General features: G+C 35.2%; 38 protein-coding genes and 10 tRNA genes (1 of these 48 running past the window's edge). 18 read left to right on the forward strand and 30 right to left on the reverse strand.

Annotated elements, in window-relative coordinates; genetic code table 11:
* The 9 genes from GCQ56_RS09090 to GCQ56_RS09130 all read right to left on the reverse strand — a co-directional run.
* On the reverse strand, nucleotides 1–3298 hold a 3298-nt coding region (locus tag GCQ56_RS09090), incomplete at its 3' end, for a hypothetical protein (protein WP_152734169.1).
* A 337-nt stretch (nucleotides 3299–3635) separates the two neighbouring features.
* Complete coding sequence (locus GCQ56_RS09095) at nucleotides 3636–4361, reverse strand: pseudouridine synthase (RefSeq protein ID WP_152734170.1); 726 nt, start codon at nucleotides 4359–4361, stop codon at nucleotides 3636–3638.
* 86 nt (nucleotides 4362–4447) lie between these two features.
* Nucleotides 4448–4891 (reverse strand): DUF2007 domain-containing protein, encoded by a 444-nt coding sequence (locus GCQ56_RS09100; protein ID WP_152734171.1) that lies wholly within the window; start codon nucleotides 4889–4891, stop codon nucleotides 4448–4450.
* 55 nt (nucleotides 4892–4946) lie between these two features.
* On the reverse strand, nucleotides 4947–5486 hold the full coding sequence (locus GCQ56_RS09105) for a carbonic anhydrase (RefSeq protein ID WP_152734172.1): 540 nt from the start codon (nucleotides 5484–5486) through the stop codon (nucleotides 4947–4949).
* A gap of 75 nt (nucleotides 5487–5561) precedes the next feature.
* Nucleotides 5562–6476, reverse strand: coding sequence for a glutaminase (locus GCQ56_RS09110; RefSeq protein ID WP_152734173.1), 915 nt, complete (start codon nucleotides 6474–6476; stop codon nucleotides 5562–5564).
* Nucleotides 6477–6552: 76 nt separating this feature from the next.
* Nucleotides 6553–7896, reverse strand: coding sequence for a response regulator (locus GCQ56_RS09115; RefSeq protein WP_152734174.1), 1344 nt, complete (start codon nucleotides 7894–7896; stop codon nucleotides 6553–6555).
* 145 nt (nucleotides 7897–8041) lie between these two features.
* Nucleotides 8042–9088 carry a CNNM domain-containing protein gene (locus GCQ56_RS09120; protein ID WP_152734175.1) on the reverse strand — a complete coding sequence of 349 codons (1047 nt, stop codon included), beginning with the start codon at nucleotides 9086–9088 and terminating at the stop codon, nucleotides 8042–8044.
* Between the two features lie 69 nt (nucleotides 9089–9157).
* A complete protein-coding gene (gene pbpC / locus GCQ56_RS09125) occupies nucleotides 9158–11551 on the reverse strand; it encodes a penicillin-binding protein 1C (protein ID WP_152734176.1) in 2394 nt (797 codons plus the stop codon).
* A 44-nt stretch (nucleotides 11552–11595) separates the two neighbouring features.
* Nucleotides 11596–17157: an alpha-2-macroglobulin gene (locus tag GCQ56_RS09130; protein ID WP_152734177.1), complete on the reverse strand. Its 5562-nt coding sequence runs from the start codon at nucleotides 17155–17157 to the stop codon at nucleotides 11596–11598.
* A gap of 292 nt (nucleotides 17158–17449) precedes the next feature.
* Here GCQ56_RS09130 and GCQ56_RS09135 point away from each other — a divergent pair, with 292 nt between their 5' ends.
* From GCQ56_RS09135 to GCQ56_RS09150, 4 genes are all read left to right on the forward strand, one after another.
* Complete coding sequence (locus tag GCQ56_RS09135) at nucleotides 17450–17992, forward strand: RNA polymerase sigma factor (protein WP_152734178.1); 543 nt, start codon at nucleotides 17450–17452, stop codon at nucleotides 17990–17992.
* Complete coding sequence (locus tag GCQ56_RS09140) at nucleotides 17976–18680, forward strand: hypothetical protein (protein WP_152734179.1); 705 nt, start codon at nucleotides 17976–17978, stop codon at nucleotides 18678–18680. The genes GCQ56_RS09135 and GCQ56_RS09140 overlap by 17 nt, the downstream gene beginning before the upstream one ends.
* Before the next feature lie 25 nt (nucleotides 18681–18705).
* A complete protein-coding gene (locus GCQ56_RS09145; protein ID WP_152734180.1) occupies nucleotides 18706–19737 on the forward strand; it encodes a hypothetical protein in 1032 nt (343 codons plus the stop codon).
* A gap of 139 nt (nucleotides 19738–19876) precedes the next feature.
* Entirely contained in the window at nucleotides 19877–21238 is a 1362-nt protein-coding gene (locus GCQ56_RS09150; protein ID WP_193323754.1) for a S41 family peptidase, read from the forward strand.
* Nucleotides 21239–21315: 77 nt separating this feature from the next.
* Here the strand turns inward: GCQ56_RS09150 and GCQ56_RS09155 are convergent, their stop codons facing one another.
* The 9 genes from GCQ56_RS09155 to GCQ56_RS09195 form a co-directional block, all read right to left on the reverse strand.
* The gene (locus GCQ56_RS09155; RefSeq protein WP_152734182.1) at nucleotides 21316–21531 is read right to left on the reverse strand and encodes a hypothetical protein; all 216 of its coding nucleotides are present in this window, start codon (nucleotides 21529–21531) and stop codon (nucleotides 21316–21318) included.
* A gap of 10 nt (nucleotides 21532–21541) precedes the next feature.
* Nucleotides 21542–22828: a DEAD/DEAH box helicase gene (locus GCQ56_RS09160; protein WP_152734183.1), complete on the reverse strand. Its 1287-nt coding sequence runs from the start codon at nucleotides 22826–22828 to the stop codon at nucleotides 21542–21544.
* A gap of 111 nt (nucleotides 22829–22939) precedes the next feature.
* Nucleotides 22940–23515, reverse strand: a complete 576-nt coding sequence (locus GCQ56_RS09165) for a DUF1287 domain-containing protein (RefSeq protein WP_152734184.1) — start codon at nucleotides 23513–23515, stop codon at nucleotides 22940–22942.
* Nucleotides 23516–23621: 106 nt separating this feature from the next.
* Complete coding sequence (gene aqpZ, locus GCQ56_RS09170; RefSeq protein ID WP_152734185.1) at nucleotides 23622–24305, reverse strand: aquaporin Z; 684 nt, start codon at nucleotides 24303–24305, stop codon at nucleotides 23622–23624.
* Nucleotides 24306–24660: 355 nt separating this feature from the next.
* The gene (locus tag GCQ56_RS09175; RefSeq protein WP_152734186.1) at nucleotides 24661–27132 is read right to left on the reverse strand and encodes a TonB-dependent receptor domain-containing protein; all 2472 of its coding nucleotides are present in this window, start codon (nucleotides 27130–27132) and stop codon (nucleotides 24661–24663) included.
* 328 nt (nucleotides 27133–27460) lie between these two features.
* Nucleotides 27461–27535: transfer RNA gene (locus GCQ56_RS09180), tRNA-Arg, on the reverse strand.
* 39 nt (nucleotides 27536–27574) lie between these two features.
* A tRNA-Arg gene (locus GCQ56_RS09185) sits at nucleotides 27575–27649 on the reverse strand.
* A gap of 101 nt (nucleotides 27650–27750) precedes the next feature.
* Complete coding sequence (locus tag GCQ56_RS09190; protein ID WP_152734187.1) at nucleotides 27751–29532, reverse strand: aconitase/3-isopropylmalate dehydratase large subunit family protein; 1782 nt, start codon at nucleotides 29530–29532, stop codon at nucleotides 27751–27753.
* A 64-nt stretch (nucleotides 29533–29596) separates the two neighbouring features.
* Complete coding sequence (locus GCQ56_RS09195; protein ID WP_227006041.1) at nucleotides 29597–31408, reverse strand: aconitase/3-isopropylmalate dehydratase large subunit family protein; 1812 nt, start codon at nucleotides 31406–31408, stop codon at nucleotides 29597–29599.
* Nucleotides 31409–31635: 227 nt separating this feature from the next.
* Here GCQ56_RS09195 and GCQ56_RS09200 point away from each other — a divergent pair, with 227 nt between their 5' ends.
* Entirely contained in the window at nucleotides 31636–32808 is a 1173-nt protein-coding gene (locus GCQ56_RS09200) for an MFS transporter (protein WP_152734188.1), read from the forward strand.
* Nucleotides 32809–32818: 10 nt separating this feature from the next.
* Here GCQ56_RS09200 and GCQ56_RS09205 read toward each other — a convergent pair whose 3' ends face one another.
* Nucleotides 32819–33583, reverse strand: coding sequence for an MBL fold metallo-hydrolase (locus GCQ56_RS09205; RefSeq protein WP_152734189.1), 765 nt, complete (start codon nucleotides 33581–33583; stop codon nucleotides 32819–32821).
* Nucleotides 33584–33613: 30 nt separating this feature from the next.
* Nucleotides 33614–34540: a bile acid:sodium symporter family protein gene (locus GCQ56_RS09210; RefSeq protein ID WP_152734190.1), complete on the reverse strand. Its 927-nt coding sequence runs from the start codon at nucleotides 34538–34540 to the stop codon at nucleotides 33614–33616.
* A 185-nt stretch (nucleotides 34541–34725) separates the two neighbouring features.
* Between GCQ56_RS09210 and GCQ56_RS09215 the strand changes: the two genes are divergently transcribed.
* A complete protein-coding gene (locus GCQ56_RS09215) occupies nucleotides 34726–35433 on the forward strand; it encodes an SAM-dependent methyltransferase (RefSeq protein WP_152734191.1) in 708 nt (235 codons plus the stop codon).
* Between the two features lie 215 nt (nucleotides 35434–35648).
* On the opposite strand, the gene GCQ56_RS09220 is transcribed toward GCQ56_RS09215, so the two are convergent.
* Nucleotides 35649–36683 (reverse strand): bifunctional oligoribonuclease/PAP phosphatase NrnA, encoded by a 1035-nt coding sequence (locus GCQ56_RS09220; RefSeq protein WP_152734192.1) that lies wholly within the window; start codon nucleotides 36681–36683, stop codon nucleotides 35649–35651.
* A gap of 261 nt (nucleotides 36684–36944) precedes the next feature.
* Between GCQ56_RS09220 and GCQ56_RS09225 the strand changes: the two genes are divergently transcribed.
* Nucleotides 36945–37364, forward strand: coding sequence for a nucleoside-diphosphate kinase (locus GCQ56_RS09225; RefSeq protein WP_152734193.1), 420 nt, complete (start codon nucleotides 36945–36947; stop codon nucleotides 37362–37364).
* Between the two features lie 52 nt (nucleotides 37365–37416).
* On the opposite strand, the gene GCQ56_RS09230 is transcribed toward GCQ56_RS09225, so the two are convergent.
* Nucleotides 37417–37707, reverse strand: a complete 291-nt coding sequence (locus GCQ56_RS09230; protein WP_152734194.1) for a DUF721 domain-containing protein — start codon at nucleotides 37705–37707, stop codon at nucleotides 37417–37419.
* A gap of 2 nt (nucleotides 37708–37709) precedes the next feature.
* Entirely contained in the window at nucleotides 37710–38813 is a 1104-nt protein-coding gene (gene recF, locus GCQ56_RS09235) for a DNA replication/repair protein RecF (protein WP_152734195.1), read from the reverse strand.
* 176 nt (nucleotides 38814–38989) lie between these two features.
* On the opposite strand from recF, the gene GCQ56_RS09240 reads away from it, so the two are divergent.
* The 9 genes from GCQ56_RS09240 (at nucleotide 38990) to GCQ56_RS09280 (ending at nucleotide 41553) form a co-directional block, all read left to right on the forward strand.
* Complete coding sequence (locus GCQ56_RS09240) at nucleotides 38990–39682, forward strand: tol-pal system YbgF family protein (RefSeq protein WP_152734196.1); 693 nt, start codon at nucleotides 38990–38992, stop codon at nucleotides 39680–39682.
* Nucleotides 39683–40247: 565 nt separating this feature from the next.
* A tRNA-Tyr gene (locus tag GCQ56_RS09245) sits at nucleotides 40248–40332 on the forward strand.
* A gap of 36 nt (nucleotides 40333–40368) precedes the next feature.
* Nucleotides 40369–40441: transfer RNA gene (locus tag GCQ56_RS09250), tRNA-Gly, on the forward strand.
* Nucleotides 40442–40464: 23 nt separating this feature from the next.
* Nucleotides 40465–40549 (forward strand) — tRNA-Tyr (locus GCQ56_RS09255).
* Nucleotides 40550–40585: 36 nt separating this feature from the next.
* Nucleotides 40586–40658, forward strand: a tRNA-Gly gene (locus GCQ56_RS09260).
* 10 nt (nucleotides 40659–40668) lie between these two features.
* Nucleotides 40669–40753: transfer RNA gene (locus GCQ56_RS09265), tRNA-Ser, on the forward strand.
* A gap of 512 nt (nucleotides 40754–41265) precedes the next feature.
* Nucleotides 41266–41347: transfer RNA gene (locus GCQ56_RS09270), tRNA-Tyr, on the forward strand.
* Between the two features lie 39 nt (nucleotides 41348–41386).
* A tRNA-Gly gene (locus GCQ56_RS09275) sits at nucleotides 41387–41459 on the forward strand.
* A gap of 9 nt (nucleotides 41460–41468) precedes the next feature.
* A tRNA-Ser gene (locus tag GCQ56_RS09280) sits at nucleotides 41469–41553 on the forward strand.
* Between the two features lie 542 nt (nucleotides 41554–42095).
* Here GCQ56_RS09280 and GCQ56_RS09290 read toward each other — a convergent pair.
* Both GCQ56_RS09290 and GCQ56_RS09295 read right to left on the reverse strand, forming a co-directional pair.
* Entirely contained in the window at nucleotides 42096–43688 is a 1593-nt protein-coding gene (locus GCQ56_RS09290; RefSeq protein WP_152734198.1) for a sulfatase, read from the reverse strand.
* A 235-nt stretch (nucleotides 43689–43923) separates the two neighbouring features.
* Entirely contained in the window at nucleotides 43924–45654 is a 1731-nt protein-coding gene (locus tag GCQ56_RS09295; protein ID WP_193323755.1) for a sulfatase-like hydrolase/transferase, read from the reverse strand.
* An 84-nt stretch (nucleotides 45655–45738) separates the two neighbouring features.
* On the opposite strand from GCQ56_RS09295, the gene GCQ56_RS09300 reads away from it, so the two are divergent.
* Nucleotides 45739–47262, forward strand: a complete 1524-nt coding sequence (locus GCQ56_RS09300) for a sulfatase (RefSeq protein ID WP_152734200.1) — start codon at nucleotides 45739–45741, stop codon at nucleotides 47260–47262.
* 62 nt (nucleotides 47263–47324) lie between these two features.
* Here the strand turns inward: GCQ56_RS09300 and GCQ56_RS09305 are convergent, their stop codons facing one another.
* From GCQ56_RS09305 to GCQ56_RS09325, 5 genes are read right to left on the reverse strand one after another with little or no spacing between them, the layout of a single operon-like run.
* On the reverse strand, nucleotides 47325–48566 hold the full coding sequence (locus GCQ56_RS09305; protein WP_152734201.1) for a DUF4861 family protein: 1242 nt from the start codon (nucleotides 48564–48566) through the stop codon (nucleotides 47325–47327).
* Between the two features lie 2 nt (nucleotides 48567–48568).
* Complete coding sequence (locus tag GCQ56_RS09310; protein ID WP_152734202.1) at nucleotides 48569–51481, reverse strand: chondroitinase family polysaccharide lyase; 2913 nt, start codon at nucleotides 51479–51481, stop codon at nucleotides 48569–48571.
* Between the two features lie 54 nt (nucleotides 51482–51535).
* Entirely contained in the window at nucleotides 51536–53926 is a 2391-nt protein-coding gene (locus GCQ56_RS09315; RefSeq protein ID WP_152734203.1) for a DUF4962 domain-containing protein, read from the reverse strand.
* Between the two features lie 23 nt (nucleotides 53927–53949).
* Complete coding sequence (locus GCQ56_RS09320) at nucleotides 53950–55392, reverse strand: polysaccharide lyase 6 family protein (protein ID WP_152734204.1); 1443 nt, start codon at nucleotides 55390–55392, stop codon at nucleotides 53950–53952.
* Between the two features lie 8 nt (nucleotides 55393–55400).
* Entirely contained in the window at nucleotides 55401–56132 is a 732-nt protein-coding gene (locus GCQ56_RS09325) for a DUF6250 domain-containing protein (protein ID WP_152734205.1), read from the reverse strand.
* Nucleotides 56133–56735: 603 nt separating this feature from the next.
* On the opposite strand from GCQ56_RS09325, the gene GCQ56_RS09330 reads away from it, so the two are divergent.
* Nucleotides 56736–57671, forward strand: partial view of a glycoside hydrolase family 88 protein gene (locus tag GCQ56_RS09330; RefSeq protein WP_193323756.1) — the 5' portion only. The gene runs 276 nt beyond the window's last position; 936 of the gene's 1212 nt are visible here — the first part of the coding sequence; the start codon lies at nucleotides 56736–56738; its stop codon lies beyond the right edge, outside the window.

The following is a 57671-nucleotide window of genomic DNA, read 5'->3' on the forward strand; positions in this document are numbered from 1 at the left end:
TCGCTGAACAGCCATTTGCATCAGTTACTACTACTGAATAATTTCCTGTTGTTGATACTGTGATCGTTTGAGTCGTTTCACCTGTACTCCATAAATAACTTGATCCTGCATTACCTGCATCCAATGTTATGGTATTTCCATTACAAGTTTCCTGGTCGGATCCTAAATCTACTGTTGGATTCGGGTGAACGGTTACATTTACATCATCATTCGCTGAACAGCCATTAATATCGGTTAAAGTAACGGAATAGTTTCCTGTTGTATTCACTAAGATAGCTTGTAAGGTTTCTCCCGTACTCCATAAATATGTTGATCCTGGCAGACCCGCATCTAACATTACATCAACACCTTCGCAGGTTTCTTGATCTGCACCCAAATCGAATACAGGATTTGAATAAACTATTAGATTCATTTCATCGGAACCTGAACATCCATAAATATCTGTTACAATAACATTATAAATTCCTGAAACAGCAACAGTTATTGATTGAGTTGTTTCGCCAGTACTCCATAAATATGAGCCACCAGAATAATTTGCATTTAAGACAACCGAATTCCCATCACATATTTCTTTATCTGGTCCAATATCTATAGCTAGATTACTACTAATATCAATTCGCATAGTATCTGCATCAGGAACAAGACAAGGTGCTATAGGCTGTGCACTTAATTCTAAATCAACAAATCCATTCGCAATATCTGTAACGCCAGGAGTATAAGTTGCAGTTAGCAATCCTGAATTGTCAAATGTTCCATCTCCTAAACTTTTCCAGATGTATGATGATGCATTTGTTACAACACCATTTAAACCTGCAGTTCCCGATTCGCAAATAACCAGATCATTTCCTGCATCCGCAGTAACATGCTGAACCACCTCTACAGTAACATCTAAAGGAATTTCTGAAAGTTTAAACATACTAATAGCATCTAGAGCAAATGCATTATCTACACCAGTAGTATTCGTATTGTTAATTTGTATGTTTAATTGATTTGATGAATCAGAATACAAAAGTGTTTTGTATTCATTCCAATCACATGGTGAAGCTGTAGAAAAACTCAACACCACTTTACCATCAATTACTAAATCAAAATCATCAGAACTACTTCCTTTAAGATTGGTAATATTTAATGAGAATACGTAATAACTATCTGGATCAACACTAATATCCTGTTCCCAAACAGTACTATTTACTTGATCCCCCTCAACAATCAACATATTATCATTAGAATTCCCCGTTACTCCGGAACAATTACTCTTATCATTACCAAATATTCTCGTATAATCATCTACTCCATATTTACTTGACCTGTTACGACAAGATCGAGCCCACGGATTCGAGCAATAATAGTAATCACTCTGAAAACCAATATTTCCTAAAGTGAAATGTCCATTATTGACAAGTTCTAGAGTATTATCAATATAAAATAATCGAAGATTGTAAGTGGCGGTTGAATCGGGAGCAACAACAACTCTTGAAGATAAACCATCAACATCCCAATTGAATAAAAAATCGTTTCCAGCATACAATTCAACAGATTCCCCTCTACATATAATTGTATCATTCAATGTCACATCAGGCACATTTCCCGATGCACTGGTAATATTAACCATATCCATTGCCGAGCATCCATTCATATCGTAAACACGAACCGAATACAATCCAGGTTTATCAACATTTAAATATCTTCCTCTAGACCCATCATCCCATACATACATAAATTGAGAACCTGCATCCAAAGTAATAACATCACCATCATTCAGAACCTGATCAGGACCTAAATCAACAGTTGGAGGAGGAACTAAATTAACATTAATATCATCTGTTGCTGTACAGCCATTTGAATCGGTTACGGTAACTGAATAATTACCTTGCGTATACACTATTATCTCTTGGGTTGTTTCTCCTGTACTCCATAAATAAGTACCTCCAGATATGCCAGCATTCAAAACAACCGGATTACCAGTACAAACCGTACGATCAGCACCTAAATCAATTGTCAATTCCGGATAAAACCCCACATAAACAGATTCAGATTCAACACATCCGAACGAATTTGTAATTTCAACAGTATAATTTCCTGCTGTTGACACATCAATAGTTTGCGATGTTTCACCAGTACTCCATAAATAAGTAGAACCTGGATTTCCAGCATCTAAAGTATAATCACCGCCTCCGCAAGAAGCTTGATTTCCTCCAAAGTCAATAAACGGAACTGGATTTAGTGTCAATAGTAAATCATCAACTACCTGTCCACATGGATTATTAGAATCAGCAGTTGCTAATAAAATAACAGATCCATTCAATCTATCATTCGCCCCTGGTGTATAATTAGAATTAAAGTTCGATGCATCTGAAAATGTACCATCTCCTAAAGTAGACCATAAAAATCCTGTATGATTTGATGCACTTGCCGACAATATTGCCGTTTCATTTCCACAAATTGTTTGATCAGGACCTGCATTTACAATTGCTGGATCAACAACGGTTACCGTTCTAGTATCCGGAACTTCAACCAAAGGATTAAATGAAATACCATCCAAAGCATAATCATTTCCACTACGAATCAAATTTTTATTTACTATGGAGATTACAATTGATGTTTTTGTTCCTGAGTGCCACAATGAATAAAACTCTTCCCATGCACAAGTTGAACCTGAACTAGGTTCAATATAATCTCCCATTAAGACTCCATCAATCATAAACTCGAGGCGAGCAGGATTGGTAGGGTGTACATTACAAGCCCATGTAGAAAAAGCATAATATTGATTTGGATTTACGTTAATGGTTTGACTCCAAACCACAACATTTTCATCAGGTGCTCCATTTACAATCAGGTAATTATCAGGATTATTTCCTGTATGACCTCCACAAGCTGAAAAATTCGCATGATATTCATTAGGATTATCATCTACAGCATATCTTCCTTCTTGCCAAAGCGAAGCATAATGCGAATGATTAGAAGAAGAAACGCCTGCATCTGGACAATAAACGTATTCACTATAAAACCCCATATTACCCAAATCAAAATCACCATTAGTGATCAGTTCTGTTCCAGTATCAGGAATAAATACACGTAGGTTATACGAAGTTGTAACAAGCGGTGAAACAGTTATTGTTTTTGATAAATCACCTGTACTCCAATTGTACATATATGATCCTGGCTTTGCTTCAAGAATCACAGACTCACCTGCACAAATTGTTGTATCATTTACAGGTCGAACAATCTGAGCATATCCCAAATTACAACCAAATGTAAAAAACAGCGTAAAACAAAACAGCCGTAGAAGTTTATCCATTTATTCTCCTTTTAAAACGTCATCACTACAATCCTCAAACACACATCATTTTTGACGAAAGACTTATTTTATTCTCTTAAATACGTAAATCTAATGATTAAAGTTCTATAAATCATTGTCAATATATTAATAATTCTTAAACAAAATTACAAGTAGGTGACTATAAGGCACTTCTGAAGAGGAGAGCTTTTTATTAAAAATGAGATTAAATAAGCAACACTGATGTGTAACTTTATGAATATAAGATTAAATAAAAGAAGGTATCACTCTCATTCAATGAAAGGATGAAAATCTAATAAGAAGAATTAATACTGAGAATAAAAATGTATAATTAAAGTTAAAATCCATCATGAGTTTTGCGCGAATCCTCACAAAGGTTTAACAGATCTTTTAACTCCTTTTTGGTGAAAGAACGATATTTTCCTGGCTTTATATTACCAAGTGAAATATTCATGATCCGAAGTCGTTTAAGTGAGGTAACATCATATCTTAGATACTCACACATTCTTCTAATTTGTCGATTTAAACCTTGTGTAAGTACAATTTTGAAGGTATAGTTATTTACCTTGGTAACACGACATTTTTTAGTAACAGTGTCAAGAATAGGAATCCCATTTCCCATTCTCTTGATAAAATCAGAGGTGATTTTTTTATTTACCGTAACGATGTATTCTTTTTCGTGATTGTTTCTCGAGCGAAGAATTTTATTCACAATATCACCATCATTGGTCATAAAGATTAAACCTTCACTAGGTTTATCCAATCTACCAATTGGGAAAATACGCTCAGGATAATTGATGTAAGAAATAATATTTCCTTTAATTCTAAGATCGGTAGTACAAGTAATTCCAACTGGTTTGTGAAATGCTAAATAAATACTTTTTACAGTTTTAGTAACAACTTGTCCTTTAACAGATATTTCATCCTCTCTGGTAACCTTTACACCCATTTCAGCTTTTTTACCGTTCACCTTCACTTTACCTGATTCAATTAATTTATCCGCCTCGCGACGTGAACAGTATCCGGTTTCCGCTATTGCCTTATTTAATCTGGTGTATTCCATTGCTATCTTAGTTAAAAATCTTTCTGAGAAGAATTAAATTGTCGCAAAAATACAGGAATATTTTAAATATGGTACTTTCAAAAAAATTACTTAATAAACTTCCACTCCTTATCACATTCAAAACATTTATAACTCCTCTTAAATAAAGGGAAAAGAATACCCAACAGAAAGAATGTTATCAAAATAAGAAAGTTTGGCTCGCGAACCTTACCAATATTTTTGGATTTACAAAATGGACAAACAGTCTTATCCATATTCTTTGCGAATTTAACTTTTTGAATATCCCTCTCCACCAATAAATCAGCCTCTGTAATATAACCTCCACTTTTCAGATACTCAATACTTTTATCAAAATCAGATTCGTGTACTAATAATTTAACACCGCCAATTGCATTTGAACAGAAGTTATCTACTTGTGCTGTTAATTCATCTCTAATAAAAACATCAATTCCAAATGATTCTAGATAAGTCTTTGCCATATGCGCTTCCTGAGGAAGGACGGTAGTTAATACAATAATCCAATTGCTCATAAATATTTACACTTTACTGCAAATTTAATAAAACAATATAAATTACTCAACCAAGTTATTCCTTTATCATATACAATTTATTATCATCTACATTGTAAAACAATGGAGCTACAACAATTTTAGGATATTTAATTCTCAAACGTTTGGCTTCGTAAGCTACAAATTCCATGGCATTACCAACTTCAAACATGGGTGCAAAATTGTTAAAGTGTTCTTCCGCTCTAACTTGAGACCAGCCTCCTTCTTTGACCAATCCGCTAATAAATTGATCCTTTTTAGAATTCAAATTCACCATGCCACAATTATTGTGACCGATAAGTGCGATATGCTTGATTCCTCCTACCGAAATAGCATAGGAAACTTTAAATTCGCTGTATCTAAGATTAGCACCACCGGTTCTAATGATATAAGAAAAATTCTCCGGAATATGGAGATGTTTTCTGTGGTCCATGCACATTCCGACCAACAATTGTGCTTGTTTATAATCTTCAAAAGATCTATTCAAATTGTGAAATTCAAGAAGCAATCCTATTGGTGTGTTCTGGTATTCTGGTAAAATATCTTTTGTACTGTTGATTTCAATTAATTGGCTCATAGTTTTTAATAATCGTGGTTTAGAATGATTCTAAAGATAGACAATTGAACGATTATTGCAAATTGAAAACAAGCACTAAAAAATTGAAGATTCTGTAGCTGTAGTGAATTCCTCTAAAAATTTCATTCCTTTATTCGAATTTCCTTTTTTATTTAAGCGAGGGCTCCAAACTGCAATACTGTATTTCCCAGGATGTACAGCTACAATACCGCCCCCAACACCACTTTTTCCAGGTAATCCTACTTTAAACGAGAATTCTCCAGCCTCATCATATAAACCACATAATTGCATTACGGCATTGATTCTTTTCGATTTACTTGTACTTATTATCTTATCACCAGTAATTGAATTCTTACCATAGTTAGCTAAGAATAAAAAGGTCTTTGCCAATTCATCACATGTCATTTCAATAGAACACAAATTGAAGTAGAAATCCAAAACTACATCGATATCATTTTTAATGTTACCAAATGACTTCATTAGATTACACAAAGCAGCATTTCGATAGCCTGTAGATTTTTCAGATTCTGCAATTATATCTGAATAAGTAATTGTAGAATTGCCTGATAACTTTCTAACAAATTCAAGAAACTCTTTTTTAGGATTTTGAAGATGACTGACTAAAATATCAGCAACAACGATCGCTCCAGCATTGATAAATGGATTCCTGGGTATTCCCTCATCATGTTCTAACTGAATTAAAGAATTGAATGGAGTCCCTGATGGCTCAACACCAACTCTTTTCCATAAATTCTCCTCCTCTATTTCAAAGGCTAATGTAAGTGATAGTACTTTTGAAATACTCTGAATAGAAAATTTTTCTGCCGAATCTCCTAAATTATAATTACTATTTTCTATCGTAACCAAATGAACTCCGAACTTTTGAGGACTAACATTACCCAATTCAGGTATATAGTTAGCCAAATTGCCAGAATCCTTAAAACTCTGCATTTGCGATACAATGTTTGAAAATATTTTCTGATAATCCATGATGTACATATTAAGAATTCACAAAGGTACACCTTAGAATAAAACGGTGAATCTAACTAATTAGAAAATTTGCAGATCATTTTTTTTGATATTTTCGAATCATTGATAAAACCTCATTTTTCCTAAATGGTTTCGCAATATAATCCGTACATCCTGCTTCCAGAGCCTTTAACCGTTCATCGCTCATTGCAAAAGCTGTTTGAGCAATTATCGGTATATCAGAATCAAATTCTCTTATTTTATGTGTTGCATTATACCCATCTAATACAGGCATTTTTATATCCATTAAAATGAGACTAATCTTCTTATTCTCTTTGTAAATTTCAATTGCCTCTTGCCCATTAATTGCTCTAAAAATTTCCAGATTAGACTCTTCTAAAATTTCACTTATATAAAGAAAATTACTCTCCTCGTCTTCTGCAATAAGAATGCAATTATTATTTGCAATAGGCTCATCAGTATCAATATTAATAGGAATATTTTTATCACTTATCTGAATATTAACAGGAATAGTAAAATAAAAACTCGAACCCAATCCAGGAGTTGAATCAACCCAAATTTTACCACCAAGTAAATTGGTATTCCCCCTGCAAATTGCCAATCCTAAACCTGCTCCTCCTATTGTTTTTGTGGTTTCAATCTCTGCTCTTCTAAAGCGATCAAATATCCCGTCATGCATTTTCGAATCAATACCAATTCCACTATCTTTTACAAAAAATTGTATCTGAGATTGTTTGTATTCATATCCAAATTCTATTGACCCATTTTCGGTAAATTTCTGTGCATTACTTAACAAATTATTTACAATTTGTCTAAACTTTACTTCATCTGTTACAATAACAGAATCTTCTTCGCTCAATCCCTTTACCAATTTCAACGATATTCCCTCATTTAATGTCGCCGAATACGTATTGTAATAGTCATCAAGTATTTTATTAATACTCACCGAATTTCTTGCAGCTTCAATATTTCCGGTTTCTATTAACGACAAATCCAAAACATCGTTAACAACATTCAACAGCTGATCAGAGCATTGTGTAATAATACTCAAATATTTTTCCTTTTGTGATATTGATAAATCATCATCTTTTAAAAGTCCTGCAAAACCAACAATTCCATTCATTGGAGTCCGGATTTCATGAGACATATTCTGCAAAAAGGCTGATTTTAATCTGTCACTTTCCTTAGCTTTTGATTCCGCATTTCTAATTTTCAGCAAATGCTTTTTCAATAAAAAAAAGAAAAGTATACCTGTCATCAATACATAAAACCACCCTTTATAGGTTTGTATTGAAGTTAAGTGATCAACATCATGAATTAGAGTTTTTACAATTCTATCTGAGAATAAAATCCATGCTCCACCTATTAATAGATATGCAAGGAAAAACTGATATTCGAATTTCAAAAAGAATCTTTTCACGTATATTGACTTTAAACTTATTACCAATTCTAACCCGTTTTAAACGAGGCAATAAAATTAATTATTTTAATATTATCTGCAAATATTAAATTCAGCTTAACTAACAATAAAACAATCCATTAAAAGATTCTATTTTTAAAACCCTTTAATCATCAAAAACATTGTACTTGGCTTGTCTTTCTTTCCATCTTTCGCGGGCATATTGCTGCATGTCCACGACCTTATCATGCTCATCAACAATTTCAAGCCCTAATAAAGTTTCAATAATATCTTCCATGGTAACGATTCCATCCATTCCTCCATACTCATCAACAACAAGGGCAATATGTTCCTTATTATTTAACAATTTATCCCAGGTATTTAGTAGGGTTTGAAATTCTGATATTATGACAATTTCGCGAGATATTTCCTTTAATAAAACATCATTCTTTCCTTCAGCCAATTCCTCAAAAATCTTCTGGCGAAATACATAACCGGTAATATTGTCCTTATTACCAGAATAAATTGGAATTCGTGAATAATACAAATACTCTTTATTTTTCAAAAACTCCTTTAAACTCATATTCTCATCAGCAACTGTAACCACTACCCTAGGTGTCATTATATCCGTTACATTTATCGATTTTAAGCGAATAAGATTCTGTATAATTCTATTCTCTTTCTCTTCAAATACACCTTCTTCGGTTCCAATTTTTGCCATTGCCGATATTTCTTCTCTACTAATCGAAGCCTCTTCTTGCTTACTTGCAATTATCTTAGAGAGATAAGTAGTAAACAACACCAACGGATAAGTTAATATCACCATTGACTGAATTACAATCCCAGATAAGATGGCTAACTTTCTCCAATATATAGCCCCAATTGTTTTTGGTATTATTTCAGAAAATATTAAAATCAACAAGGTAAGTACCGCAGATACAACACCAAAATAAACCTCCCCAAACAATTTCGTAGCCTCAGCTCCAACTCCCGCAGCTCCTATTGTATGAGCAATTGTGTTTAAAGATAAAATCGCTGCAAGTGGTCGCTCAACATTGTCTTTTAATTTCAAAAATACAGATGCTTTTTTTGATCCTTCATCAATTTTAACATTCAAAAAAGATATTGGCGTAGAAAGCAAAACCGATTCAAGAATTGAACACAAAAAGGAAATAAAAAGTGCTATAAATAAATAGAAAAATAAAAGAAACATAAATTTTATGGATATTAGTTATTTGGTGTAATTTACCAATTTTCAGAACGAATAAAAATAGGATTAGCCCTAATTATCTATACTGGTCTTGTGTTCATTTTTACCTACAACACTAAACTTTTTATACAACGTAACCCCCTGTTCATCAACTAAAGTAAGTAAATGCTCCCCTTCAGCAGGACTCAATTCCTTTTGATGAGACTGAGACGTAGTGCCAATAAATTCTCCATCCAAATGCCAATAAACAGTCATTTCCGGATCATGGTGAGCCATCTCAAAGACCACACTTCCTCTCATTCCATCCAAATCAATTGGTACAAACAATCGATCATTTCCTTTCGGATAAATCAATTCCATTACTTTTGAGTCTCCAGTTCCTATACAATCATCACGAAAAGTTGGTAAGGGACGATACAAAGGATTTCTTTTCTTATAGTACCATTCGATTGCAGGTGGCAAAACAAACCACGATTGATGAACCATATTACTAACATTCTCACAATCTGAATTTACACGATATCGTTTCGACTGGTCTAAATGTACCAATTTGTGATAAGGACATACTTCTGTTTCTAAACCAGATTTACTAATCCACATTGAATCTACCTCTTCACACCACCTTCCTGCTCTATGTCCGCTATTTCGACAAATTGGAACTAAGTCCATTTCCTCATAAGGTTGCTCGAACCACTCCGTTTTCGGGAGCAAATCAAAAACATCAAACATTACGGGTGCAGCAACACTAACACCTGTTAATCCTGGTCTACCTTCTCCATCAGCATTACCAACCCAAACACCAACAACATATTTCGGTGTTGTACCAATTGCCCATGCATCGCGAAAGCCAAAACTTGTACCTGTTTTCCATGCTACTTTCTGAGACGAAGAAAATGATTTCCAACCGTTCTCACCATCTGGTCTATTCACTTCTAATAAAGCCTCAAAGGTCTGATAAATAGCTGAAGCTTTCATAATTGGCTGAGAATCTTCTCTCTTTAATTTATTCTTCTGTATTGTATAGCTAGCCTTTCTGATATCATTGGTGTAATAAGTTCCATCATAACTATTGTAGTGATTTAAAATTCGAGACATACTGGCATACATGCCACATAGCTCCCACATTCTACCTTCAGCTCCTCCCAAAATCAGAGATAATCCATAATGTCCTGCTGGTCTATTCAAAGTATTCATGCCCATTTTTCTAAGCAAAAAATGAAAACGCTCCACTCCATAACCTCTTAACATTCTAACTGAAGGAACATTTAAAGAGCGTGCCAAGGCATTTTTTGCCGGAACAGCACCATCATATCTCAAATTAAAATTCTTAGGTGAATAACCTGCTATCTGAGTTGGAATATCTGGCACCAAAGTATTGGATAAAATTTCTCCTTCATTAATCATACTAGCAAACAAAAATGGCTTTAAAACACTACCTGTACTTCTCGCCGATCGTATAATATCCACCTGATTTCCATGATTATTAAATCCAGTCCTCTCTGAATTTCCTACATATGATAATGCTTGCCCCGTTTCTGTACTTAGAACCAAAACAGCAATATTATGAATCTCATTTGCCTCAAGATGCTTCTGATGTTTTCTGACAATGCTATTAACTCGTTCCTGTAAACCATAATTTATAGTGCTTATTACCTTTTCTCCACGATGCTCCTTATGAGCTCTATCCAGTAAATGAGGAGCAATTCTTGGTAAGTGATGAATTTTTTGAGGAATCTCTTCCTGTTTTGCCAACTCACAAGTAGTCGAATCAATCTCTCCTTTTTGCAGCAACCTATCCAATAGTCGATTTCGTTTTAATCGTAATTTTTCACTGTTCTTACCAGGATAAATCAGTGATGGAGCATTAGGTAAGACTGCTAAAGTTGTCGCCTCTGACCAGGAAAGTTCATTTACATTTCTACCAAAGAATCGCCAGGCTGCAGCATCCAATCCTACTACATTTCCGCCAAAAGGCGCATGCGAGGCATATTTAGCTAAGATCTCTTCCTTTGAGTAGCTTAATTCCAGCCTCAGAGCAAGAAGCATTTCTACCAATTTCTGATAAACCGATCGTGATTTTCCTTTCCGAGAAATTCGAATCAACTGCATACTAATGGTGCTTCCTCCACTAACTATTCTCCCTGATTTTAAGTTTTGAATTACCGCTCTACCAACTGCAACGGGATTAACACCTGGATGCCAGTAAAAATATTGATCCTCGAATGTTAAAAGAGATTTCTCGAACTTATTAGGAGTCTCTACCAAATCAGGAAATCTCCACTGACCATCATCTGCAATTCTGGCTCCCAACAAGCTTCCTTCCCTACTATACAAAATGGTAGAAGTAGGATCTTGAAATAGGTTTGATGGCAATGAGAACCAAAAAATAATAGACAATAGCAAAAATGCCAACATAAACATGCGGTATTTTCCTGATTTACAATATTTAAATCTATTAAATTTCATATGAATTCCCCGATAGATTTTGAGAACTATCGGGGATATTTTATTTATTTCACAACTTCAATCCATCTACCAGGTTTTCTGGCATTCACCTTATCATCGTACATCGCTTCACAACTAACCGTTGGCAAATAAAACTTACCAACATAAGCCGCTGTTAAAGTAATGGTAAAAGTTTTACTCTTACTTTTTTCCAAGTCGAAATATGAATAAACACGATCATCGCGAATATCCTGATAATCTGGTTGATCTCCAACATTATTTTCGTCAACTTCTCCAAAACGTGTATTTAATATTTCCCAACCAGAAGGAAATATCTGCGTTAAAGCCATTTGCTCATAATTATTAACTACGCCAGGATTCGTAATCTTCACTTCAGCTTTAAAATCTGTTCCTTGTTGCAATTTACTAACGTCAATAGTATTCCCTTGCATATCCTTATAAGCAATATTCAGCTTCAAGTTCATTTCTGATGAAGATTGATCACCTGTTTCAGGGATTCCATTCATACTCAATCTTGCATACAATATTCCATCAGCTAAATTGGTTAATTTCAATTTAGGAGCACCTTTACTAAGATCAATTGGAATTTGTGTTACAGGTCGGTTACTTGTCAATTCTTCCTCATTTTGTCCATTAATTGAATACGAGAAAGTCATTTTGCCACTCTCTCCTTTTCCTGCAAATTCTGCCATTGCAATTAGACAATAAGCGGTAGTTTGAGTACTCATCCATGAATCACTCGATAACTTATTCGAAATTTCCTTAACCAATGGAAATGCCTTTGTTTTTTGATCTAATAAACTTAGAGTTTCTAAAATCATTGCCTTATCTCGAGTTGAAGAACCAAAACTTCCTGAATGTTCTCTGTAAGCTGGAATCTCAGTACTTAAACCATCAATCAACTCCTCTGCAACCTCTTTCTTTCCAATAATACGATAAGTCGCAGCCAATCTCCACTTCGCATCATCTGATAGTTTCGATTGCTCTCTCATTCTATTCATCGATGCCAAGTCAGCATTATCAGCCAGAGCCAAAGTATATAATCGGTAGGCTTGTATCAAATCATTTCTTCGATAATAGTAACCATTATAAGAGCTCTGTTTCCATGATTTAGCTGCCGATTTTTGATATTTTATCCATGATGATTTTAAACCAACAGGTAAAGTATATCCCAATTCTTCAGCTTTTAAAATAAAGTGACCACCATAACTGGTTCCCCATGCATCTGCATAACCTCCGCCTGGCCAGTAACTAAATCCACCATTTGCCAATTGGAAACTTAACAAACGAGTTAAGCCTGCACGCACGTTATCTTCAATTCTTAGCTTTTGATTCGCAGTTAAATCCACAACAGTTTCCAAAAACAATTGTGGTAATACCGCAGAAGTAGTTTGCTCTATACATCCGTGAGGATAATCAATCAAATACTCCAAACGACGACCAAAATCAATTGGTGGGATATTCGAAAGTTCCAAAATTGCTTTATTGGTTCCTTCCATACCAGGCAGATTAGCCAAATATTCCCAGCTTTGATCTTTCTTCAGTAAAGTATCACTTACATTTGTAACTCTTGGATTGGGATTGCGAACATCCAATTCGATATCGTAAGTAGCTTTATTATTCCCACTTTCTGCAATCACTTTCACTTTTGCAATACCCAATTTCGAAGCAACTTTCAAGTCAAAATCAACTACTTGTTCCCCAACTTTATCAAAACTTATATTTTTCTCTTTCTCAGCAAGAGGTAACAAATATTCGTTTGGTTCAATTCTTAGCTTTACATTTTTAACCTTAGGATCCATAGCAAAAACAGTAACCAGAAGTTTAACTGTTTCACCCGGACCGACCACTCTTGGCAATGTTGCCAAAACCATTAATGGTTTACGAACCTGACACGTTTTCTCTGCCGATCCATACGCACCCTTATTACCTGCAACCACCATTGTTCTTACCGATCCCACATAATTAGGCATAGTAATTTTGTGCATTTTGGTATCGCCTGCATACAATGTAAACGGACCATAGAACATTACAACAGGTTTGAATCTATTGGCTTTGGCTTGCTTCTTCCCTTTCAAATCCTCATCACCACCAATGGCAAATGCTTTCTCTAATCTTGCACCAAAAGCACCCATTACCATATCGTACATATCCCAGGTTTTAACTCCTAAGGCTTCGCGAGCATAAAATGTAGACCATGGATTAGGAGTTTTAAATCTGGTCAAATCCAATAATCCGTCATCAACAACAGCAATCGTATAAGTCATTGCATTGCCATTTTTCTCTGAAACTTCAACCTCAAATTCTTTTTCAGGTTCCAAGATTTCTGGCATTTCAATTTCAGGATTCAATCTTGTATTCGGATCTTCAACCAATAGTGGAATTACACCGTACATTCTAATTGGCAAGTCGTTTTCAACTTGTCCGTGAGGCTGAATTAAGCTCACATGCACATAAGCATTTGGTGCCATTTCCGGAGTCACCTCAAAAGAGAATTCTGATTCTCTTGAACCTGTTTCCACCCAAAATGCATCCAATACTTTAGCACCTGTTTCGATACTTACCAGTGCTTTTCCTGATTTTGAGGATGGAATTGTAATTTTCGCTTCTTCGCCCACTTTGTATTTATCCTTATCGGATACAAATGACAGTAAGCTTGCATTCCCCGGCATTCCTTCTGGAGTTCTGCCATACCATTTCGAGAAATATGCAGTTAGACCAGCAGAATGACCACTTTCCTTATCGAATACCTGGATAAGATACCTTCCATAATCTTGCCATGAATGATATGGAATATTCAACTTATAAGTTCCAACCCCATTTTTGGTTGAAATTGTTTTACGATCCACAATTCTGGTTGAGCTTCTTCCAATATAAGAAGCTAAATTCTCCTCATCGGAATCCCACCACCAGCGCCAGCCAATCTTATATGTTTTAATTACAATTTTATCTCGGCTTACCGGATTGCCATCAGCATCCAGAGTTGCAATTTTCAATTCATGATCTGTATCCGTAAGGTACCATCCTCTTTCCGATTCAGGCATTTGCAATCCAACAAACGAATTGTAAGGAGCAAATTTCACTCTTTGCATATCAATACTAAAATCACCACCTTCTTCAAATACTCGGGTAATGAAATTGGCATTCAACATACCAGGAGCTGATTTGTTTCCTTTCAGTTTTAAATCAATTTTGGCTTCTCCATTCTGATCAACCTTTCCATCAAATATAACTTGCTCATCAGCATAGAAATCTTTTGCAGGATCATCAAAAATGTATCCTTTATGATCCTTAAAAGAAGTTTTAGTAGGTGAAAATCTCAAACTAATGTTCGATTTCAAGTTTCTGGCAGTAGCACCATGCAGCCATTTCACTTCCATGTCAGCCTTTTGACCTTCCACTTTCGATTTTAAAACCTTCGTTCCAAAATCAAGTTTTATCTTCAGTCTATTTGGCTTTACCGTTTCAATTTTAATGGTTTTACTAAAGGTAGCTCCACCAACCTTTATTCTTGCAGACCAATTGCCCGTAGGAGCATCAGCTTCGGTTGAACAGGTAAATGAATAAAAACCATTTACTCCTGCTGTACTTACTCTGTGTACAACTGTCTGTCCTTCCGGATTAATCAATTCAAAAATTACAGGATGATTATCAGGCAATACTTTGCTTGCATCTTCCAAAACAAAATTCAAATATAGATTATCACCAGGACGCCAAACGCCACGCTCTCCATAAATATATCCTTTAATACCTTTTTGAATGGTTTTTCCACCTACATCGAAACTACTCAAGGAAAGTGCCGAACCATCATCTAAACGCAAATATCCTCTTTGATTTCCTTTTTTTGCAATCAGTAGAAACGGTTTACGATCCAGCTGCACTTTAGCCAAACCTTCATTATCTGTTTTTATTCTTGCCATCAATTGTTTCTGATAATTGTAAATTTCCAGATCAACTCCGGATTCAGGATTAGCAGTTAGCAAATTTGAAACGACAAAAATGATGGACTTATCATTCCCAGCCTTTGCAATCAAACCTAAATCTGAGGCAAAAACATTTCTTTTTATAAATTTTCCAGATCTGTAGTAAGAAACATGACAAGGATTTTCTTTTTCGTTCCAATCATATCCTGATGGATAGTAGTAATCATCGTACCATCCAGGATTATCCCAAGATTTCATTTCACGCTCCAGTTCCTGTTCAGCTACAATTTCATCAACACTTGCCAAACCATCTTCTTTCTCTTCCTCATCTTCACATCCGTAAAGCGCATACTCTTTTCTAAATCGCAACTCAATACGATAAATCGATCCTGGATTCACATCAACAAAATCAGCAATATCAATGGTATATGCATTCCATTTTCTAAGATCAACTGCTCTATTGGTTCCCAAATCAACACGTTTTTGCAATATTAAACGAGCTACACGCTTAAGATTACTCGTTTGATTCATTCGATTGTCTTGCAGAAACTGATGTACATTATTCTCAAATACTTCAATCACTCGCAAATCAACCGATTTAAGACTTACCGCCTCAAAAGGCATAATCAAACCTTGCGACGAAGGAGAAATAATTCCTTTTCCAAGCAAACGAACAGCTGGCTTTATGTTCTCGAATACCAACTCAATTTTACGACTATCTTTTAAGGAGTAATCGAGAGCATTCTTAATTCCCTCTTCAAGGCGAATTACTTTTTTACCCGAAAGGCGATACTTTAAGTAAGCTCTTACCTCATTGCCATCAATTATAAATTTAAAACCTGATTGTCCTTCAATTCGAATCAGTCCTTTTAAATTTTGATCCTTCTTCAATGGATCGGTAAAACGAATGGAAACATATTGTTCAGGCTGTTGAATCACAACAGCACTAATCACTTTAAATACATTTAAAGCAGGAATCTCAACTTCTTCTTCTCCACTTTCTTTAACCTTAATCAAAGAACCATCCCACTCAATCAGCAATTCTCCCTTATCTTCTTGTCTGATTAAACTATCAACCACAAAATGGTGCAATTTACCATCTCCTGAATGTGACCATGAAATAGGCTTAGAATCTCCATTTAAACTTGCCTTTAGAACCGACTCTATTTCATCATCAGTAATTACATCGGCAGTTGTAAGATATCCCTTGTACTTTTGGGTCAGCATATCCGTTTTATCGTAAGACTGCAAGCCTTCACCAGAAAAGCTAAAGCTCTGTTTAATGGTCTGGAAATTAAATTTAAGAGTCGTATATTTCTCAGGCACTTCCAATATTTTTTTCAGATTAACCTTAACCTGATATACTTGACCGGATGCCATTCTATTGTCTGGACGAAACTCCAGAGTTCTTGGATCTTTCCAATATGCCTTTCCTTTAATTTTAGGGCTAATATTAACAATACCAGACTCTAACTCCTGACCTGGCTCAATCTTCTGTTCCACATCCTTCACCAAACGAATTTGAATCGCCGATTCCACCGAAACTACTCCTGAGGTAAAAGCTGAAACATATTGTCCAAAACCCGGATCAACCTTTCTTCTAACTTGCTTTTTGTCCTTGCAGGAAAATACAGCCGAAAGTAGCATCAACGGCACAATTAATAGGCAGAAAATCTTTCTCATTTTGTTCTATAGATTGGTGTATAATAAATCAGCATAATATTAGCTATTGAAAATGACTATTCAAATAAAAAAGCCATCATAATGATTCTAAAATAAAGTGCATATTACAATTCATTTCGTAAATTCACCATTGTAAATATTCTAAAATTTCTAAAGTATCAAATCCATTCATTATCTGAACAATACACTGCGAAATCAAATTTTAATTCATTTTTCCTCTTTAACTCAGACAACCAAATGTATAAAATCTGCATTCTAATGGATGTAAAACAATAAATGATTCGATCAATTTGTGAAAAACCTTATTAAATCACTTAAAAGGAATAAACCGAAAGCACAACAAAAAGCATTCAATCTATTTGCAGATTATCTGTTCAGGGTTTGCTATCGCTATTTGAATAATCGGGAGCGAACCGAAGAGGTTCTATCTCAAACATTCCTGAATATTTTTAATGAGATTCACAAAACAGATATTACGGAAGAGGCGCCTTTAAAAGCCTGGATGAAAAAGATTGCCATCAATCAATCTCTCATGGAAATACGAAAACGAGTTCAGTTTTCACAAACTCTTGAACTGATTGAGGAAATTGAAGAATCAGAAATTACAAGTGATGAACATTTGCTCGAAAATGATTTGATTCAAATGGTATTGGATCTGCCAGAAGGCTATCGAACTATTTTTAGTTTGTATGCAATAGAAGGATACAAACACGAAGAAATTGCAAAGAAACTCAGCATTTCAGTAGGCACATCGAAATCGCAGTTGAGTAAAGCAAGAAAATTATTAAAAGTAATGATTAGTAAAACAGAGATAAGACATGAAGCAATCCGTTGAAAAACAAATAAAAAATGCATTTGATAATTGGGATCACCAATCTCAAACCATCGGCTTTAATAAAAGTAGCTTGTGGAATTCTATGCAAGCATCAAAACAGGTGAGTATTTTTCCATGGTTTAAGGTGGCTGCAATTGCTATAATCATTTTACTTACTGGAGCTTTAAGCTATAATATCTACGAAAGTAACGATCTTAAGAACAAGCAACAATTACTTCTATCAGATATGGAAATTCTGAAAAATAGTTTTACCACTGAACCTATGGTAAAAAAGGAGATTGAAATAAAATACAAAACTCAAATAAAAGAAGTTGTTTCTCCTGAAATAAAAGTCCGAATTTCACAGCTAGAAACGAACTATTCTAATTTGTTGAATGAAAATAAAAGCCTAAAAGAAAACATTAAGCAATATGCAAATAGCAACTATATCCTTCATGATAGCTTACTAAATCTGAGAAGAGATAAAGAATATTTGCAAGAAGTGTATGCACAGCAAATGGAATATTTAAAAGAGCAGGAACAATCTGGTTTTTCAATTGATATCAACGAAGAAGCTCTGGCAGCACTTACTGAAACTTTAAAGCCAGATACAAAAGAACAAAACAATAAACTAAAATTCAGAATTAAAAAAAACCGGAATATCAATGAAACATCGGCGCCAATTTTCAGGGACATTACCATTAAATAAACTGACATAATAAAATCAATTTCCAATGACACATATAAATAAAATTATTGGAGTATTCCTACTCTTCATTTCATTCTCATTCAATGCATTCTCATCAAATGATAAATATTTTCATCCGGATACTATTCGTTTACAAATGCCTAATGAAAGTACTATAGAATTTAGAGGCACTTATACTAAAGAATCTGAAATTGAAAAAAATATCGATTTCAAAAACACATTAGGCAGTTTCCTTAAACGCTGGGAGGTTTTAAACATTAAGAATCTGGATTCAAACACGCCAATAAAAATTACTTGTACAAAATTGAAGCATTTTCAGGTTGAAAAACAAATAGTAATCACTATCGAGGAAAAATCTAAAAAACAACAAATTACTTTCCCTTTAGACAATCCTGTAGCCCTAACCATAAAGGGAAAACATACTCTGGAGTTGAACTCAGAACTTGCCATTTATTTCGATAAAATTGAACAATTACAAGAGCTAGCTAATACAGATCTCAGCAAAACATTTGAAAATATAGACAAGCAATTGCATCAAACTGGAGAATATCAATTATCAGAAATGCCATTTTCTGCATGGCTAAAAATAAAAAACGATAATTCAGCTAAATTACTCAACAAACAAAACCTTATTCCTCAATCAATCGATCAGATTATTTTGTCAGGTGGAACTTCACTTGAAAATGTAAAAGGAGACTGGAACGGAGGTTTTTACGCTAATATGTCATTCCAATTGGGACGTAAATCTACACCAAAGCATGCATTAAAATTAGAATATGAATGGATGTATGATTTCTCATCAGATGAAAAAAACATCAATCATTGGATTAGTTTGGGTTATGCTCATAACCAATCAAGAAATCCAAATAAAACAAATTGGGTGGAAATTACCACTGGATATTTGATTAAGCGTAAAGGAGACCTATTTGATAAAGATACATTCCGACTTGGTGTAAACAAAAGAATCCATAAAAATGTGAGTGTAGAACCTCAAATCTACTTCAATGATTTCTTTGAAGATGTTTACCCTGGATTCAAAATCAAAATACACTTGTAAAAATACAAAACACTGTTGTCTATAGATTTTCTAACCCAATTAATCTATGAATGTAGAGTATGGCTTATCCTAACAATAAGCCATGCTTTACTCTACTACACCCCAAACCGGACAAGTCACACAAACTCAAATCACAAAAATGAACAAGTATTGCGCTATTCTACTAATATCAATTCTATTTGCTAGCTGCCAATCTATCAAAATCACTGAAAGTACAGATTACTCTACTTATCTAAGAAATGGCAAATTGATCATCTCAACAGACAGTCTTCTGAAAACAAAAGAGATCATCAAGAAATACCATCCCAATCCTTTTAATTCAATTTCTGAAGCTGATTTTGACGCCCATATTAAACAGGTTGCAAAATCCTTTCCTAGCGATCCAATTTCTGAAACAGAATATCTTTATCAACATCGAAAAGCCTTTGATACCCTAACCTATGGCGATCCTCATTTTCTAATTTTACCACAATTAAGAAGATATCCTGAATATAAACTTAAGGGAAAGCACATAAAGGTTTGGCCATTCAAGATGATTTGTATTAACGATTCTTTAATCGTGAGCGAAAGTCTAAATCCGCAATTACAAAAAGGAGATTTACTCTTGTCTATCAATAACCGATCTACCAAAGAAATTGTAAAATACACTTACCATCACCGGTTTATGGAGGCTACTTTTACACAGGCACAAAATCATTTTTGTTTTGCTCCCAACTACAATATTGAATTCTTGAGAAAAGGCAATAAGTACAAAATAAAAGTGGCAGGAGTTCCTTTGCACAAATATCATTTTAAGGGAGAATATTTTCCTGAAAAAATTTACGACGCCTATCAAACGGGATATTTTGGTATTCACAATTTCAACAACAACAAATACATGATCAAAAAGCTTTCTAAATATATTAAGAAGCTTCAAGCCAAAGGATATCAAAACCTTGTAATTGATATTCGAAAAAATCCAGGTGGAAGAGGTGATCGTTTCGATGAACTGATTTCTTTGTTTTGTGATAAAGATACTATTGATTATCAGAGTGAATGTAGAGTTAAAGTTTCAAAGACTACTCTGGATTATGGTTTCCCAGAAGATTCATTGGGAAAAGTTTGCAGTATTCCAGAAAGTGAATTGATACGAAAATGCCCATTACAACCAGAAAATTATCCTGGAAAAATGAACGTTTATGTATTGGTAAGTAAGTTCACTGCATCAACAGCATCTACTTTTGCCAATATCATTCAATACAACAAACTAGGCACTTTGGTTGGTGAACCTTTAGCTCATAATGCTCTGCGATATGGTGAGATTACAACCGCCAAATTAAGCCATTCTCTAATGGTTCTTTCAACCATGGAAATGGATGAATACAGTAATCAAATCAATGGAATTATTCAACCTGAAATTCTGATTCCTTACAAAGCAGATGAATACATGAATGGTGGTGATCCAATTTTGAAACACACTTTAGAACACATAAAATCAACATCAGGTTTATCCGCTAACTAAATCAAAAAACAAATCCCCTTTACAGCATTTATTAGCTATAAAGGGGATTCTTTATATTTTAAAGACATTGAAAAGTCCTAAGATTTCTTCTTAATCTTCGTCAGTTCCATCTTACGAATTCTAGCGCGAACGGCTCCTTTTGTTCTTTCGAGCTTAATAGCCATATCACCTACACTTAAGCCTTCAAAAAACATGTTGATTAACGCATCATCATCCTCTCTGTTCCAATCTTTGTAGGCTTCTTTGTGTTCCTTTTTTATCTTTCTAATCTTGTCAAAATCCTTTTGATCCATGACTTTCTAATTATGCTCTTTTTTTCCTTCTATTATTATTCGAAGAACCTGATCTTCCTCTTCTCCAATCCTTATTTCCTGAATTATTCGGTTTAGATGATCTTGATTTAGGTCTACTTCCTCTAGTTTTCAAAGGTTCTTCTTTTGGCAATTCTGCAATTTCATCAACCGAAAATGGATGATCTTTAACAGCAGGAATCGTCTGTTTGATTAACTTCTGAATGTCTTTAAGGTAAGGCAATTCATCCTCACTACAAAACGAAATAGCAGTACCACTGGCGTTTGCTCTACCGGTCCTACCAATACGGTGAACGTAGGATTCCGGAATATTTGGCAAATCGTAATTCACTACCAAAGCCAAACCAGCAACATCAATACCACGAGCAGCAATATCGGTTGCAACCAATACTTTTGTAGTTCCTTCCTTAAAGTTACTTAAGGCTTTTTGTCGGGCATTCTGAGATTTATTACCATGAATAGCCTCAGTATGAATATCTGCCTTCTTAAGAATTCGGGTCACCTTATCGGCACCATGCTTAGTTCTTGAAAAAACCAAAGTAGAACCCAACTCCCTCGATTTTAAAAGGTGAGTCAACAATTTGGCTTTCGATTTTTTACTTGTATAATAAATCGACTGTTCTACCCTTTCTGCAGTAGTCTGTTGTGGCTTAATTGTTACTTTCTCTGGATTCCCTAGAATTTGCTTCGAAAGACTTACAATTTTAGGAGGCATAGTAGCCGAAAAGAACAAGGATTGTCTTCGCTTAGGCAATTGATCAATAATTCTACGGATATCGTATATGAAACCCATATCGAGCATTTGATCTGCTTCGTCCAGAACAAAATACCTAACATCGCGAAGAGAAATATATCCCTGGTTGATTAAATCCAAAAGTCTACCTGGAGTAGCGATCAACACATCAACACCTTTTGCCAAAGCCTGAGTTTGTGCGCCCTGCTTTACACCACCAAATATTACAGTATTTTCCAATCCTGTATATAATCCGTATTCGCTAAAACTTTCCTTTATCTGAATTGCCAACTCCCTTGTTGGAGTAACTACTAATGCCTTAATTCTGCGCTTGCCTTTGGCTTGTTGCTCTTCATACAAATGCTGAAGAATAGGTATTGCAAAAGCAGCTGTTTTACCTGTTCCTGTTTGAGCACAACCCAATAAATCTTTTTTTCTCAATAAAATTGGAATCGATTCTGCCTGAATTGGAGTTGGATTTGTGTAACCTTTCGCCTCAATCGCTCTTAATATAGGATCAGCTATATCTAAATTGTCAAATGTCATAATCTAATAAAAGTGATCGGCAAAGGTAATCTAATAGTTTGGATTAACAGCACACATCAAGATATTAATTGTAAATCAAACAATTAGATCAATCAGAAAGTTCGTTCACTATCATTTATAAGTATAGTGTCCAATAATTATATAACGATTTAGTAGATCCTCCACTACCTGACCAGCACCTATGTTGTGAACAAATAGTGGGCGTTTACCATCTTTCGATTTTTGATCGATTACAATTCCTATGTGAATAATTCCTCCACCCAAATCCCAACAAACAATATCTCCAGGCAAATAATCCTCTGCCTTTCTGCTCTTTATCTTAATGGTTCCCTTGCGTTCAAAAAAAGTCATAAGGTTGGGAACTCTTCTGTGATCAATATTTCTATCAGTCGATTTCAATCCCCAATTATTAGGATATAAAGAAAAGTTTGCCTTCATATCTTCATGCACTTCTTTTTGCAAATCAATACCCAACATTCTGTAGGCACGAATTACCACATCGGTGCAAACTCCTCTACCTGCTGGCACATCACCATTCGGGTAGTCAATCGAAAAATACGATGGATCGTAAATCACCTTTTGCTCTGTTAGTTTGATCGCTGCTTTCGATAGTTTATTGGAAAAAGTTTGGGCATAACCAAGAAAGAAAAACCAACAAAAAAAAAGGCTCAATACAAATCTTCTCATAACTCTAGTTTAAAATTGAAAATATTGCATTCACAGACAACAATTATTCCAAACAACAAAAAAAGTACATCCAATTAATGCACTTTTTTTTATACGAATGTAATCACTACTTCTCTGGTGAGATATATTTGTAGACCAATCCAGCCAAAATAGCTCCAACAATTGGCGCTAACCAAAACAACCACAATTGCCCCATTGCCCAATCACCTACAAATAGTGCCTGACTTGTACTTCTCGCAGGATTAACAGAGGTATTGGTTACAGGAATACTAATTAAATGAATTAAGGTTAAACCCAAACCAATTGCTAAACCAGCAAAACCTGCAGATGCTTTTGAGTGAGTGGCTCCTAAAATAATTAGTAAAAACATAAATGTCATAACTACTTCACAAATTAAAGCAGCAAGCATTCCATATCCACCAGGCGAATGTTCTCCATAACCATTAGCTGCAAAACCTCCAAGTTCAAAACCTGATTTACCACTAGCAATCATATATAAAATTCCAGCACCAGCTATTCCTCCCAACACCTGTGAAATAATATATGGCATTAGCTCCTTTCCGTCGAAACGTCCACCAGCCCATAAACCTATTGAGACTGCCGGATTTAAATGACAACCCGAAATGTGTCCTATGGCGTACGCCATTGTAAGTACGGTTAAACCAAAAGCTATGGCAACTCCAACAAATCCAATTCCCAATTCGGGATAAGCCGCTGCCAAAACAGCACTACCACATCCCCCTAATACCAACCAAAGGGTTCCTAAAAATTCTGCAACCAATTTTTTCATTTCAATTTAATTAAGGTTAATAATTAGATGTCAATTCAGATGTCAACAACATCTTTACAAAGATGTTCCACCTGCTTTGTAGAATAATAAATATAATCAATTTAATCCACATGACCACCTACTAATCAAACAGATAAGAAAATCAAAAACAAACTAACAACTAAAATATTTACCTTAACAAATCAATTCGAAACTATATGAGCACATCATTTCAGCTCTAAACTTTACTCTCACACAGATTCATTATTAAATTGAAAATCTTACTAGAAGAGATAATGCATAATAAAAAAATCTCCCTATTCAAAATGAACAAGGAGATTTTAAGTTAACTAATTATATGTAGCTGATTTTAATTCTACATGAAACCACCACCACCTTGAGTCTCGCGACTGTCTCTGCGTTTTCTTTGTTTGGCTTTGTTTTTACCACTACCAAATCTGTACGAGAAACCAAGGTAAGCCGTTCTGCTTTCCCAATGGAATTCACCCGTTTGCTTATATGGCACTTCGGATTTAAACTTAAATTTCATTCCTTCAAAAATATCGTTTACTCTAAAGGTTAAAGTTCCTTTTCCTTTAAGAATTCTATAGCTTGCTCCAGTATTGATCATCCACATTGGATCCACTTCAAATTGCAAATCTTCTCCACCTCCACGATACATAGCGAACAACTGGAATCTCAGCTTCTTGGTTGCAGTAAAACTATTCGATACTCTAACATTAAAGGAATTATTTGTGATCTCAAGATTTTCGCCGTTAGATACACCTGTCTCTTTTTGGATATACAAATCGGAACTGGCATTCATCGACCACCATTTAACAAATCGGTAATTTGCTGACAATTCTAGTCCATAACGATCGTTGCTATCAGTATTATAATATGACATCTCTACCTTTTCAACATCCAATGGATCCTTGTTTAAAACTCTTGAAATGTTATCATTCACTCTTCGGTAAAATACACCAATTGTGGCTGATCCTTTTTTCAATCCTTTTGTATAGTTAAACTCAAACGAATTGGTATACTGCGGGTCAAGCTCCGGATTTCCAAAAGAACTAATAAGTGGCGTACTCCACTCTCTAATTGGGTTAACTTGTTGAATAGATGGTCTGTCTACTCTTCTACTGTAACTTAACTGCAGCTGATTTTTTTCACTCGGTGTAAATGTAAAAAACACCGAAGGATAAACAGTAAATCGACTATCGGTATACTTAGCCTTTTCATCACCTTTAATAAACTTTCCATCTACCTCATATTGCTCAAATCGAGCACCCAATTGCATTGAAAGATTATTAATCTTATGATTCAAGTTTACATATCCAGAATAGATACTTCTATCATAAGTAAATGCCGAATTAGGTTTCTGCTCAGTTACAAACCAATCTCCATCAGGAACCGTATTTCCATCAACATAAACAAAATCGTGCTGATTTGTCACTCTAGAATTCTCAGTATCATTTAATCTAAACTCCAATCCCAGTTCTAATTTCGTATTTTCCGATAATGGATTGGTATAATCCAAATTTAAAAGTGTATTTGAATAATCATTATCAACATCATCCATGTAGTTCGAAGTCAAGTCGATCGGATTCAATAATTCTGTATAAACGGCATCTTCAGGAGAATCACTCTCACTATAAGTTGCTTCAAACTCCAAATTGTGTCCTTCTTTTTCAAAGTCTATCTTATAATTAAGATTATAAGTTCCCGTAGAATTATCCGTTTCAGATTTCATCAAACTATTATAGTCGAGCTCTGTTCCTCTATAAATCTTAGTTACACCATTAAATTCACCTTCTCTAAAATTCTGCGTAGTATAAAATGAAAGTGTATTCTTTTTATTCAGATAGATATCGGCTCCTACTTTTAACAATTGAGAATTGTTATCGCTTTTAAATTTAAATTTCTGTAAAATATCATTATCCAAAATTACATTTCCATTCTCATCTTTCGCGCTTCTTAAAACATCTCCATAATTGTCTCTTTTTCCATCATTCGCACCAAAGTTTAAGAAAAAGTTCACCTTACCGGTTTTGTAATTCATATCTAATGAACCGTTCATACGAGTATTTTCGCCTCGTGTCAAGCCCATATTTACATTTCCGTTAAAGCCAATATTGGCATTCTTGTTTAGCACGATATTAATAATCCCACTCATTCCCTCAGGATTGTACTTAGCAGATGGATTTGTAATTAACTCAATACTTTTTATTGAAGTAGAAGGAATCTGCTGTAGCAATTGAGCTGCACTAATATTAGTAGGTTTACCATCAACCAATATTCTTACATTCTCGTTTCCTCTAAGGCTAACCGATCCTGTCTGGCTATCAACGCTTACTGATTGTACGTTATTCAATACCTCTGAAGCATTTGCTCCTGCAGCCGTTAAGTCTTTCCCAACATTAATCACTTTTCGGTCAATTTTTTGAGTTACGGTAGACAGTTCTGCTCTTACAGTAACTTCACCAAGAACTTCGGTGTCCTCCTCTAATCGAACAGTTCCCAATTTATGAGCTGATAGTTTAGATGAAAATTCCAGCTCTCTCACAAACGGCTTGTAACCCATATATTGAATTTCAACTTTATTTTTTCCTTTAGGAATTTTCTTAATCGTAAACTTACCGTCATTATCGGTAATTCCTCCTGTTAATATTTTATTATTTGCATCGCGTATCACAACATTTACATACGGAAGAGGCTCTTGAGTTTTAACATCAACAATAACACCTGTTAATGATCCATTTTTATCTCCCACTGGCATATCTGTCTCTGCAAAAACAGTAAAACTAAACAACAGTAAAATGGCTATTAGTAATCTTTCTTTCATCGTTTAAATTTTTAAGGTTAGCTTAGTAGTATGACTACATTTTAAATTAAATGGTTACAAATCGTTCCTTCAGACCTCTTCTATCAACACACACTAGATTCGACAGTTTTGCAGAATTCTTTAAAAACCATTACGCCACTCCTCTATCACACACAATGCCAAAAAATACATTATTCAGATTATCAACAATTAACAGAATATAAACATTTTTCACCATGTTCGATATCGAACAATTCGTGTACGGTTTGAAACTCACATAAACAAGGATAGGTATAGGAAAAAGGAAGAGAATAAAAACAAAAAAGGGTAGCAAATTGCTACCCTTTCGTGATCCAGCCAGGATTCGAACCTGGGACCCACAGCTTAGAAGGCTGTTGCTCTAATCCAACTGAGCTACTAGACCGTCCTTATGAAATTATTTTTACCTTAAAAAAAGAAAGAGTGATCCAGCCAGGATTCGAACCTGGGACCCACAGCTTAGAAGGCTGTTGCTCTAATCCAACTGAGCTACTAGACCATTCCCTTAAAAGGCGATGCAAATATAGGGATTTATTACTTTCCGAAACAAATATTTTTGTGTTTTTTTTCAGTAAAATTAGCACTTACATCAGTAAGGGTTTAGGATTCAGAGCGTATCCAATTCACCAAACCTTTACTTTTTATAATTTGTCTTAGCTTATCGGGCAAAACTGGTATCTCAAATTGCTTTTCATCTACCATTAGAGTGCCAGAATTGAAGTCAATTTCTATTTTATCTCCTTTTTGATAAGCTTCCACTATCTCTCGATTTACGATCAACAACAAGCCCTGATTTATAGCAGAACGATAAAAAATTCGATTTACCGATTTTACTATTACTGCTTGCACACCGGCATAAGCCAAACCGACTGCCGGATGTTCCCGAGAACTGCCACAACCAAAATTCTCACCTGCTACTATAATATCTCCTTCACGCAGTTTATCTGCAAAATTATCATCAAAATCTTTAAACAAATGTGGACGAATGCCTTTAGCATCCGAGCTCAACACCTCATAAGTTAAGTTTCCTGCAAACATTTGGTCCGTGTTCAGATGATTGATATCGGAATAGTCCCAAACTCCAGCAGTTTTTCTATTTTCATCCCGAGCAATTAAATTTACATGAGTATGTAATTTTCGATACGGATAAGAGCCTCGCTGCTGCTTCTTATCTCTGGGATCAGTAATTTTACCATTTAATGCAGAATGTGCCACTGTTGCTGGTGACGCCAGATAAATTTCAACATTCTTGTTCCCCATTCGACCTAAAAAATTCCGATTGGCAGTTGACACAACTGTCGTTCCATCTGCAGGAATTCCCTGACCCGTTCCCAAACATGGTCCACAGGATGTTCCAAGCAGAATGGCTCCCGATTTCAATAAACTGGAAATAATCCCTTCATCAATCGCTTCCAAATAGATTTCTTTTGAAGCTGGTGCAATCATCAATTGGAATCCATCTGAAACTTTCTTTCCTTTTAAAATATCAGCTGCAATTCGTAAATCTTCCAAGCGTCCATTGGTACATGTTCCAATCAAAGCTTGTTGCACTTGAATTTCACTTACATCGCTTACTGTCTTCACATTATCGACATGATGTGGTGCAGCAACCAATGGCAATAAATCATCCAAATTAATTAAATATTCCTTGAAATATTCAGCTCCTGGATCAGCCCAAACACCTTTGATTTTTTCCCCGTAGTAATTTTCCAAAATCTCATCGGGAGGAAAAACAGCATTCTTAGCTCCCATTTCCGAAGCCAAATTCGCAAGAGTCATTCGTTCTGCAACCGACAAATGCTTCACTGCTGAACCATGATATTCAATCGACATATAATTGGCTCCCGCAGAACCAATCATTCCAATAATCCATAAGGAAAGATCTTTGGCATAAACTCCTTCGGGTAACTTTCCATTTAACGTAATTTTAATGGATTCCGGTACACGAAACCAGGTCTCTCCCCTTTTCCATAAGCCAGCTGCTTCAGTTCTATCTATCCCTACCGCCATAGCATTAAACGCTCCAGCCGTACAAGTATGGCTATCGCTACCAACAATCAACATACCTGGTTTAGCATGATATGACATTATTTGGTGACAAATACCTGAGCCTGAATCGTAAAACTTTTTCACATTCTGTTCCTTTACCAGTTCACGTACAGCTTGATAATCTGTAGCAAGTTTAGCATTTGTGGGTGGTGCGTTATGATCTAATACAACCATCAACTGATTGGGATTATATACCTTTTCACCTCCCATTTTTTCAAATGTTTTGCGAATGCTAGCTGTATTGTCATGAGTTAAAACAATATCGGGCTTTTTAAACACAATACTTCCTGATTTAGCCCAGAAAATTTTCTCAACAAAAGTTAGGTTTTGCATGAACATCTACCTTTAAATCATATAGAAATTCTCAAAAAGATATAAGCTTTATTGCTATTCAATATTAGAACAATCCGCCATTCTGGTAGATCTCGAGTTGCACTTCGGAAAACTTATCGCCGAAAACACTTATTTTTTTACTTAAATTAATAATTTCTCCTGTTTCAAAATTTACATGAACTTGATCTCCATCAGATAATTTAAGTTTTAGAATATCAATACACGAAACAATTGGGAAAGCAGCATTAATGGCATTTCGCTCATAAATAGCACCATAAGACTCAGCAATGATAGCCTGTATTCCTAATGCCTTGAAACAATCCACAGCCTGTTGGCGCGAGCTACCACTTCCAAAATTTTTGTGAACTACAACAATATCTCCTGGCTTTGCTTTCCTTGCAAACTCTTCATACCCTTTAAGATTATCAAAAGTATATTGTCCCATTGCAGTAGTATCAGTTATGGTAAGATAACGATTGTGGTAAATCATATCTGTATCAACATTGTCCATCGGAATGTACCAAACTCTCCCCTCAACTACTTTAGGTCTTTCCTCCTTCTGAAAATCATTTTCCGATATATCCGTTAATACCTGTTTTCTTTCCACATAATTGTGCACAATTGGAGATTCTGGAATTTCATCGTGAGGAACAATACATCCTGCGATAGCCGAAGCTGCTACTGTAGCAGGAGATGCCAAATACACCTCTCCTTTTCCCTGTTTTCCAGGAAAATTTCTATTACCAGTACTTATGGTAACCTCTCCTTCACCGTTTTGACCAACCTGTCCAGCTGCACAACCAGCACAACCGGCATTGGATACCATGGCTCCAGCTTCTTTAAAAATATTAATCAGTCCTTCCTTTAAGCATTCATTCCAAATTTCGTCGGTAGCAGGAACCAATTTAAAAACAACACCGGGAGCCACTTTTTTGCCTTTTAAAATTCTACCTGCAATGCGAAAATCTTCCATTCTACCATTCGTACAACTACCTATTAAAGCAGAATCTATAGGAACACCTTTGGCTTTTATAACGGGAACCGTATTGTGCGGCTCACCAGGCAAAGCTATTCGAGGAACAAAATCATTCAAATTTAAATCAATAACTTTTTCATAAACGGCATCGGGATCTGCTTTTATCACCTCTAATTTTTCAGTTCTCCTAAATTGACTAAATTCCATTATTGCCTCATTCGGCGTAAATAAAATAATAATACAACCCATTTCCGTTGCCATTGATGAAATGGTAATTCTTTCGTCCAAAGTTAATTTATCAACCTCTTCTCCATAAATCTCCAATGAATAACCTAAAAGTGAATTTGCTCCAAATTCATTCAAAAGACCCAAGACAATATCCTTAGCAAATACTCCCTTGGCTCGCTTTCCGTTCAAGTTTAACTTAATTGACTTTGGCACTTTGAACCAAATTTTACCATTATGAATTGCTGATGCGATATCTTTATCACCCATTCCCTGACCAAAAGCACCAACTGCCCCTAAAATATTAGCATGAGAATCGGTTGTAACAGCTGTAGATCCGGAATAAGCCAAACCTTGCTCGATTAATGTATGAGTTCCGATCCCAGAATTTATATCGAACACCTTAAGGTCATTATCACGAGCAAATAACCTGCATATTTGTTGATTAATAGCATATTTTTGATCCGAGCCAGTTGGATTGCAATCGAAAGTGAAAAATGTTTTCTCAGGATCATCAATTTGAAGATTGTATTCATGAATATTTTTAACAACATTGGCACCACCGAAATCTCGCGCAGCACGAACATCAATTTCAATGTCTACAATTTCGCCAGGTTTGACAACATTCTCCTTAGAGTGATTCGCCAATATCTTTTCGATTAGTGTCATTCCCATGTTTCAAATTATTTTTGAGTTAGAAGAATTCCGTCGCTTATCTGCTATAAAATAGTAATACCACAAATAAAACTCTACACAAAATCAAGCTCTTATCTCTTAAATTTACGGAAAAAATATTCCTCAGCATCAAAAACAGGTAGGAATATTCCCCATTTTTTAAAGCTTTTTATCAGAAATTTTTCGGTTTCATTAGAGAAGTTATCTTTGCAATTCAATTGAAAAAAATGAACAGAACTTACGCTGGAAATATCCCAAAACTTTATGCAATTAAAATTGCGAAATGGTTCATGCTAACCATGCCTATAATTGTTCTGTTCTATCAAGAAAATGGGCTTAGCATGCAGGACGTTCTTACCCTAAAAGGGATTTACTCCGTAGCAGTAGTAATTCTAGAGATTCCTTCAGGATATCTTGCTGATGTTTGGGGAAGAAAAAAATCATTGATTTTAGGAGCCATATTGGGCTGTTTAGGCTTTGTAATTTACTCGTTTAGTGATGGATTTACCGGATTTCTTATTGCAGAGTTAATACTTGGAATTGGGAGTAGTTTCATATCAGGATCCGACTCGGCAATGCTATATGACAGTCTTTTAAAAATGAACAGAGAAAAAGAATATCTGAAACAAGAAAGCAGGGTAATGTCGCTTGGAAATTTTGCTGAAGCATTAGCTGGAATTGCAGGAGGAAGCTTGGCACTGATAAGTCTTAGAACTCCATTTATTTTTCAATCTTTCATTGCTTTTATTGCCGTTCCTGCAGCTTTTCTATTGCTTGATCCTAATCAAAACATGCCAAAATCAAAAGCTGGCTTTAAGCACATTTTATCCATCGTAAAATTCTCTCTTTGGGATAGTGCCAAACTAAGGTGGAATATTGTATTATCATCGGTAATTGGATGTGCAACTTTAACTTTAGCGTGGTTCATTCAGCCTTATCTAAGAGATTTGGACATGGAAGTAAGCACCATTGGCGTAATCTGGACAATGCTTAATTTAACTGTAGGTGCAGTAGCATTATTAGCTCATAGAGTTGAAGGCTATTTAGGTAAAATAGGAACCTCCATTTTTATTGTAGTCGGCATTTCAGGCAGTTTTATTCTGAGCGGATGGTTTCATTCTTTAATAGGCGTAGGAATTCTCTTTTTCTTTTATTTTGTAAGAGGAATAGCAACGCCCGTTTTGAAAGATTATATCAATAGAATTACTGAATCAGATATGAGAGCAACTGTACTTTCTGTTCGTAATTTTATAATCCGAATTTGCTTTGCTATTATTGGTCCATTTTTAGGTTGGTACACCGATCATTTTAGCATTTCATCTGCTTTAATTCTTGCGGGTAGTATTTTCTTTGTGCTAGGCGGAATAAGTGTTTTATTTTTAAGAAAAGTAGAAGCCTAAACTCAAATTATTAAACCTCTATTTCTAACTTATCGTAAGCCAAAAATACATTCTCCGGCAATTCTAATTCAACTTCATCATGAAATCCCATTTGATGGCTAATGTGTGTAAAATAAGCTTTTTCAGGTTTCAACTCCTTCACCAGTTCCAATGCCTCAGGTAAGTTAAAATGAGAAATGTGTTTTTCTTTGCGTAGCGCATTTACGACTAAAACCTTAGCCCCTTTCATTTTCTCTTTCTCCTCTGGCGAAATATAATTTGCATCGGTAAGATAAACCACATCACCAATTCGATAGCCATAAACTGGCAGTTTTAAATGCATGGCTCTTATTGGAATAATCTTCGTTCCATTAATACAAATTGGAGAACCATCAACATCTATCAAGTTCATTTGTGGTATTCCAGGATACTTAAACTCTGCAAAAACATAAGAAAACTCTTTCATTAAAGAGTTCTGCACTCGTTTTTCCGCATAAATATTTACGGCTTCTTTATTCACCCAGTTAAAAGCTCTAATATCATCCAATCCTGCCGTATGATCCTTGTGTTCATGAGTAAAAAGAATGGCTGATATATTCTCAACTCCAGCTCTTAGCATTTGATAACGAAAATCAGGACCACTATCAATTACCAAATTCTGCCCATCGACATAAATTAAGACTGAAGAACGCAATCTCTTATCCCTAAAATCATGAGACTTGCAAACAGCACATTTACAAGCAATAATTGGAACACCTTGGGAAGTTCCCGTTCCAAGAAAAGTTAGTTTCACCATAGAAATGCATTTTCATCTGGTCGATCAAGATTATTTTCTTGAATCTTTAAATTCTTTTCGGATAGATAAGAAAAGTAAATAAGCAAGTACCACAACAGCCAATACTGCTGATGGAATTGCAGCTTCTTCACCAAACAATGTAAGTGCAGTTACTACAGCAAAGCCTGAACTTTTTATGGTTACCAATAAGTTCTGTGTAATTGCTACCGGAGTTTTCACTCCAATTTTTCGGCAAAACTGTTCAAATACCAATCCTAATCCGAATGTCCCTAATATCAAAACCAGGGAAACCAGCAAGAGTACTTCAAAATTAGAAAAAAATACTTGCCTATTTAAACCTACAGCCGTAAAAATTATCAAAGCAAAACCCCAATCAACAATTCTACCTCTTACCTTTTCAACTGTTGGCTTTATAGGCTTCCACAATAGTAATCTTGATATTAATAAAGGAACAAGAACCAATTGAATCATTGCTACAAACAAATTCATTGGATCGATACCTCCATCGATATTCGAAAATAAACCCACAATTAAGGGTGCAAAAAATATTGAGGAAAGAAATGCACCCAATGTTCCAACAATTGCATACTTTAAATCACCTTCGAGTATATGAGAAAAAGGAATAACTGCAACGCCCGGCGGAGTTGATGCAATGACCACAAAACCTAAAAATAATTCTGGCGTTGGCATCAACCAATAGGATAAACCAATAATTACCGCTCCGAAAACCACGTAATTCAAAAGCGAACCAATAATCATTGGTTTAATCATCTCTTTTAAGGGAAACATTGCTTTTGTTGAAATTCCCGTTGTCGAAAATGTCATTACAACAGCTAGTACATAAAAAGTATAGCTCTTAAAAAATGAAGCATATTGACCAATTAGTAAGCCGAGAATCACTGCAAGCACTAAAATAAAGTTTCGATTTAAAAGGACTTTGACTGCTAATTGTTTCATTTTGCAATTTAATTCGATGGATTACATACAAAGATGAAACAATTTTACAGTTATTCAAAAATTATTCAGAATGAATACAAATTAAAAATTCACAGACATAAATAATCATTTTAAAAATTCTTCCACAAGAACAAAAAGAGCATGCAATCAACTTATTTTGTACATTTGCCGAAAATTAAAGCACAATGAAAGGCAAACTATATCTTATCCCAACAACTTTAGGTGATACGTCAATTAATCAGGTAATCCCACAAGATATTCAAGAATTAATTCCAACGATAAAGCATTTTATTGTTGAAAATATACGAACTGCACGCAGATATCTTAAAAAGGTAAACTCGGAGATTATTATTGATGACCTTAACTTCTATGAGTTGAATAAACATAGTTCGCCAAATGCCATATCAGGATATCTTAATGCTATTAAAGATTTTGATATAGGTATTATTTCTGAAGCTGGTTGTCCAGGTGTTGCTGACCCTGGCGCTGATGTTGTAAAATTGGCTCACGAAAAAAATATTGAAGTTGTTCCTTTGGTTGGTCCATCATCTATTTTAATGTCATTAATGGCTTCTGGATTTAACGGTCAGAATTTTGCCTTTAACGGATACTTGCCAATAAAATCAGATGAAAGAGCAAAAAAAATAAAACAGTTAGATACAAGATCATTAAGTGAAAATCAGACTCAAATTTTTATTGAAGCTCCATACCGTAACAACAAATTGGTGGAAGATTTAATAGCTAATTGTAGTACTGGAACCAAACTTTGTATAGCTGTTGATATTACTATGGAAAGTGAATTTATTAAAACATTACCAATAAAAGCATGGAAAAATAAAGATATTGACCTGCATAAGAAACCTGCAATTTTCCTATTACACCGAGAAAAGTAAAACAAACCAATACAAAAGCAGCACAGACTGAGAATCTGCGCTGCGGGTATCATAGTTAAAAATTCAGGTATAATTCTGACCGCCTAAAATCAGAACTAAATCTTGACTCAGTCTTTTTTATCTCATAACTTTCATATCCAACTAGACTTTCGTCGGGTAGAAAATCGCAAATACCATACCAAGAGGTCCGAATTACACTCTAAATTACATTTCCTCTACTTCTCTAAACTTTCAATAAAAGCAGGAAGTACACTTTTAAACTGATTAATTGCATCACCTAACTTTTCTGTTGTTCTTCCACCAGCAGCATTCATGTGACCTCCACCACTGAAGTGTTCCGCAGCAACAGCATTAATTGGCACATTACCTTTCGAACGGAAAGAGATCTTTACCATATCATCTTTTTCAATAAAAATAACCGATACTTGCATTCCCTGAATGGAAAGTGGATAATTCACAAAACCTTCGGTATCGCCATCCTTATAGTTGAATTTCACTAAATCCTCTTTTGTTAGAGTGATGATTGCGGTATTGTACTCGCTCAATACTTCTAATCCCTGATCCAAACAATGTCCTAATAATTTCATTCTATCCGTAGAAAAATTATCATACACATTGGAATGAATTTTACTTTTATCGATACCTCGACGCAACAATTCACCAACAATTTGATAGGTCCTAGGGTTTGACGAGTTGTAACTCAATCCGCCAGTATCCGTCACAATTCCTGTATAAAGACACTCCGCCATATGCTCATCAATTAAATCTTCACCACCAAGTGCCTCGATAAACTCATACATAAACTCGCAAGTTGAACACATACTGGTATCAGAAAACATAACATCAACAATATTCTCTGGCTCAGGATGATGATCAATCATAATTTTTTTAGCAGGCAAATCCGTCAGAATTTTCTCTAAATCACCAGATCTTTTAAAAGAATTGTGATCTACAATAAAAACCAAATCGGACGATTTCAGATAATCCTTAGCTTTTTTCTTATTGGAAGGATAAAGCAAAACTTCTGAATTAAGAGGTAACCAATTCAAAAATATAGGATAATCACTCGGACTTACAATTTGGGATTTTATTCCTTTTTTCTTTAAATATTGATATAATGCCAATGATGATCCTATAGCATCTCCATCAGGACCTGAGTGAGGTATAATTGAAATTTGCTTGGATTGTTGCAATAAAATCTCAGCTTCTTTTATCAGTTTATCATTAATTCTGTTCTGCAAACTATTCATTATATATTGGGTGTAATGATTCAAAAAATTAAGGCGTAAAGATAAAGAGAGATCCTCATATTTTTATCATTCTTATGAAAATTGCTTTTAAAAATAAAAAAAAAACGAAAAAAAATAATCCGCCCAAACTGCACGTTATTAGCGAGATTTATTTTGAATCAATCCAAATAAACAAGCTGTAAACTTCCTATTGGTCTTGCATGACTGAACGGAAATATTATTTTTGTATACCAAACGTTAAACTTACACACTTATTAAAGAATGAGAAGCGATAGAACATTTACAATGATTAAGCCGGATGCTGTTGCAGCTGGAAACATCGGAGCAATTTTAGCAAAAATCAACGAAGGAGGATTTCGAATTGCTGCTATGAAATACACACAAATCACAAAAGAACAAGCAAAGAAATTTTACGAAGTACATAAGGATCGTCCGTTTTATGACGAACTAACTGATTTTATGAGCTCGGGACCAATTGTAGCTGCCATCATAGAAAAAGAAGATGCTGTGGCTTCATTCAGAAAATTAATTGGTGCAACCAATCCTGCCGAAGCGGCTGAAGGAACTATTCGCAAAGAATTCGCAGAATCGATGTCGAAAAATGCAGTTCACGGTTCGGATAGTGACGAAAATGCTTGCATTGAAGGTGCATTCTATTTTTCGCAGACTGAAATAATTTAAGAAAAGCAAAATAGAAGGAGAGCGCATCAAAAGAAATTTTGCTGCGTTTTTTTTATCTCACAACAATATCATCAATAATATTAGCCTGAACTTCTCGGTTTAAAGCCTTAATCAAACCTTCACGAATCATCATCAACTCGTTACGAATAACCGAAGAGCGTACTTGCACAAATAGTTTTCTATTTCGAATGTAAATATCCGTAGTGGCATTGGCAACAGTTTTACCTATCACTTTTTCCCAGGAATTTACCAATTCGTATTCCTTTAACTTTCCATCCAATTTTGTCTCCTTTAAAACCTGACGGATCAGTTCATCTATTTTTTGAGTATTACTTCTTCTCATAACTACGAATTTACAATTCCACCATTATCAATTACAAACAATTGATACTCTAAAGCCGAACCAGAAAGAATCTCATCTAAATGATCGCGATTGGTATCGGATATAAATATTTGGCCGAATCTTTCTTCGGAAACCAAACGAACAATTTGCTCTACTCTGTTGGAATCCAACTTGTCAAAAATATCATCGAGCAATAATATTGGATTAAAACCAGCTATTTGCTTAATAAATTCAAACTGAGCCAATTTTAAAGCTATTAGATATGATTTTTTTTGTCCCTGTGAACCCATTTTTTTGATAGGGTAATTTCCTAAGTTCAATACCAAATCATCTTTATGAATCCCCACTGTTGTGTATTGCACCACCTGATCTTTCCAACGAGCGTTTCCTAACAAATCACGCATTGAATGATCGTGAAGTTGTGATTTATACTCCAAACTCACAATTTCGTTACCTTGAGATATCGTATTGTAATACTCCTGAAAAACTGGCATTAACTTATGCAGAAAATTCTTCCTCTTCTCATAAATTTCAGCACCCAATATCACCAACTGGTCATCCCAAATACTTAAAGTATCCTCGTCGTACTTCAGACCCGAAGCAAAATCTTTAAGCAACTTATTTCTTTGCTGAATAACCCGATTGTAACGAATTAAATCATCCAAATACTTTCTATCGTACTGGGAGATAACACTATCCATGTATTTCCTTCTCTCCTCGCTACCATCAGTAATTAATCTATCATCAGCCGGAGAAACCATTACAATAGGTAGCAATCCGATATGCTCCGATAATTTCTTATATTCTTTTTTATTGCGCTTAAAATTTTTCTTTTGTCCTCGTTTTACGCCACAATAAATTACTTCATCCAAATCTGCTCGTTTATATTTTCCTTCCAAAACCATGAATTGTTCATCATGATTTATATTCATTTGATCAGTCGAAGAAAAATAACTTTTACAAAAGCTCAAATAGTAAACGGCATCAAGTAAATTTGTTTTCCCAACTCCATTATTCCCGATAAAACAGTTTATTCGATGTGAAAAACTGACTTCCAATTCGTGAATATTTTTATAATTAATGAGAGATAATTTTTCCAGATGCATGTACAAAGTATTAGATAACGTCACAAAATTACGAATTTAAATCAATTAAAAACCTGCTTTCAATGGTGATAATTTAAGTTCACACTCATTATCATTTTTTAAAGAAAACATGCCTTATATTTGGTAAAAAAAATTACATTTGCGTTAGAAAAAATGAAACTAATAATTATTTGAGTATGTCGAAGAATAAAAACAATCAGGTATCTGAAGATAATTTTGAAAATTTAGAAGAGGCGTTAAGTAAGACTGAACAATATATAGAAAAGAATCAAAAGAAATTAACCAGCATCGCATTTGCTGTTATTTTGGTTGCTGTAGCTATTTTTGCTTACCAAAAGTATTACAAGACTCCACTTGAGATAAAAGCTCAAAATCAAATGTTCCAGGCTCAAAGATACTTTGAACAAGATTCGTTCAAATTAGCTTTAAACGGAGATGAAAACTACCCTGGATTTCTTCAAATTGTTGATGAATTTGGTTCAACTACTGCAGGTAACCTATCAGAATACTATGCAGGTATTTCATATTTAAGAATTGGCGAATTCCAAAATGCAATTGATCACCTTAACTCGTTCAGCTCAGATGATTTTATTCTTAGCTCTTTAGCTAAAGCTGCAACCGGTGATGCATATATGGAATTAGGTGATAACAATAAGGCTGCTTCTAATTATATGAATGCAAGTTCTATTAACACCAATGAATTTACAACTCCTATCTATCTTCAAAAAGCTGGTTTAGCTTACGAAATGATTGGTGACTATAAAAAAGCATTAGCTGCTTACGAAAAGATTGAAAAAGATTTTGGAAAATCTGCTGAGGCACGTGACGTTGAAAAATACATCACTCGCGCTAAGTCGATGATCAAATAAAATATTAAGTATCTTTTAAAAAAGACGAGCCAATTGGTTCGTCTTTTTTTTGCGCTTTACTCTAACATCATTTTAATAAAGATACATCTCCTAAGGTCACCTATGAGTCATTTAAATCGTATAGAACTCCTAAACCTAGTTTTAATTATACGCCAAATGCTATGCTTTATTAAATTTAACTTTTCAAAAAAAGTGTTTCATTCCATGTCTCTACTTAAAGTAAACAAACACAATTCAAGCATATTTTGAAATTAAGTTTTTTCTTGACACTCTTTTTAAAAAACCATAGCAACTATTTTTCAACAACTTACAGAGTATTCACTTTAGTAAAAACACTTAAAAAAAGCAAGCTAAACCATTAATTATATTACAGATACAAACGTCAGTATTATTATCAAAAAGATTAAATAAAAAAACAACAAAAATATTTACTAGTAAATCAAACACTTACATAAAAAACTTCATTTTTTTCAAAAAAAACATTCCAGACCCCTTGTATATTCTGACAAAGCCCCTATATTTGCAACCGCAATACAGAAACAAAGTTCTTTAAATAATTGCATTTGGGGAGATACCAAAGTGGCCAACTGGGGCGGACTGTAACTCCGCTGACTTCGTCTTCGTAGGTTCGAATCCTGCTCTCCCCACCATTAGATTGAAAACGTTCAATCTTTAAACATATTTCTGCGGGAATAGCTCAGTTGATAGAGCATCAGCCTTCCAAGCTGAGGGTCGCGAGTTTGAGTCTCGTTTCCCGCTCAACTTTTTGATAATTTTATTTTGGGGAGATACCAAAGTGGCCAACTGGGGCGGACTGTAACTCCGCTGACTTCGTCTTCGTAGGTTCGAATCCTGCTCTCCCCACCATTAGATTGAAAACGTTCAATCTTTAAACATATTTCTGCGGGAATAGCTCAGTTGATAGAGCATCAGCCTTCCAAGCTGAGGGTCGCGAGTTTGAGTCTCGTTTCCCGCTCAATTATTTTGGAGAGATGGCAGAGTGGTCGAATGCGGTGGTCTTGAAAACCATTGTGCGGCAACGTACCGGGGGTTCGAATCCCTCTCTCTCCGCTGATTAATGCATCAAGGTTTAAAAACTTTGATGCTTTTTTTATGCAATAATATTTCTCAGAAATTATTTCGTATCGAAATAAAAAAAAGCTGTTATCAAAAATGACAATAGTTTTAATCCTTACTGATTTATCAAAGTGTAATTTCTTAACGATTAATCCTACAATTAATTTAAATTCAACATATCCCTAATTCCAAAACAATTAAATACTCGCCCGTTCAATATCGAAAAGGAATTTAAATTATCATTTTCGAAATATTCATTCAACTCTTTCCAATTGATAAAACAATGGGCATCGAAAGCTTTGGCAGAATTAATGAGAAATAGTTAGAATTCATATACAATTATATAAACGATAATTAATTTACTTTTTAAAAAAAAACTAACACCCTGGCTACCAACAACTACTATCGACTCGCAAAATTAATTTTAAATTACGTTCGAATAATCTTTTGAAATTAACTTATTTCTTCTACTTTTGCAGCCGATTCAATAAGAATTAACAGCATTTGGGGAGATACCAAAGTGGCCAACTGGGGCGGACTGTAACTCCGCTGACTTCGTCTTCGTAGGTTCGAATCCTGCTCTCCCCACTACTAGATTGAAAATGTTCAATCTTTAAAAATTTTCTTGCGGGAATAGCTCAGTTGATAGAGCATCAGCCTTCCAAGCTGAGGGTCGCGAGTTTGAGTCTCGTTTCCCGCTCAATTTTTTGGAGAGATGGCAGAGTGGTCGAATGCGGTGGTCTTGAAAACCATTGTGCGGCAACGTACCGGGGGTTCGAATCCCTCTCTCTCCGCTGATTAAAGCATCAAGGTTTAAAAACTTTGATGCTTTTTTTATACAATAATATTTCTCAGAAATTATTTCGTATCGAAATAAAAAAAATACTTCTTCATTACAAAAAAGGCTGTTATCAACAATGACAACAGCCTTTAATATCTAAAATTTTTCAAGATCAATATCCTAATTTTTCACAAAAGCATTGTGGGTACTTCCACCTTGTTGAACTTCCATTTGTTTTTGCATTTGCATCTTTTGTGCTATCCAATTTCGTCCCATTTTCTGAAGTTGAATATATACGTGAGCAAAAAACATCTTGTAAGAAGCACAGAAACGCGGCATACCATTATCCATCCGATCTTTCCAAGCCCAATAAAGAAGGTTCTCCTGCTTGCCAGCCAAAAGAAACTTCAGGTCCCGATGGCTTTCCCAATACCGAACTTAGTTATTTTTTTTCATACTCCTCAATCACATTTCAATTACTCATACAACTTTCAATTGCAAGTATAGCTATACTTACTGCAACAGCACTTCGTTGCAGTAAGTATGAGTTTGAATTTATCTTAGATATTGAGGCATAGATGCAGGATCTTTTGTCCATCGTTTCACACGATTGTTTATCATGTGAAACTCCTTATTTCTATCGGTAGGCTGATAAATATCTACAGGCAAATGCTTTTTCAGTTCTGTAATCACATCCTTATACTCAGAATTGTTTGCTAAATTTACGTGTTCACCAAAATCTTTCACTTCATCGTACAGCTCCTCTGATCCATCATTGTATCGAATGTATCTCCATTGGTCACGACGAACCGAATGAGATCCATAAGTCCAACTGCTAATTACAGGATTTTTTCTCTTCACATCCATATCGGTCAATAATGGCAAAAGACTTTCTCCATCTTGCTGTTCATTCCTTTCCAAGCCACACAAATCGGTTAAGGTAGGATATACATCCAATAAGCTTACAGCACTTTTATTGATTTGCCCTTTAGTTGTCACACCTGGAGCAACCCATAACATTGGCGCCACAGTAGCTTCGTTCCACAAGTTATTTTTACGCCAATTTCTCTTTTCTCCGAAACACTGTCCATGATCAGACCAAAGTACAATAATTGTATTTTTTCCATACTGACTGCTATCTAAGGCGTCTAACAAGCGTCCCAATTGAGCATCCATAAAAGTGATTGCAGCGAGATAACCTTGAACCAACTCTTTACGATAAGATGGACTAATCTTATTCACTATCGCTTCTGCACCAGGCTCCGTTATTCCTTCTGCCATCGCCTTTCCATAAATAGAAATATCAGCAAATTCATTCTCCAAGGCAGTTGGAATCTTGATTTTATCCAAAGGATACATATCAAAATACTCGCGAGGAGCAGTGTAAGGAACATGAGGTCGTAAAAATCCAACTCCCAACAAAAATGGTTTATCATGATCCTTTTGCAATCGTTCAATCGCCCATTCTACATTTTGCTCATCAGGCATTTTGCCTTCTGGTAGATATTCTCTATCAATAGGTCCAGCACAAAGAGAAAATCCTGGATAATTGGTTCCTTTTTTTTTATTATAATTTGTTGTACCCGAACCGCCCATTGGGAAAGGATAGAAATCAGGTGCACCATAACGATTTCCATCTTTCATCAATTTTTCAGTTAGTGCATAAGCTCTAGGTTTTCGCTCATCCCAGAGTTTTTGATTCTGAAAATCATCTTCAATTGCCCAACATGCATGCCCTTCAATCTTTCCGCATCCCATGGTTTCATAACCATTCTGTCTGAAAAAGGCTGGCAACAAACTTACACCATCCCAAATTTCCTGATTTGGTGTACCACTTTTATTCGTATAACATCCCGTAGTTGTAGGACTCAAAGAGGATAAAACGGATAATCGAGATGGCGTGCAAACTGCCACAGCAGCATGCGCATTGTTAAAATATACACCACGTTTTGCCAATCGATCTAAATTTGGTGTTTTCACATCTGGATGTCCCTTAGACATTCCTGTCCAATCATTCAAATCATCAACAGAAATGAACAGAACATTTGATTTAGTCTGTTCTACTTCTTTCTTTTCAATTCCTCCTCCGCATGATTGCACTAGCAGCGCACCAGCGCCTAAAAGCAACGAGTTTCTTATCATGTTCATATTGCTGTTATCTTGAAAGCTCGATTAATATATTTCTAATATTCCATTTGACCAAGTCTAACACCTTTTACCAAATTGTTCCAATTCAGATCTGCTATCAAAAATATTTGAAAAATCAATATTAGACACATTCTATTAATCTCAGTTTTACTATTCCATTATTCACTTTTAATTTTGTTGAAAATCTACTTTTTTGAGATAAAATCCTCAATTCAACTTGTCCTTTAGTCTAGTTTTATGATTTAGGCAACAACTTTTCCCAAGTTTGTTCATTCCATTCAACGGGCTTATCCATATTTATAATCCAACCATCAAATGCAGATTTTAACCTCTTCACTAGTTCTGAATTCTGAGCTGCAATATTGTTTTTTTCTCCCGGATCTTGTCTGATGTTGAAAAGTTCATATCTATCTCCTATCGGATAATAATGCATCATAAAATCACCTTCCAAAACTGTTCCTGCCGGATCGGACAAATGCTCACGATACTGACTAACTGGAAATGCTGTCACCTCCTTGCTTCCTTTCACATATTGTTCGTATCCTGCCCAAAAATCCAAATTTTTATCACTCCAGTGATAAGCCTGACAACCCGCCCAAAACAATTGTCTTTTCTGATTTTCTTCTCCCTTAATCACATTTTGCAAAGCAATACCATCAACCGATTTTGAAACATCAATTCCTGCTGATGCCAATGCTGTTGGCAATAAATCCATGGCAGATACATTTTCTGTTATCACTTTTCCTTCATCAATCAATCCAGGACACCAGGCAAACATCGGAACATGAATTCCTCCTTGAAACATCAAGCCTTTGTTTCCTTTAAAAGCACCATTCAAAGGAAGTGGCGAATCAATTACCGCACCATTATCGCTCACAAAAAGAATAATTGTATTCTTATCAATTTTCAATTCTTTTAGCTTAGATACAATTTGTCCGATTCCATCATCAACGGCAGCCAAGGTTGCATAGTAATTATCTACCTCAGTATTTCCTGTATTGAATCTTTGGTATTTACGTGGAGCTTGCTCTTCCAAAGGAATATGTGGCGCATTATAAGATAAAAACATGAAAAAAGGATTTTTCTGATTCTTCTCAATGTACTGTAAAGCCTCATCGGTAAATTCATCGGTAATATACCCCTGGGATTTCACATGCTCATAATTTCTGAACAAGCTAGTCGCATTATAATAATTACTTCCGTGATAATTAAAGCCATAGTAATAATCGAAGCCTTTACTTAAAGGATGCTGATCTTTCACACAACCATAAATCGCATCACGATGATAATCTCTTGTTTTCTCAACCAGCGAATCAATAGTTAATTCACCCAAATGCCATTTTCCAATCATTGCGGTTTTGTAGCCATTCTCCTGAAAGGTTTCTGATAAGAACTTCTCTTGCGGGCGAACACCTGCCTCTGCATCGTAATTGTTGTAGATACCAAAACGCTGCGTATATTTTCCAGTCAGAAGTGCTGCTCTGGATGGAGCACAGGTTGTTGATGCCACAAAAGCATTGGTAAACTTCACCCCTTCGTTCGCTAACTTTGATGTATTTGGCATTGCAGTTTGAGCTGCATGATAAGCTGCCTCTACTGCCGTTGTATATCTTTTGGTAACCTGTGTATTTTTCAAGCCGTCCTCATTATAGGAACCCGGATCGAAATTTAATTGACCATATCCCTGATCATCGGTTACAACCAAAATAACATTCGGCTGAACAGTTTCAGAAACCTGATTGATGGTTCCTGTTGAACAAGCACCCATAAGAACGGGCAACATTGCATGTATTGGTTTTGATAATTTCACGTTATTAAATTTTAATTCTATTGTAATATTCCAAAGATCATCATTCAACATGGTTACAAAGGCTAAGATCATTCGAATGAACTCCAAAATCATACGGCTTAAAGGTTCACAATACATCAACAGAACTAAATACCAGGCTTTTAAAATTTGGGACATCTTCCTAAAATGTTCAGTTTCATAATAATTGTAATTCATCAAATAGTTCTACAACTTTAAATCAGAAATCAATAAAATGTAAACATGATAAAGCGTTTAAATACAAAATTAAGTGGAGCTTTGGGGTTTTTAGCTTGTACCAGCACTCTACTTACTTCTTCTTGTAGCAGTCAAATTGAAAAGCAATCGCAACCCAATATTATCCTCTTTTTAGTTGACGATATGGGATGGACAGATACCTCCGTTCACTTAGGTTCAGAAATGACATCGAACAATCGGTATCAAAAAACTCCAAACATGGAATTGTTGGCACAGCAAGGAATTAAATTTACAAATGCCTATGCTGCAAGTCCGGTTTGTTCTCCTACCCGATGTAGCATTCTTACGGGAAAAAATCCTGCCAGAAGCCAAATCACCAACTGGATTCCAGGGCAAGGAAATGACCTTCACGAATCGGAACAGAAATTATTCATTCCTGATTGGAATATAAATGGATTAAATGCCAAGGATATCACCATTCCTAAGATTCTTAAGAAACATGGATATGTAACAGCACATATCGGAAAAGCCCATTTTGGAAAGGCTGAAACAAGTGGTGCCGATCCCAAAAACTTAGGATTCGATTACAATATTGCAGGGCATCACGCAGGTCATCCAGCTTCTTACTATTATCCTTATGGTGAAGAAAATAGTAACTACAAAGTACCTAGCCTTGAGGAATTTGAAAAAGACAGCTTATATCTCACAGACGCACTGACGGTAAAAGCCACTCAGTTAATTGAACAATTTTCGACTGATAAAAAACCGTTTTTTCTGAACCTTGCGCATTATGCAGTTCATACACCAATTCAGGAACATAAAGAATTGGTTCAGCAATTCATGCAAGAAGGAAAAACAGAAACTGAAGCCAAATATGCATCCATGGTGGCAAGTATGGATAACAGCTTGGGAAATATCATGAGCAAACTTAATGATCTTAAAATTGCAGATAATACCATTATCATATTCATGTCGGATAATGGAGGATTGGTAACTCATGCAGGTCATCCAACTACCAATGCTCCACTTAGCGATGGCAAAGGAACTTGCCGCGAAGGTGGAATTAGAGTTCCTATGATAGTGAAATGGGCTGGAAAAGCAGAGGCAGGAACACAATGTGACGAGCCTGTAAGCAGCGATGACTTTTTTCCAACCATTTTACAGATGGCAGGAATATCTCCAAATGCTTATTTATCTGATATTGATGGTAAAGATTTAACTCCTCTTCTTACAGGTACTGGTAGTTTTAATCGTCCCGAAGGACTCTGCTTTCACTATCCTCACTATTGGGCATGGAAAGGCTTACGCGATGAATATCCTAGTATCAAACCCTTTAGTTCTATTAGAATGGGAAAATGGAAACTGTGCTATGGATATGAAGACGAAAATGTGGAATTATTCAATTTGGAAAATGATATTTCAGAGAGGGTCAATTTAGTGAAAGAACATCCTGATGTTGCTAAAAAACTATGCTCCCAATTAAAATCGTATCTGCAAAAAGTTAATGCACAAACTCCTGTAGACAGACATAGTGGTAAATCATTGCCATATCCGGATATCAAGCAATAATACACCAAAAATAAGACAAAACCAAAAGACCTGATTTAAAATATAAATCAGGTCTTTTTTCATTAATATTCTATTGCAATTGGATGATTTACATCTAAAGATAAATCTCTTAAAAACAACTCCATTTCATCGGCTGATGCTATTCCATTTTTTTGTTGATTCCAGGCTGCCACCACATGGTATTCCATAAAATTATCTCTTGGTGTTACTCCAATCAGGTGATTGAATTCATCCTCTGCTAATAAATCCGTCTGATATTGTTTTGGAACCAAAACACCTAAACCAACTGTAACCTTTGGGTATTTTTCATGATCAATTCTGGGAAAATCTGTTCCCCACAAAGATATGTATCCTGCCTTTTTATTGATTTTAAGCTCTGCTCCATCCATTTTTCGAACTCCTGTACAAAAGTCTATGTCCATTTCTCCATTTATGAACGATCTGTAAATCATCTCTCTGTGTCCTGCATAAATAATCATTCTAGAAAGTAGTTCATTCTCTCCATTTACACCTTTTGCGCACATATCGATTACCGAGCGAACCGGACCACTTGATCTGACCACGGCATATCGCCCTTTGGTTGTTTTAATGATCTGAGCTTCTTTTCCATTCCAAGTTCGCAAAGATCCAACTCCTATAGTATTGCTAACAAACAAGATATCTCCACCATACTCATTAGCAATAAATCCATCATTAGAATACCACTTGGTTGTATCTAATTCCAGACGAGAATGAATTTTCCCATAAATATCAATACTAGAACGATCATCGAAATACATTCGGTAAGCCATTTGATCTGATTCCAGCGCCGGACCATGATGCATCGTTTCCTTATACAAATCTCCTTTTTCACTGAAAATACTGTCCTTAATAATAAATGGATTCTTCCCATTTTTAAAACCCAACTGAGCATGAGTTCCTTTCTTAAATTGGAACTTTTCAGCAACACTTTTACCAATTCTAAAAATGGTAAGTTCCGAATCCGAATTCGCACCTATTCGTACTTGACAAACCAACTGATCAGCTTTGCCATCATTATCTAAATCATCCAATTGAGAAGAAATGATTGTATTATTCTGGCTTACCAACAGGCTGGTATTAGCATCCAGTTGCATATCCTCTTTTAGATCTGATAAATTGATTTCTACAGGCACCAACACTCTATCCTTATTTAAAAGATTATGCAGATTAATGGTTTGATTGGCTATAACTTCTCCTTGCTTGAAAATCTGATTCTTCTGATTACTAGCACATGCACTAGTAATCAGAAGAATCAGTAAAATATATAATGGATAGTTTTTCATTTCTATTTTTTCAGTTTAATTTCCAATGGTTGTCCATCTTTTAAATGAAATGTAAGTTGTGTATTATCAGACGCACGTTCCATTTCCACATTAGATTCTTCCTCATCCAATTCCCAGATTCCATTTAATTCGACTTGAATACTAATTATCTGGCTTTCTTTACGAGTGGTATAAGCCGATTCTTCCAAGTGCAAATCAGGATCACATATACTTAAAATCAATTCATCACCATTCTCCTTAATCATTAACAATGAGGAAGAGCTAACTCGTCTAACAAGTTGATGATTAACTTGCTTTTTTTTCTCAAAGAAAACAAAGCCTGTTGTATTGCTCTCCCTATCCCAAACAATGTGATTGATACTATCCTGTGCCAAAATTTTATATGCCGCACTCTTCGTATTCATTCCATTAGAAAAACTGGCTAAATCATCTTGAGTAATCGATGGCAACAAAACATATTCGTAAGACTGATTCCTTGGAGCTACACCATGATTAATCCAGGCTGAAGCAAAATCACCTTTCGTCTTTTTTCGGGTTTTATTGTGACATGATTCCTGATATTGCCTGACAATCTTAATATTACTTCCTTTTCTTATCCAATATCCATTGCCATAGGCATCCATCAAAGAATGATTTTTTTTATCTGATAAAGATTGATCAAATGGAAAGTCCACGTTCGACTCACCATCAACAAAAACAGGATCTGCCTGATTATTCAAAAACCCCTGAAACATGGTTGTTTCGGTAGGATATTCTTTGTTTGAATTGGAAATATTACTTCCCAAGCAAATGATTTTATCTCCAAAACAGAAAACCGATTTATTTGCCTGATGATCTCCGGTGAAATTCGTTCGATTTTTTTCTCTCAATTTTATTCCAAAAATTCCATTTTCACCCAACAAATTAGATGCGCCCGCAAATCCCTCTTTCGATTTTTCCATCAAAGTTCTCTTTTCCGGACTATCTAATTTTTGTAAAGGAAGGTGAATGCTAGTTGCTCCCGGATATCTGTTCCAATCCCAACCTTCCTGAACAAAACCACTACCATCAGAAGTTAAACTGTTCTTGTTACCAATCACCTGAACTGTTCCATAAGACTGATATCTGCCATAGCGATTGTCTTTCACATAAATTTCAGAACCCCAAACATTCTTGTTGTAACCTTTTACACTCACTGTCCAATTGCCACGGCGATGAATACCCAAAGCTCCGTAATTATATGTGTAATTCCCTTCGGGAGAAGCTTCAGCTTCGATTCCCAGTTTTACAAACTTCTTTTTTAAAGGATTATTCTTAATCTCCAAACGTAAAAATGCTTCAGCCATTTCTTTCCAAATCTTTTCGTCGGTAAATGGTTTTCCTGAATTGGCTAAATGAGCAAATGCATCTAATACTCCTTTACTCATAGATCCACTTAGAGGATGACGACCACAAATTCCAAATCCCCAATCCAATTGATTGGAATAATTTCTCATGCACAAAAGAGCATTTCCAAAATTCAAACGAGCTTCATCAGACAAAGCAAAAGGAGTATCATTTACCAAACTCAAAAACTCACCGATACCCGAATATCCTCCCTTACAATATGCAGGATAAAAACCACCATGATGAAATCCTGTTCCATCAGCTTTGATTCCTCCCATTGTGCCAGGAACAATTTTTAAGGAAATATCCATCCATCTTTTTATAGCTCGAAGCTCCCTGATTTTTTCAGGAGAATCATCCATTGTCATAATAGCTACCAAACGTGGAACTACCGATGTATTCCAGGAATCAACAACTCCCTGAAGTTCACCAACTATCGCTTTTTCTCTGTATTCCTGCACTCCAGTCCAATAATTTAGCATATCAGACACCATCTTAAGTTTCCCAGCTTTCTTTAACTCTTCTTTCATTAGATAGATGGCAGGAGGATACTCTCTAAATTGATATCCGTAATGATGGTTGGTTCCAAATCCACTTCCTAAAGCCAGACCTTGATCCATTGTGTAATCCAAAAGATCAATAAACTTTTCTTTTATATCGGCATTCTTAGTATGAAAATAACACTGTGCCAATTTTAGCAAAACTGGTCCAATATGATCCATTTTAACCTCACCAGCCTTTGCATCATATTCATCTTTACTCACAAAAGGTTTACCTGTAATTTGTCCCTTACTCCTTTCAATATCAAACTTCTTAAAGGACTTATTTATCTTTTCAATTTCCTTTTTTCCTGGTTTCTTTCCCTGATACTTAGCAATAATTCTATCATGAATTAATAGCATTGCCTCTTTCTCCTCTGTTTGAATAGAAATTGGCAATGGCAGATCGTGTTGATAAGAGCTATACCAGTGCCACAAGGCTGTCCAATGATTATTTTTTGCTCGAGGATTAATGTATGGCAATTGAGCATCAGGAGTCATTCTTCTCTCCAAAGGTTCCGATGGAAATATCATTCTATCGAAAAATAAGCTACCGCTTTTTACATTTTTAGGAGCATACACTTTCATAAAATTCAAATCCTCCATTCTATTACCAGTCATATCTGCAAAGCGAATCCAACAGGCACGCCACCCTTTAAAATTGATTCCATATTCGAATTGATAAGCAGATTCATCACCACATCCCAATTCAAATACAATTTTCTGATCAATAGGATGCTCATTGTATATCCACAATCTCAAACCTCCGTTTTTTATTTCTTGAGCAATATTGATTCCTATTGGATTGTCAATTTTTAATTCACTATTGTTCTTCCAATCCCAACGAATGGATTGCTTTCCTTTTTTATAATGAGTTCCGCTAACGGAAAGTTTAGATTCCTTTGAGGTACTCCAATTGCCTGGTACTTGATTTTCCAAATCAAAATATTGAGCATAACTCACAACACTTAAAGCAAATACAAGTAAGGAACAAAGTATTATTCTTTTCATAGATTTTATCTTAAAATTAAAAAGGAGATTCTCAACAGAAAATCTCCTAATCAATTACAAATTCAACTTCAATATTTGAGATTCTCCCTTAGGTAAATTCACACTTAACCAGTTCTTTTTATAAGTATATTCTATAGGTTCTCCGTTTAGTTCAACTTCATTTGGAGCATCATTCAATTTTATCTGAATAGATGTTTCCTTTGAGCTATTCACATGAATTGTCATCTCATTTTTACTACTATTTGTAAATACAGAAATTGGATTCTCAGCAAGGAATAAATCTTCTTTTCCATTGCCAATCACACGAACATCACGACCAAACCAAGCCTGTATCTTTTTATTTACAAAGGCAAGACCAGCCATTTCTCCTTTAAATCTCAATTGTTTTGTCTTGGCTTTTTCCGACCACGAAATCTCAGTATTTAGTTTCTCATTTTTGTAGATAGCCATTCCATCTCCATTTTTTAGAGATTTCACTTGTTTACCATCCAATTGATCTTCAAAACCAAAAAACAACAACGAACTTGCAGAGGAAGCGTGTTGTTTTCTCTTCAGTACATTTCCCAACTGAACATGTCCTACTCCATTTTTCTTTCTTAAATAGTTATCGTAAAACCAGGCTTCATCTACTTTCTGATTCCAAGTCTGATTCGAAAGATCCTTCACTATAAGCAGTGGTGCTTTCCCTTTTCGAGGGTCAATCTTCCACTCATTTTCTCCGATGGCATTAAATGGATTTACATCTCTATCCTTCTCGTACACATAAGCATCCTTCTTTCCTTTTCTGCTCGTATATGAATGTAAAAGCAATTCAAAATCAACATCAGTATTGGCTTTCATTTCGTCTCTCATCAAAAATACACCATTGAAACCGATTACTTCACGATGCCAAAACTCCAATTCCTTTGATGGATACATGTTTGTAGGATCGCTAATCAAATTAAAGTAATCAACTCCATCCTGATTTCCAGTACTAAGGATAATATCTGTCTTCCCCCAAATGTTTTTATTAGCAGGATACTCTCCAAAATCACACCACACATCTCCATCGCCAACTTGTCCCTTTCCATTTACCAAAAGAACATTGTGCTCGTTGGTGTACTTTGGAACTGAATATCCCATATCAATAATGTAAGGAACTCCGGCTCGGTGAATCATGAACTGCCCATCATCTGGCTGTCCGTGTCCTTGATAATGCATCCCCGATTTAATGGTAAAATAACTTGCATTATTCTCCCAGGAAGAACGCCAAACATACATGCCCGCATCTTCAAAAAAGCGCCAATTAGGTATGGTATTCAAATCTACCGTTGGAACAGTTCCATCTTTCCAAATGTATCTCCAAACATCAAAATTAGATTTCTGATTTTGATCCTTTTGGTTCTTTTTCTCTGCTCTCCACAATTCAACTTCCTGCAAATCCAAATCATTTGACAACCATTGTGCAATCGGATCCTTTAGATTTTTAGCCAAAGCCGGAAATACAGAATAAGGGTTTCCCCAAAATCTTGGATTGGCATCAGCATATCGTGCCAAACCACCAAAATTATCATCTCCTCCCGGCAGAATAGAGTACAAACAGTAAGCTGAAGCATTTTGAAACCATTGCAAATCTTCATAAGGCTTTCCATATCCTTTTTCCAATGCATTTCTTCTAATCTCCATCCACTGTACATAAGTCTTTAATTGAAACATGAGATAAGTAGCACCCTCATCTGAAAAACCATCACTCATGTTAGAGTTCATCTGACTGGTCAATGTTTCATATTTGTGCTCTAAACTCTCAGTCCATTCTTTTTTATATTCTGATGGAATTCCATCAATACCATACAAAATGGCACTCAATGCTGCATATACATTTGTACCATGATTGCAATTCATAATGGCAAAACTCTTCGTATGATATCGACTGTAATCCTTATAAAAATGATGAGAAATTCGAATTAATTTATCATTTATTAATTTACGCTCTTCGTCAGAAAAATTCTGATATTGCCAATCGTAACAAGCCGACAAGGCAATTAATGCCTGAGCAATTCCTAAATCTCCTCCAGGACCTTTACTTTTCCCTTCAATCCAGCTATCCCATTCTTTCCAATTTAAAATAGTCCAAAAATGCTTCTTAAAAGTTTCCTGATATGGCTGATTAGGATCCAACAACTGAACCAAGGCTACAGCAGCCAACTTCTCAGGAAAAGCAAATACCATTTTTGGTTTTGGCTTTAAAAAGACATCCTGCTTTTTCAGATTCTCACAAATACTTAATAAACTTGCCCACTCCTGTTTGTGTGTGGTATTTTTATAGTTCTTAAATGTTTCCAATTCATTAGCTTGAAAAAACAAACGTGGGTGAACCTGCGTTTCATTCTTTTTCTTACATGCATTTACAACAACTGAAAATGACAGAATTAGGACTATTAGAATTGTATATTTTACTCGCATCATTAATTTTTTTATATTGAAAATCCTTACTTCCAGCTTGGACCTACATCTTTTTTAGTTAAAACTTTCTGCAAACCTCCACGTTCACCCTCTGGAGCAAAATAAACACCTGCAGGAAGATTTTCTTTTACGCCAGCAAATTCAATTCTATCAATCATTTGCTTTGGTAAATAATCCATCCAAGCTTTGCTTGCTTTACCTGATTTTTTAGGAACAAAAACATAGTTAGCTCTTTTCTCTAATTTAAATTTAGATTCCATCAAACCAACATTCTTTTCAATTCCTGTTTTTCCCTGATAGTAATTGTTATCCCAAACCATATGCTGCGGTTCTGAATGCAACTTTATAAATGGAATGGAACCGACCATCTGATTGTTAAAAAAGTACATGCTATCAGATGGAAAAATTTTATTTCTATGTCCCAAATCAGAAACCATATCAAATAGTTTTCCCTGATTGCGTACCAAAAGGTTGTGAGCTATTACATTCTCAGCAGTTTTAGGAAAATGTATGGCAATAATCCCTTGAGCAACTCTCTTTGGGTCTGGAGGAGAACCCGCACCAAAACCAATAACAGATCCTTTCTTAGGAGACAATCCATAGAAATAGTTATTCAAAACAAGGTTTTGTCTATTTTTTACTCCCACTCCCGAACATCGGTTATTTTCTCCTTTGTTCGAAATGAAATAATTACTCTCAATTATCCCTTGTTCTCCCTGACGGAAACTTAATCCTCCTTTACAATTAAAAAAAGTATTGTAGCGAAACATGTTTCCACAGCTCTTTGAACTCATTATTTCACTTTCCCCACTGCAATCATCAAACAAGTTAAATTCAACAACAGTATAACAAAAACGTGTCGCCATAGAGCCATGACCAATTCTCAAAGCTGACCCTCCATTTCTTTTTAATGGCGGTCTTGCAAAAAAGTTGTGATCTACTAAATGATGGTTTCCACCCTTTTTAGGCACATCAACATTAACATAGCTAGCTCCTGATGTTTTTCCTTCGAACCAACAATGATCTACCCTGTTATATTGACCATTCAACTGAATCCAAACACCGCCTACTGTATTGTAATTTCGAAATCGAGTTTCGCTTACACGATTGTTTTTTCCTTCAATCATTATTAGAGCTTCGCTTTTTTGTCTTTTCCCATTGTCAAAATCAAAACCTATTAATTGAATGTAATCCCCATTTACATCAATATGTGAATTTCCAATAATGACAACCTTTCCAGGATTCTGTGCTTCGATAACGACATTCTGTTTTTCCGTTCCTGAATAATTCAATGCTATTCGCAAATCAGTATAGTTTCCATCTGCCAATTGAATGTAATTAGATTCATTTTTAATGGCAGATTTCAATTCTTTTACGGATTTCACCAGCACAGCTTTATTTTTTGCAAAAAGCGATGTGCTTAAGCTAAAAACAAACAGGATTAGTACGATTTTCTTAAAGTAATTCATTCGTATTATTATTTTGATTTAGGTTTCTTGATTCGATAAACTTTGTAATTATCCACACTCATATGATTATTGATCGTTCTAAATCCAAACCATCCTTTTTTATATGGATTCTCGTCTTTAAAATCATAAATCAATTCATCATCTCTAAAAAATTGGACTGTATTCCCCATAGCAATCAGCTTGATTTTATAAGATTTGTTTGCTTCTAACAATACTTTATCCCCAATTAAATCATGTTCAGGCAATAATGGCTTGCCACCATTTCCATCGTATCTTCGAAATCGGGTTTTCGTGTTATTATGCCCTCCCATTCCAACATAGTACAATTGCAAAGTATCGTAATCGTGAAACATACCAGATGGCTTGCGTGGAGAATTAAATATGTCTTTCCTATTTCGAGCATCCGTAGCCATCCAAAAACAATTCAAATCACTTACTCGATCGTTAGGACCGTTCTGATCAATTACTATTGCATCATATTCAATCAGGATATTCCCTTTTAATTTTTGTTTGAACCAAATAGTTGATCCCTTAGGAACATTTATATCCAATTTACCATTCTTCACTTCAACAATACTTGCTTCATCCTGTAGCTCCAAAATCCAATTCGCTAGAGTTACAGAATCAAAATTGTCCTCATAGAGTAATTTTACTTTCAAAAAATGATCTTGTGCAGAAAGTTTCACACTCGAAAATCCAAATGCAAAAACTAGTAAGAGTGCTAAATGTAATTGTTTCATAGGTTCAATATCTATTCATTACTTCAATTATGTCATCAGGAAACGAGCGCTTTGTTCCTGAATTCATTTCCAATATAGAGCAAAGTGCTTTTCACTGCAATTCATGCCTGTCCCAAAACAAGGATTCGGAACCCAAACATACGCTTCTCCTCTGTTTTCCAGTTTATTTCAATATATTTTACAAAATTGTTCGTACAATTTTAGACCTACTCTATAGCTATTGCATTTGTCAAAAGGAAGTAGATTCAGTCAGTTTTCTTCGATAATGTAAGAATGCTTTTCATTACCGAATCCTGAAAATATATTGCACAGCCACAACAAACACCACAATTGTACGAACAGATTCACACAAGCAATACTGCTACTGTTACCAATTAAAAATAAAATTGGAACCAATAAATAAAATCCACTTCTGCCTGACTTACTGTAATTTAACAAAATTAAACCTCCGAAAACTCCCAAGTTTTACGGACATCTGAATCCGTTTTAATTGTTTCAATAATTTAGAGTGTGACAAAAAGCTAGAACATTCAATAGAAAATTGCATGAAGTCGGCTAAGTGTGAGGTGAAACGTGAATAAAAACTAAATAAACAAAAGTAAAATGAACCGAATCTTTAGATTTACGATTCTTATAGCCTGTGTGATCAGTATGCTGTCTTGTGGGAATCAAAAAACTTCTTTAAAGGGAATTGTAGATGAGAATGTAGATTTCGCAACGAAACAAATTGGGCGTGAAATCGAGAGTATGAATGCAAAAGGAGAAACCCTTAACCCAAGAACAATTAACGAAGATGGAACAACCAGATACAATACGCCAGAGCTTTGGACCAGTGGTTTTTTCCCTGGATCTTTATGGTATTTGTATGAGCTAACTGGTGAACAAAAATGGAAAACAGAAGCTGAAAAAATTACAGAAACCTTAGATACAGTTCAATATTTAACCTGGCATCACGATGTTGGTTTCATGGTGTACTGTAGCTATGGTAACGGATACAGATTGACAAAAAATCCTGCTTACAAAAAAGTAATTATTCAAGCTGCAAAATCACTAAGCACAAGATTTCGACCAAATATTGGAGCCATTCAATCGTGGAATGTTCACCGAGGTTGGCAAGCTGAAAGAGGATGGCAATGCCCAGTTATCATAGATAATATGATGAATTTGGAATTGCTTTTTGAAGCTTCAAAACTAAGTGGAGACAGTAGTTTTAGAGATATCGCAATTAAGCATGCCGAAACAACATTAGAACATCATTTTCGCCCAGATCACAGTAGTTATCATGTAATTGATTACGACACGATCAATGGGAATGTTCGAAACAAAGTAACCGCTCAAGGTTATGCTGATCATTCTGCCTGGTCCAGAGGACAAGGATGGGCTATCTATGGCTACACGGTGTGTTACAGAGAAACCAAAGACCCTAAATACTTAAAGCAAGCTGAAGAGATCGCTAAATACTTATTCAATCATCCAAGAATGCCTGAAGATTTAGTTCCTTACTGGGATTATGACTGTAAGGATATTCCAAAAACATAC

Source organism: Marinifilum sp. N1E240 (genome assembly GCF_009295825.1).
In the GTDB taxonomy this organism is placed as follows: domain Bacteria; phylum Bacteroidota; class Bacteroidia; order Bacteroidales; family Marinifilaceae; genus Marinifilum_A; species Marinifilum_A sediminis.

What these genes read in the sequence shown, in the direction of transcription:
- GCQ56_RS09210 (WP_152734190.1), bottom strand. Translation starts at nt 34,540, where the DNA reads ATGAAACAATTAGCAGTCAAAGTCCTTTTAAATCGAAACTTTATTTTA.
- GCQ56_RS09190 (WP_152734187.1), bottom strand. Translation starts at nt 29,532, where the DNA reads ATGCAAAACCTAACTTTTGTTGAGAAAATTTTCTGGGCTAAATCAGGA.
- GCQ56_RS09145 (WP_152734180.1), top strand. Translation starts at nt 18,706, where the DNA reads ATGACACATATAAATAAAATTATTGGAGTATTCCTACTCTTCATTTCA.
- GCQ56_RS09165 (WP_152734184.1), bottom strand. Translation starts at nt 23,515, where the DNA reads ATGAGAAGATTTGTATTGAGCCTTTTTTTTTGTTGGTTTTTCTTTCTT.
- GCQ56_RS09310 (WP_152734202.1), bottom strand. Translation starts at nt 51,481, where the DNA reads ATGAAAAGAATAATACTTTGTTCCTTACTTGTATTTGCTTTAAGTGTT.
- GCQ56_RS09120 (WP_152734175.1), bottom strand. Translation starts at nt 9,088, where the DNA reads ATGTTTCTTTTATTTTTCTATTTATTTATAGCACTTTTTATTTCCTTT.
- GCQ56_RS09215 (WP_152734191.1), top strand. Translation starts at nt 34,726, where the DNA reads ATGAAAGGCAAACTATATCTTATCCCAACAACTTTAGGTGATACGTCA.
- GCQ56_RS09200 (WP_152734188.1), top strand. Translation starts at nt 31,636, where the DNA reads ATGAACAGAACTTACGCTGGAAATATCCCAAAACTTTATGCAATTAAA.
- GCQ56_RS09320 (WP_152734204.1), bottom strand. Translation starts at nt 55,392, where the DNA reads ATGAATTACTTTAAGAAAATCGTACTAATCCTGTTTGTTTTTAGCTTA.
- GCQ56_RS09105 (WP_152734172.1), bottom strand. Translation starts at nt 5,486, where the DNA reads ATGAGCCAATTAATTGAAATCAACAGTACAAAAGATATTTTACCAGAA.
- GCQ56_RS09230 (WP_152734194.1), bottom strand. Translation starts at nt 37,707, where the DNA reads ATGAGAAGAAGTAATACTCAAAAAATAGATGAACTGATCCGTCAGGTT.
- GCQ56_RS09175 (WP_152734186.1), bottom strand. Translation starts at nt 27,132, where the DNA reads ATGAAAGAAAGATTACTAATAGCCATTTTACTGTTGTTTAGTTTTACT.
- GCQ56_RS09095 (WP_152734170.1), bottom strand. Translation starts at nt 4,361, where the DNA reads ATGGAATACACCAGATTAAATAAGGCAATAGCGGAAACCGGATACTGT.
- GCQ56_RS09325 (WP_152734205.1), bottom strand. Translation starts at nt 56,132, where the DNA reads ATGAAACAATTACATTTAGCACTCTTACTAGTTTTTGCATTTGGATTT.
- aqpZ (WP_152734185.1), bottom strand. Translation starts at nt 24,305, where the DNA reads ATGAAAAAATTGGTTGCAGAATTTTTAGGAACCCTTTGGTTGGTATTA.
- GCQ56_RS09140 (WP_152734179.1), top strand. Translation starts at nt 17,976, where the DNA reads ATGAAGCAATCCGTTGAAAAACAAATAAAAAATGCATTTGATAATTGG.
- GCQ56_RS09195 (WP_227006041.1), bottom strand. Translation starts at nt 31,408, where the DNA reads ATGGGAATGACACTAATCGAAAAGATATTGGCGAATCACTCTAAGGAG.
- GCQ56_RS09220 (WP_152734192.1), bottom strand. Translation starts at nt 36,683, where the DNA reads ATGAATAGTTTGCAGAACAGAATTAATGATAAACTGATAAAAGAAGCT.
- GCQ56_RS09155 (WP_152734182.1), bottom strand. Translation starts at nt 21,531, where the DNA reads ATGGATCAAAAGGATTTTGACAAGATTAGAAAGATAAAAAAGGAACAC.
- GCQ56_RS09160 (WP_152734183.1), bottom strand. Translation starts at nt 22,828, where the DNA reads ATGACATTTGACAATTTAGATATAGCTGATCCTATATTAAGAGCGATT.
- GCQ56_RS09295 (WP_193323755.1), bottom strand. Translation starts at nt 45,654, where the DNA reads ATGTCCCAAATTTTAAAAGCCTGGTATTTAGTTCTGTTGATGTATTGT.
- pbpC (WP_152734176.1), bottom strand. Translation starts at nt 11,551, where the DNA reads ATGAAATTTAATAGATTTAAATATTGTAAATCAGGAAAATACCGCATG.
- GCQ56_RS09240 (WP_152734196.1), top strand. Translation starts at nt 38,990, where the DNA reads ATGTCGAAGAATAAAAACAATCAGGTATCTGAAGATAATTTTGAAAAT.
- GCQ56_RS09130 (WP_152734177.1), bottom strand. Translation starts at nt 17,157, where the DNA reads ATGAGAAAGATTTTCTGCCTATTAATTGTGCCGTTGATGCTACTTTCG.
- GCQ56_RS09110 (WP_152734173.1), bottom strand. Translation starts at nt 6,476, where the DNA reads ATGGATTATCAGAAAATATTTTCAAACATTGTATCGCAAATGCAGAGT.
- GCQ56_RS09100 (WP_152734171.1), bottom strand. Translation starts at nt 4,891, where the DNA reads ATGAGCAATTGGATTATTGTATTAACTACCGTCCTTCCTCAGGAAGCG.
- GCQ56_RS09205 (WP_152734189.1), bottom strand. Translation starts at nt 33,583, where the DNA reads ATGGTGAAACTAACTTTTCTTGGAACGGGAACTTCCCAAGGTGTTCCA.
- GCQ56_RS09150 (WP_193323754.1), top strand. Translation starts at nt 19,877, where the DNA reads ATGAACAAGTATTGCGCTATTCTACTAATATCAATTCTATTTGCTAGC.
- GCQ56_RS09300 (WP_152734200.1), top strand. Translation starts at nt 45,739, where the DNA reads ATGATAAAGCGTTTAAATACAAAATTAAGTGGAGCTTTGGGGTTTTTA.
- recF (WP_152734195.1), bottom strand. Translation starts at nt 38,813, where the DNA reads ATGCATCTGGAAAAATTATCTCTCATTAATTATAAAAATATTCACGAA.
- GCQ56_RS09305 (WP_152734201.1), bottom strand. Translation starts at nt 48,566, where the DNA reads ATGAAAAACTATCCATTATATATTTTACTGATTCTTCTGATTACTAGT.
- GCQ56_RS09290 (WP_152734198.1), bottom strand. Translation starts at nt 43,688, where the DNA reads ATGAACATGATAAGAAACTCGTTGCTTTTAGGCGCTGGTGCGCTGCTA.
- GCQ56_RS09225 (WP_152734193.1), top strand. Translation starts at nt 36,945, where the DNA reads ATGAGAAGCGATAGAACATTTACAATGATTAAGCCGGATGCTGTTGCA.
- GCQ56_RS09315 (WP_152734203.1), bottom strand. Translation starts at nt 53,926, where the DNA reads ATGATGCGAGTAAAATATACAATTCTAATAGTCCTAATTCTGTCATTT.